The sequence below is a fragment of the Ensifer sp. Root127 genome (genome assembly GCF_001425225.1).
In the GTDB taxonomy this organism is placed as follows: Bacteria; Pseudomonadota; Alphaproteobacteria; order Rhizobiales; family Rhizobiaceae; genus Ensifer; species Ensifer canadensis.
In genome coordinates, this window is sequence record NZ_LMDX01000025.1 from 1 (window position 1) to 47,482 (window position 47,482).

Below are 47,482 nucleotides of genomic sequence, written 5' to 3' on the forward strand. Positions count from 1 at the left end.
CCAATCAGCATCCGCCAATCAAGGAAACCTTAAAACGAAGGACATCGTCGCCAGCAGCGCCGCCGCCCTCGTTCAGTGATCGGGCTTATAGACCCCACACATCGAACACGTCAACAGGCAATTTCAAAATAAATGACAGTTTTCTGACAAAGCCCGGAAATGCGGGCTTTTCACTCCGAAAAAACTTTCGGACGCCTCCGAACGGCCTGTGGAGACACATTTTGGCCCTTACTTCTTCACAATCCACCGATCTAAGCGAAATTATCGGTGCGTCACGCGGGGGCGCCTGGGGAACGCGGATGCACATATTATAGGGTGTGCACCCCCTCACCTGTCCTCCCCTCATGGATTTGACTCCCGTGTGCGAAAGATGCACATCTTCGCGCAACGTATCGCCTGCAAGAATACGGCAAGACAAATCAGGGGCCCCCAGCTCGGAATGATCACCGACAAGAAAATGGTCCGGTCGCTCGGCGACCAACCGCCGATCCTTGCGGACGGCCGGCGCGCACCGGACAGACGCGAGATTTCGTTGCGCTGGCTTTCCGGCACCTTCCTGACCGGCATCACCTCCAGCCTTCTTATGGGCGTCGCGCTTTTTGCAGCGCTTGACGGTCGCCAGCAGCTGGCAATCCCGGCCGAAGCCTACGCAGCACTCGACGCATCGAACGGCGGCAACGCCCCAGTCAATGCCAAGCGCGGCAGCCGCATCCTTTCGCCCAACATCGTTGCCAAGCCGGCTGACAAGACCGTCATGGAAGTCTCGACGATGATCCATGACGGCGAGAAGGAAGTGGTGCGCAAACAGCCCTTCGTTCACGTCAAGATGGCGCTTGCCGCCAACCACCAGGTTTCCGACAGCTATCCGGACTTCGATCCGCTGGCGATCTTCTCCACCGACGACGCCGATGCCGAACCGCAGGTCGCGCGTACCGGCACGCTCTACGGCTCCAACGTCGATTCCGAAGTGGCGCTGAAAACGGTCGATTTTCCGATCAAAGGCTCCAGCCTGACCTTCGACAACTCGATGTCTCTCGACGAGGTCGAGGAGAATGTTCGCACCAACGGTTCGGTCCTGACCGAGGGCAGCACCCAGGTCGCTTCGCTCTTCTATGTTGACCCGCAGCGTTTCGCCTCCGATAGCGACGGTCTCGATCTTCTCCAGGGCCTGACCGCACGCATCGTCGAGCAAAACAAGAGCGATGCGGCTTACGAGAGCATCAACGAACAAAGCACTGAGTATGCCGACGACATCATTCCGGTGCGCCGCAAGACCGACATCGCGACCGCCATGGTCAATGCCGGCTACGCCAAGGCGCAGGCCGAAGATGCTGCCGGCTATATCGGCGAAGCGCTCGGCGCCAAGGAACTCAACGACGGCGACGTCCTGCGCATCGGCATCATCCAGAAGGGCGAAGAAGCCCGCATCGTCCGCGCCACCATCTATTCGCGCAACCGCCATGTGCTGACGATGGCCGTCGACGACAACGGCCGCTTCGTTCCCGGCGCCGAACCGCCCAAGCTCGACGCGGTCGCGACCGCCTTCGACGACAACGGCACGCCGACGATCACCAGCACCCACGATTTGCCGCGCGTCTATGACGGTATCTATCGCGCCGCGCTCTCCTACGGCATGAACGCCGACATGGTCGGGCTCGTCGTCAAGCTGCTCGCCAGCAATGTCGACTTCCAGGCGCAGCTGAAGCCGACGGATTCGCTCGAAGCCTTCTTCTCGGTCACCGACGATCGCGGCTTGGCGACGGCGGATTCCGAACTGCTTTACGTCAAGGCGAAGTTCGGCGATGCCGAGACGACCTTCTACCGTTTCCAGGATCCGGACGACAATTCGATCGACTACTTCAACGGCGAAGGCAAGAGCATCCGCCAGTTCCTGCTGCGCAACCCCGTGCCGAACGGCCACTTCCGCTCCGGCTTCGGCATGCGCCGCCACCCGATCCTCGGCTTCTCGCGTATGCACACCGGCGTCGATTGGGCGGCCCCCCGCGGCACGCCGATCATCGCCGCCGGCAACGGCACGGTGGAGAAGGCTGGCTGGGATTCCGGCGGATACGGCAACCAAACGCTGATCCGCCACGCCAACGGTTACGTCTCCTCCTACAATCACCAGAGCGCGATCGCCAAGACCGTCAAGGCCGGGGCGAAAGTGGTTCAGGGCCAGGTGATCGGCTGGGTCGGCACGACAGGTCTTTCGACCGGTCCGCATCTGCACTACGAGCTGATCGTCAACGGCAACAAGGTCGATCCGCTGCGCATCCGCCTGCCGGGCGGCAAATCACTGGGTGGTGACGCGCTTGCGAAGTTCGAGAAGGAACGCGACCGCATCGACGAGTTGCTGAACAAGGACGGCAACGGCAGCGAAGTGGCCAGCAAGTAGCCAGTGAGATCCCCCCTTCGTCGACGGCTAACGCTTCGAGAGGCGGTCACCGCGATCCCCACAGCAACAGAATTCCTAGGCATGAACGAAAAAGGCCGCCCCGAAGGGCGGCCTTTTCAAGTTTCTGCGGTTTAGGCGGCTTCTCTTTCCGAGCCGGCGCCACGCTTGAAGTTCAGGCGGTCGGAGCCGGCAAGAACCTTGATAGTGGATCCATCCGGGAACTCGCCCTGAAGGATCTTCTCGGCCAGCGGATCCTGAAGATACCTCTGGATCGTCCGCTTCAGGGGCCGAGCGCCATAGGCGGGATCGTAGCCCTTTTCGGCCAGGAACGTCCGGGCGTCATCTTCCAGTTCCAGCGTGATCTTGCGCTCGGCAAGCAGCTTGAGCAGCCGTGCGAGCTGGATATCGACGATCGCGCCCATTTCCGAGCGACGCAGCCTGTGGAACAGGATGATCTCGTCGACGCGGTTCAGGAACTCCGGCCGGAAGGCCGACTTGACGACGTCCATCACCTGGTCGCGAACGACATCGCTGTCCTCGTCTTCGCCAAGGCCGGTCAGATATTCCGCACCCAGGTTCGAGGTCATGATGATCATCGTGTTGCGGAAGTCGACGGTGCGACCCTGACCATCGGTCAGGCGGCCGTCGTCGAGCACCTGCAGCAGCACGTTGAAGACATCCGGATGCGCCTTCTCAATTTCGTCGAACAGCACGACCTGATAGGGCCGGCGGCGGACGGATTCGGTCAGCGCTCCGCCTTCCTCGTAACCGACATAGCCGGGAGGTGCGCCGATCAGCCGGGCAACGGAGTGCTTCTCCATGTATTCCGACATGTCGACACGCAGCAGCGCGCTCTCGTCGTCGAACAGAAAGCGGGCGAGCGCCTTGGTCAGCTCGGTCTTGCCCACCCCGGTCGGGCCGAGGAAGATGAACGAGCCGATCGGCCGGTTCGGATCCTGCAGGCCGGCACGGGCACGGCGAACGGCACGCGATACCGCCTGGACGGCATCGCCCTGGCCGACGACCCATTTCGCCAGTTCGTCTTCCATCCGCAGCAGCTTGTCGCGTTCGCCTTCCAGCATCTTGTCAACCGGGATACCGGTCCAACGCGAAACCACATGGGCGATGTTGTCGGGGGTGACGACCTCCTGCACCATCGGATTGGCGTTGGCGTTCTCCTGGCTTTCGGCGTCGGAAAGCTCTTTCTCGAGCTTGGGGATGACGCCATAGGTCAGCTCTCCGGCGCGCTGGAACTCACCCTTGCGCTGGACGATCGCCAGTTCGTTACGGGCTTCATCGAGCTGCTTCTTAAGGTCGGCGGCGCGGCCAAGCTTCTGCTTTTCCGCCTGCCAACGGGCCGTCAGCGCCGATGCCTGCTCTTCGAGCGAGACCAGATCGAGCTCGAGCTTTTCCAGCCGGTCCTTCGACGAGGTGTCGGTTTCCTTCTTCAGCGCTTCGCGCTCGATCTTCAGCTGCATGATGCGGCGATCGAGTTCGTCGAGCTCTTCAGGCTTGGAATCCACCTGCATGCGCAGACGCGAGGCCGCCTCGTCCATCAGGTCGATCGCCTTGTCCGGCAGAAACCGGTCGGTGATGTAGCGGTTGGACAGCGTAGCGGCGGCAACCAGCGCGGAATCGGAAATCCGCACCTTGTGGTGCTGCTCGTATTTTTCCTTCAGGCCACGCAGGATCGAGATCGTGTCCTCGACTGTCGGCTCCTCGACCATCACTGGCTGGAAGCGGCGGGCAAGGGCTGCGTCCTTCTCGACGTGCTTGCGGTATTCGTCGAGCGTGGTCGCGCCGACGCAATGCAGCTCGCCGCGCGCAAGCGCAGGCTTCAGCAAGTTGGAGGCATCCATCGCCCCTTCCGCCTTGCCGGCACCGACCAGCGTGTGCATTTCGTCGATGAACAGGATGATCTCGCCGTTTTCCGCCTGCACTTCGTTGAGCACGGCCTTCAGCCGCTCTTCGAACTCGCCGCGGAACTTCGCGCCTGCGATCAACGCGCCCATGTCGAGCGCCATCAGCCGCTTGTCCTTCAGGCTCTCCGGGACGTCGCCATTGACGATGCGCAGGGCGAGGCCCTCGGCAATCGCCGTCTTGCCGACGCCGGGCTCACCGATCAGGACCGGATTGTTCTTGGTCCGGCGCGACAGCACCTGAATCGTGCGACGGATTTCGTCGTCACGGCCGATCACCGGGTCGAGCTTGCCTTCGCGCGCATCGGCCGTCAGGTCACGGGCATATTTCTTCAGGCTGTCGAACCCCTGCTCGGCATTGGAACTGTCGGCGGTGCGGCCCTTGCGAATATCGTTGATGACTTGGTTGAGCTTGGTCGGCGTCACGCCGGCCTTCTTCAGGACGTCGGCCGTGGCAGCAGAGCTTTCGATCGCCAAGGCCACCAGCAGGCGTTCAACGGTGACGAAGCTGTCGCCGGCTTTCTTGGCCGCTTCTTCCGCACTCGAAAAGACGCGAGCGAGCGGCTGCGACAGATAGACGGAACCGTTGCCGCCGGAAACCTTCGGCAGTTTGGCGAGTGCAGCATCATTGCCGGCGCGCGCTTCGCGCGCGTCGCCGCCAGCCCGCTCGATCAGCGAAGCGGCCATGCCCTGGTCGTCGTCGAGCAGCACTTTCAGCACATGCTCGGGCGTGAACTGCTGATGTCCCTGCGCCAGCGCATAGGTCTGCGCCGATTGCAGGAAACCGCGCACGCGTTCGGAATATTTCTCGATATTCATACTTTACCTCCATAGCCCACCAGGCCCGTCACGCGGCACCCGCTGGTGTTTCAGGATCAGGTTCCCGCATTCGGCGAACCTGTCATCGGGCGTCGATCCACACCTTGCGCGGGATCAACACGTCCGAAGCGAATATGGGGCAGCGAATTTCGAAATTAAAGGGCTGATTGCATGTCGCAATTAGGAAATCTTGCGAAGGACGAAAACGGCCACGCGTCTTTACGATGCGCGGCCGTCGGCTTTTGGATGCAGGGCATTGCCGTGCCGCGTCGGGCGAACGCGCTGCGGCTGCGGCCCTGAGATCAGCGATCGGCAAACGACGTGCCGAACTCCTTCATGCGGGAGACGTAGTAAGCGGGCTCGATCAAAACTTCCGGCAGGTAGAGACCGGCCTTTGGCGCTTCGCCCCCGGACAGACCGAGCATGCGCTCGACCGCAAGCGCGACGCCGAGCGCTGTCAGCGGGGCCTGGCCCTGCGGATGCACGATCTCATGCCGGCGCGAGACCCACTCTCCGTCTTTCGACTGCCCCTCGATCTCGAGCGTGATCTCCGTCGAAAATGGCTCGCCGCGCCGCCGACTGGCAGAGACGCTGTAGGCAAGATCCAGCCGGATCTCCCTGGCGCCGGTACGTGTGGCCAGCGCCATGACGTCGAAGGGCGAATAGGCGGCAGCATCAAGCTCGACACCATCGACACTTTTGTAGCGCGCGCTTGCTTCCTGCCCGCTCGCCCAATGCAGCTTGCCGTCCTTGACCGTCAGCGATGCCGGCGCGTTGCCGGTGATGCGGTTGTAATCGGCAAGTGCCGCTGGCCCGCCCATGTCCTCCTCATCGAGCAGGACGCCGATACGGATCGCGTCAACGGTCTCGTAGGACGAAAGCGCTTCGAGCACCGGGAAGATCGCAGCCCCGGCAAGCCAATGGCTGGCGAGCAGGATCGGCGCCTTGTCCGGTGCATGGATATACTGGGCAACCTCGGGCCCGATCTCGAACGTTCCGCTGGAGAGGCTGATATACGGTATTCCCCTGCCCTGCGCATATCGCATTGAGGTCAGCCTTTCGTCCTTGACGAAGATCACCACGGCGCTGAAGGCGTCCTTGTCGTCAAGACCGAGATCGGCGCGGTCGAGATCAACACGCACACCGGTCGCTCCACCGACCTCGCTCGCGACGGCCTGCGCCCGGGAAAGATCACGACCGCCGATTGCCAGCGGCAGATCGGGATGCAGCCTGCGGATCGCCTTCGCCGCCTGCGACCCGACGACGCCCGAGCCGCCGATGATCAGCACGGGTGAGAACTTGCTCGACATGTTCATATCTCCTAGACGGAAAGAAGGTGGCATTTTGCCAACCTACGATTAGTAAGTTACCATCGGTAGATAAGTAGCAAACGCGCCCCGTCAAGGGATTGGGATATTTTATCGCCTAGAGCGCCGCGCGTCTTATTAGACGCGCAAAGGTCGCTGTAGCACTTTGAATGGCTGCATGCTTTGATCCTTAAATCGAATAGGATTTAAGGAAACATGCGGCAGTGTGGACGACCCGAGGAGAGCAGCCGATGGAGAAAACGGCGATCAGGAAACTAGCCAAGCCCGAACGGCGTGCCCAGCTCATCGAAACCTCCAAGGAAATTTTGCGGGAATGCGGCGCGGACGCCCTCACCCTCGGCCACCTGGCCGAGCGCGCCGGCGTCAGCAAGCCGATCGCCTATGAGCACTTCGGAACCCGCGAGGGGCTGCTGATCGCGCTTTCGCGCGAGATCGAGGAGCGCCATACCGATAAGCTGAAGAAAGCGCTGCTGGACGCCCCGGCCGATCTTGCATCCGTCGCCGGCATCATCAGCGCCGTCTACATCGGATGTGCCGTCGAAAGCGGTTCGGAATGGCAGGCGATGTCAGGCGCCCTGCGTGGCAATGCCGAGATGGACCGCGTGCAGCAGGAACTCGCCGATGACTATGTCGCGCTCATCGGCGCAGCCATCGCACCTTTCTCCACCCTCACCGAAGATGATCTGCGCCTGCGTTGCGCGGGCATTGCCGGTGCTGCGGAGGCGATTGCCCGGGAGTTCGTCCGGGGGCGAACGACCGAGGACGATGCGGCCACCAATCTCGCAGCCTTGATTGTCAAAGCTGTCGGCTGATGGACAACGCCAGAAGCCGGCGATCAATGGAGCGTGCGGCACGGGACGATCGCCAGCCCTAGCGATTATGGTGCGCTTCAGCGTCCGCAGTCTTCCGAGCAAAATTCCGGCAACAAAAAACCCGGCCGCAGAGCGGACCGGGCTTTTGATGTTCGCTTCTGCCGCGCCGCATACGCCGCCCAACTGCATGTTTCCTTAAATCCTATTCGATTTAACGATCAAAACATGCAGCCATTCAAAGTGCTACAGCGACCTTTGCGCATCCAATAAGACGCGCGGCGCTGTAGGAAGACTTACTCGGACTCAGCCAGTGCCGGCGCTTCCGGAGGCGCGTCGCCTGACGCTTCGCCTTCATCGGCTGCAGTGCGGCGCGGACGGCGCGGGCGCGGCGCGCTGCGGCGACGCGAGGCCGCACGGCCGGAAGCCGCTGGCGTTTCTTCTTCCATAGCCACTTCGGCCGGCGTGCCTTCGATGACGGGCTGCGGGCCCGAACCGTCGATCACCGGCTGCTGCTCGATAACGACAGGAGCGGGAGCGGCTACAACGTGGACCGGCGCTTCGTCGGCGTAGCCCTGATCCAGATCGTCCTGATCCTGATCCTGATCCTGGTCGTTGGCGTCCTGCCCGCGGAAATCCTGGCGTTCTTCGCGCTGGAAGCGATCCTGCATCTGCGCCTGTGCGGCTGCAATGATGCGGTTGTAATGCTCGGCATGCTGAAGGTAGTTTTCAGCGATGACACGGTCGCCGGAGCTCTGCGCATCACGAGCAAGTGCCGAGTATTTCTCGGCGATATGCTGCGCGGTACCGCGAATCTTCACGTCCGGACCAGAACTATCATAGGTCCGCGTCAGGGGATTTGATCCCTTGCGGTTATGATTGTTGTTATTTCCACTGTTGTTATTGTTGTTGTTATTGTTGTTATTCCGCCCGCGGCCGCGCTTGTTTTGCTGTCCTGGCCTCATAGTACATTCACCCGAATTCTCTTGATAATGATGATCATGTGGTTTCGTCTTCCGGCCGGATCTGTCCGCGCCCGACAGAGCGTGCGCCGGTGAGCCCGCACATTGGCGGCTTCGGCGCCGACTGGCGTCAAATTAACAGGTACCTGCACAAGGCACTGTTGAACCCTAGCAACTCTTTCTTGAGAGCAATCCCCGTGGCCAGGTCATACCGGAACGAATCTTAGGTCCATGACCATCTGCCCAGTGCGCGGGCAAACTAGCCCGCTTCCTCTGGGATTCCAAGCCCTTTCTTTGCGTCAGCAAGAAAGAAGATGCGCCAGTGCAGCATTTTTTCAACGGTCGAAGCTACGCTCAAAGATCAGAACCCGGTCGTTGCCGCCCAAATCCTTGGCTTCTTCGCGCAAACGGAAGTTCTCGGCACTAAACAATGCCGCAACCGCCTCTTTCTGATCGAAACCGATTTCCAAGCCTATCACGCCGTTTGTCTCAAGATGATGACCGGCCTGAAGGGCGATGGCACGATAGGCATCAAGGCCGTCGTCTCCGCCATCGAGCGCTGCGGCAGGATCGTGCAATCGCACCTCCGGCTCAAGCTCTGCGACGACATTGGACGGTATATAAGGCGGATTTGAGACGATGGCGTCGAAGCGACCCTCCACCTTGTCGAACCAGTTGCTGCGCACAGCCTCGAAACGACCCGAAAGGCCAAGCGCCTCGGCATTTGCGCTCGCCGTCGCCAACGCGTCCTCAGATATATCGGTAGCCGTTCCGCGCGCTTCAAGAACCGTGGCAAGCAACGCCAGGCAGATCGCCCCGGTGCCCGTGCCGAGATCGACGAGCCGGCAGCTGCCCTTCGTTGCAACGGTGCGGCGCAGATACGGGATCATGCGATCGACGAGCGTTTCCGTATCCGGCCTCGGCTCCAGCGTTTCACGCGACAGCTTGAGCGGCAGGCCAAAGAACTCCCGCTCGCCGAGAATGCGGTAGACGGGTTCGCGCGCGCTCCGCCGCTCGACGGCAGCCCTCACCCTGGCAACGTCGGCCTCCGTGACCAGGTCCCTGCCGCGCGTCACGACATCGGTCAACGAAAGCCCGAGCACGCCCGAAACCAGATGACGCGCGTCGAGCGCAGCGTGTTCGATGCCGGCGGCCGTCAGGCGATCCCGGCTTTCCACCACGAGGCGCGCGAGCGTGGCCGTCATCGCCATCAGCCCCGCTGCTCGCCCAGAAGAGCCAACTGGCTCGCCTGGTAATCGGCCAGCAGCGCATCGACCACTTCGTCGATTTCGCCCATCATCATCCGGTCGAGCTTATAGAGCGTCAGGTTGATGCGGTGATCCGTAATGCGCCCCTGCGGAAAATTGTAGGTGCGAATGCGCTCAGAGCGGTCGCCGGAGCCGACCTGGCTCTTGCGATCGGCCGAACGCTCGCTGTCGGCGCGCTGGCGTTCCATGTCATAGAGCCGCGAACGCAGCACCTGCATCGCCTTGGCGCGGTTCTGGTGCTGCGACTTTTCCGAACTTGTGACGACGAGGCCGGTCGGAAGGTGGGTGATGCGCACGGCGGAGTCCGTCGTGTTGACGTGCTGTCCGCCAGCACCTGACGAGCGCATGGTGTCGATGCGGATGTCCTCGGGCCGAACCTCGATGTCGATTTCCTCGGCTTCCGGCAGTACGGCGACGGTTGCCGCCGAGGTGTGGATGCGTCCGCTCGCCTCGGTATCCGGCACGCGCTGAACGCGGTGCACACCCGACTCGAACTTCAGCCGCGCAAACACGCCGCGGCCGGAGACGGTGGCGATGATTTCCTTGAATCCGCCGGCTTCACCCTCGCTCGCCGAAAGCACTTCGACCCGCCAGCCCTTGGCCGCAGCGTAACGCTCGTACATCCGGAAAAGATCGCCGGCAAACAGCGCTGCCTCCGAACCGCCGGTTCCGGCGCGGATTTCGAGGATAGCGCTCTTTTCGTCGGCTGCATCCTTCGGCAAGAGCAGGATCTGGATTTCCTGCTCCAGCTGCTCGATTGCCTCGACGACCTCAGGCTTTTCCATCTCGGCCAGGTCGCGCATGTCCTTGTCAGTCGTCCTGTCGGCCAACATGGCATTGATATCGGCAAGCTCGGCCGTCGCCTTCTCATAGGCGCGGATCTTGGTCACCACCGGCTGCAGTTCGGAATATTCCGACGCCAGCTTCACATAGACGTCGGCCGCTGGCCCCGCCGACATGCGGGCCTCGATCTCGCCGAACCGCCGTTCCAGTTCGCGCATTTTCTCAATGGGAAGCTTTGCCAAGTGTCACTCCAAATGCGCTACGCCTCGCCCGGATCATAGCCCGGACGAGGACAAAAGCGCTTCAAATCTATCTAAACCGGGATGCCGTTTGCCGCGGCGAAGTCGATGAGGATCTGGCGAACAGGCGTCGGGTCGCGGGTGTCGTCGAGCGCCGCGTTCAGTACCTCGCCGAGCTTGTCGGCATCGAGGGCCAGGAGCATCGCCTTGATCGGACCGACCGCCGTCGGCGACATCGACACCGAGCGGTAGCCGAGACCGAGCAGCGCCATGGCGGACAGTGGCTTGCTCGCCATCTCACCGCACAGCGTCACCGGCGTCTGATGTCGCTCGCCGCCGCGCACGATATCGCGCAGGATCCTGAGGAAGGGCCGGCCAAGCACGTCGAAGCGATCGGAAACGCGGGCGTTGCCGCGATCGACTGCCATGGCGAACTGGAACAGATCGTTCGAGCCGACCGAGACGAAGTCCACCTCGCTCATCAGTTCGTCCAGCTGCCACAGCAGCGCCGGCACTTCCAGCATGGCGCCGAACTGCAGCTTGCGCGGCAGCTGTTCGCCGAGCTTCGACTGACGCTCGATTTCCTTTTGCAAAAGCTCGCGCGCTTCCTTCAGCTCCGAGACCTCGGTCACCATCGGCAGCATCAATTTCAGCTCGAGACCGGCAGCCGCACGCAGCATGGCGCGCAGCTGAGTGCGCAGCAGGCCGGGCCGATCCAGCGAAAGGCGGATCGCCCGCCATCCGAGTGCCGGATTTTCCTCTTCCGCCGCGCGGAAATAGGGAACCACCTTGTCGCCGCCAATATCGAGCGTGCGGAAAGTCACCGGCTTGCCGCCGGTCTGCTTCAGAACGCTGCGGTAGAAGGCTTCCTGCTCTTCCGCCTTCGGCATCGTCGAGGCGATCATGAACTGCAGTTCGGTGCGGAAAAGGCCGATGCCCTCGGCACCCGCTTCGTTCAGATGCGGCAGGTCGACCAAAAGGCCAGCGTTCATCTGCAAGGTGATGCGCTTGCCGTCCTTGGTCAGCGGTTCGACATCCTTGAGCGCGCGGAACTGAGCCTGCCGGCGGGCGCGGAACCGTACCTTTTCCTCGTAGGCGCGCTGCAGGTCGGCCAACGGCCGCAGATGCACCTTGGCATCGTCGCCATCGATGATGACGGCATCGCGGTTTTCCGCAAGCGCGACAGCACCCGCCGCCTGTCCGACGACCGGAATGCCCATGGCGCGGGCGACGATGACCACGTGGCTGGTGACGGCCCCTTCCTCAAGGACCAGGCCGCGGACGTTTTCGCGCGGATAGTCGAGAAGTTCGGCGGCACCCATGGCCCGGGCAACGATCACCGCATCGGTCGGGAAGTCGCTCGCCGAAAGCTTGGCGCCATAGCCCGAAAGCTGGCGCAGCAGCCGGTTGGCGAGATCGTCGAAATCATGCATGCGCTCGCGCAAATAGGGATCGGTCAGCCGGATCATCCGCGCCTTGGTCTCGCTCTGCACCCGTTCGACGGCAGCTTCCGCCGTCAGGCCGTTGCGGATCGCCTCTTCCAGCTTCCGCACCCAGCCGCGGTCATGGGCAAACATGCGATAGGTCTCAAGCACCGCTCGGTGCTCGCCCTCCATCGACACTTCGCGACGCGATAGCATGTCGTCGATCGAGATACGCAATGACCCCAGAGCCTCGGCAAGCCGCTGCAATTCCTGGTCAGTATCCTCGTTCAGAAGATTGGTGACGACGATCCTCGGCTCGTGCAGCACGACATAACCGAGGCCGATGCCTTCGCCATAGCTGTTGCCGTCGATCGAGACCGGCCGGGACAGATCGAGTTCGAGGCCGGGCTTGGTGATTTTCTTCAACTCGCCGGTCGCCACCATCTCGGCGAGAACCATGGCGGTGGTTTCCAGCGCCTCGACCTCGTCTTCGCGGTAGTTGCGCATCGCCTTGTTCTGCACGACGAGAACGCCGAGCGCCCGACCCGTGCGCAGGATCGGCACGCCGAGGAACGAGTGATAGATCTCTTCGCCGGTTTCCGGCAGGTAGGTAAAGGCCGGATGCGCCTGGGCGTCGGACAGGTTGAGCGGACGTGCGGACGCGGCAATCGTGCCGACGAGGCCCTGCCCCATCTTCAACTGCGCCAGGTGGACGGCGGTCTTGTTCAGACCTTCGGTCGCGTAGAGTTCGAGCACGCCGTCGGAACGCAGCACATAGACCGAACACACTTCCGCGACCATGTTCTGTGCGATCTGGCGCACGATCCGGTCAAGGCGCTCCTGTGGCTCGAGCGGTTCCGCCATCAGTTCGCGCAACCGCTTGAGGAGAACGCGCGGACCTGCGGAAAGGTCTCTCATCGCGTGGGGTCCCCCGAAAAAGAGTAGACGACGGCGGCGGACGAATTCGCAGCCGAAACGGCCGCGAATCCCAAATCAGTCACCTGTGGGTTAACTCTTATCGAGACCGTAGGCGGAATGCAAAGTGCGAACTGCCAATTCGGCATAGGGTCCGTCGATCAGGATCGAGATCTTGATTTCGGAGGTCGTGATCGCCTTGATGTTGATGCCCTTGTCGGCGAGCGCACGGAATGCCGATGCGGCAACGCCGGCGTGGCTGCGCATGCCGATGCCGATGACAGAGACCTTGACCAGGCCAGCTTCCGACTGGATCACGTCGTAGCCGATCTTTTCCTTGTTGTCGCCGAGCACCCTCAGCGCCTTGTCGACATCGCCGGACGGAACGGTGAAGGTCATGTCGGTCTTCGAACCATCTTCCGAGATGTTCTGGACGATCATGTCGACATTGATATGGGCTTCGGCCAATGGCCCGAAGATCGCGGCGGAAACGCCCGGCCGGTCGGCAAGACGGCGCAGCGAAATCTGGGCTTCATCCTTGGCATAGGCAATGCCGGTTACGACTTCCTGTTCCACGATTTCTTCCTCATCACAAATCAGCGTGCCGGGCGGATTGAGAAGGTCACCCATGCCCGGCGCATCGGGATCCTCGAAAGACGAGCGCACGAAGGTACGGACCTTGTGCACCATGGCGAGCTCGACGGAGCGCACCTGCAGCACCTTGGCGCCGAGCGATGCCATTTCCAGCATTTCCTCGAACGCGATCTTTTTCAGACGCCGCGCCTTCGGCTCGATGCGCGGGTCGGTGGTGTAGACGCCATCGACGTCGGTATAGATATCGCAACGGTCGGCCTTGACGGCGGCGGCAATCGCAACGGCCGACGTGTCGGAGCCGCCGCGACCGAGTGTCGCCAGGCGGTTGTCCGGGCCAAGGCCCTGGAAACCGGCGACCACGGCCACCTGCCCCTCACCCATGCGGCGGATGATGTCGGCGCCCTCGATGTCGAGGATGCGGGCGGCGCCATGGGCGTTGTCGGTGCGGATCGGGATCTGCCAGCCCTGCCAGGAGCGCGCATTGATGCCCATCGACTGCAGCGCGATCGCCAACAGGCCCGAGGTCACCTGCTCGCCGGACGCTACGATGGCGTCATATTCGCGCGCGTCGTAGAACGGCGCATTGCTGCCGGCGACCTTGGGCATGTTCTGTACCCAGCCGACCAGTTCGTTGGTCTTGCCGGACATGGCGGAAACGACGACCGCGACCTCGTGGCCGGCGTCGACTTCACGTTTCACATGGCGGGCAACGTTGTGAATGCGGTCCAAATCAGCGACGGAAGTTCCGCCGAATTTCATCACGATGCGTGCCATTTCGCCTCTACCGGTACCGATGTTTGCGCGCGAGCGCGCGTGACAGGAAAGCGCTCCCGTCGGCGCCCGACGATCAAAAAGCTTGGGAGACTTCTCGGACATCGGCCAATCACCGCTTCGGGGAGCGGAAAGTCGCGGCGTCTCTTAGCGGATCGGGGGGCGAGGCGCAATGGCAAGAAGGTAGGAATAAGGCCTCCGTTCCAGCGAGCTGACCGCACGCCTGGCAACAATATTGCTGAACGACGTCGCCTGGCGCAACGAAGGCCCCACCAAAAGCGTTGCAGCTTTGCATCTAGGGCGGACAGCCGTGTTGGATCGCACTCCGCCGCCGTCACCCCGTTGAAAACTGCTCGCGTCGATGGTAAACACTCCGCGCAACTCGATTGTGAAAGGAGGGCTGCGTTGTGATGACTTTTTTCCGGCACCACCGCCAGCGTGGCCCCGTCAACGCCCTGCAGATGCGTTTGCAGGGCTGACCGGTACAATCGCTTCGCGTCCTCGCGAATCTTACTCCTGGTCTGCCCCAGTGTGGTGCGGCTGAAAACCGTTTCGGTTTGAACGCCCGCGCCGTTTTCCATACCGAGCCGAAGCGGCCCGAACACTGCACGATCGTGCATCGGGTCCGACACTCCGCCCAACCCGGCAGATGTATTGCCGCCCGCGGATGTTTGCCGTCGCTCGCGCAGTCCAGAGAACGAACGAACATGGCCTTGATCAATATCCGCAACCTCGCCGTCACCCTCAGCACGTCGCTGTTTTCCAATCTCAACCTTTCGATCGCGGCCGGCGATCGCCTCGGCATCGTCGCCGCCAACGGGCGCGGCAAGTCCACTCTGCTCCGATCGATCGGCGGCAGCTTCGAGCCGACGGCTGGCGAGATCACCCGCTCACGCGGCCTGACCATCGGCCATGTCGAGCAGAACGTGCCGGCGCAGCTGCTGCCGTTGTCGTTCCATGCGGCGGTTCTTTCGGCATTGTCGAGCGAGCAGGCGGACAGCGAAAGCTGGCGCGTCGATATCGTGCTCGATTCGCTCGAGGTGCCCGAAGCCCTTCGTGAGCGCGCCGTCGCGGACTTGAGCGGCGGCTGGCAGCGGCTGGCCCTCCTTGCCCGCGTCTGGGTCACGGATCCCGACGCGCTGCTCCTCGACGAGCCGACCAACCATCTCGACCTTGCCAAGATCGCCCGGCTCGAATCCTGGTTGAACGCGCTTCCGCGCGACGTGCCGGTGCTGATCGCCAGCCACGACCGCGCCTTTCTCGACGCTACCACCAACCGCACGCTGTTTCTGCGTCCAGACCAATCGCCCGTCTTTACACTCCCCTATTCGCAGGCGCGTGCGGCCGTCGATGAATTCGACGCCTCGGAAGAGCGGCGCTACCAGCGCGACATGAAGGTGGCGCAGCAATTGCGTCGCCAGGCGGCCAAGCTCAACAACATCGGCATCAACTCCGGTAGCGACCTGCTGACGATAAAGACCAAACAGCTGCGTCAGCGCGCCGACCGGCTGGAGGATGCGGCCAAGCCCGCCCACCAGGAGCGTTCGGCCGGTGTAATCCGGCTCGCCAATCGCGGCACCCACGCAAAAATCCTGGTGACGCTCGATGATATCCAGGTGGAAACGCCCGATGGCACTCCGCTGTTTCGCACGGGAAAACGCTGGATCTGCCAGGGCGACCGTATTGTCCTGCTCGGCGAAAACGGCGCCGGCAAGACAAGGCTGGTCAACCTCATCCGCACTGCGATCGAGGAGCCGGAGCGCGGACCCGAAACGCTGAAAGCCACGCCTTCCCTGGTGCTCGGCTACAGCGATCAGGCGCTCGCGGGTCTTTCGGACAAGGAAACGCCGCTTGTCGCCCTCTCCCGCCGGTTCTCGCTCGGCGATCAGAAGGTGCGTTCGCTGCTGGCGGGCGCCGGTGTCGGCATCGACATGCAGGACAAACCGGTCGGCCGGCTCTCCGGCGGCCAGAAGGCGCGTCTGGCGATGCTGCTGCTCCGCCTGCGCGAGCCCAACTTCTACCTGCTCGACGAGCCGACGAACCATCTCGATATCGAGGGCCAGGAAGCGCTGGAAGACGAGTTGATGAAAAACGAGGTCAGCTGCCTGCTGGTGTCCCACGACCGCAGCTTCGTGCGCAACATCGGCAATCGTTTCTGGTTGATCGAGAAGCGGCGGCTCGTCGAAGTGGAAGATCCCGAGGCGTTCTTCGCCGCGGCCGCACAAGGCGATGTGGCCTGATCGACAGGCGACGCGCGACTGCTGTGGCGCGTCGCCGTTTGACGGGCGTGCTTACCCCCTTAATCTCCGTGTCGAACCGGAGGAGCCACCCATGAAAATCAGCGCACGCAACCGCTTCAAGGGCAAGATCGTCGATGTCGTCAAAGGGGCGACGACCGCGCATGTGCGCATCGATCTCGGCGGCGGAGCCATCTGACGGCATCGATCACCAACGAAGCCGTCGACGAACTCGGCCTCAAGGTCGGCGGCGACGCCTACGGGGTCATCAAGGCTTCCGACGTGATGGTTGCGATCGACTGAGCAATCACGCCTTCTTGCAGTAATGGGTCGTGCCGGCATCGCCGGTTTCAAAATCACCAGGCTGCGGCGGTGCAATCGGCTTGAACAGCGTGCGATCGGGCTTCAGGTCGATGAGCGAGGCAATCGAGGCCGCGCACCAGAAGCACATTGTCTTCGACCGCCTCGAGCGCCACGATCGATGTGCCGATCGGGTTCGGCCGCACTGGCGAGCGCAAGGCGAAGGTGCCATGCGTCTCGCCATTGTTGGCGGGGCTCTGCAACACGAGGTCGCGGCGCGATCGATCGAGCCAATAGAGGATCTCCAGTCGCTCGAACCGCTCGATGCCCTTCAGCGCCTCGACCCAGGGCGAAAAGATCTCGATCCGGCAGATCGGCCCGTCATGGCGCCCCTGTCGCGGGCAGCCGAGCCTTGACGCCCAGGGCGTCGAAATGCGCCCGATGAAGGTCAGCCCTGCATCGGTTGCCTCCGGCGGCGTGATCGAGACTTCGTTTTCCCGGATTTCGTTTTCGCGAACCATCTCGTATTCCTTCCTCAGGCGTTGTTTCGTGGTGCGCAGAGGCGGGCGTCGCTGCCCGCAAGCGTGCCGATCACCACATCGATGTCGTAGAGCTGCTTGAGCGCGGTCACGGTCAGCACCGCATCGGGTGTTCCAAGCGCGACGATCCGCGATTGGAACACCAACGCCACGCGGTCAGCCACCCGAAACGCGTGGTCGGGATTGTGGGTAGACAGAACGATCGAAACGCCTTCGCCGGCAAGCTCCCGCACCCGATCGAGCACCCGCATCTGATGACCGTAGTCGAGGCTTGCCGTCGGTTCGTCCATCACCAGGATCGAAGGCTCCTGCGCGAGCGCGCGCGCGATCAGGGCGATCAGGCGCTCACCGCCGCTGATCTCGGTATAGGCACGGTTCGCCAGATGGTCGATGCCGAGCCGCTCCAGCGTGGCGGCGGCCACCTCGCGGTCATGGCGGCCGGGCGTTGCAAACAGGCCCACATGCGGCGCACGGCCCATCAGCACCAGTTCCTCGACCGTGAATGGGAAGAGCGCGGCATGCGCCTGCGGCACATAAGCGATGCGCGAGGCACGGTCGCGGCCGGACCAGGAGCCGATCGGCTGGCCATCCAGCCGGATCGTGCCTGCCCTCAGCGGAACGAGCCCGAGCAACGTCTTGAACAGCGTCGTCTTGCCGGCGCCATTCGGCCCGAACAGCACGAGTACCTCGTTTTCATCAAGCGTGAAGCTGATGTCCTGGCCGACAAGGCGGCTGCCGTAGCCAAAGGCGATCTGGTCGACCTCGAGCCTCATTGCCAGCCCTTTCGCCCTGATGCGAGCAGCCAGAGAAAGAACGGCGCGCCGACGGTCGCCGTCAGGATGCCGAGCGGTACCTCGATCATCGCAATGCTGCGCGCCAGCATATCGGCGACGAGCAGATAGGCGGCGCCGAGCGCCATCGACACCGGCAGCAACCGGACGAAATCCGGTCCGACGAGGAGGCGCGCCACATGCGGGATGACAAGCCCAATCCAGCCGATGATGCCGGTGACCGAGACGGAAGCCGAGGTGATCAGCGTTGCCGCCAGCACCAGCACGACGCGCAGCCGGCCGGTGTCGATGCCGAGCGCACGCGCTTCTTCCTCGCCAAGCGTCATGACGTTCATGCGCCAGCGCAGGAGAAAGAGCGGGATGATGCCGACGACAAGCGCGGGAAGAATGGAGACGACGTCGCCTGATGTCACCGAGGCTAGGCTGCCGAGCAGCCAATAGGTGATCGCCGGCAACTGATCATAGGGATCGGCAAGGATCTTGATCAGCGAGATGCCGGCACCCACGTGCGCACCGACCGCGATGCCTGCCAGAACGAGAACGAGCACCGGATCCCGGTTGCGGATCACTGTTGCAACCGCATAGACAGACAGCACGGCGATCAGCCCGCCGACAAAACTCATCAGCTGGATGACGCCGACCGGCAACGACAGGAAGATGCCGACAACGGCGCCGAAGCTGGCGCCGGCGGAAACCCCGAGAATATCGGGCGAAACCAGCGGGTTGCGGAACAGGCCTTGGTAGGTGGCGCCGGCTGCCGCAAGCGCCGCGCCGACGGCAAGACCGGCCAGCACACGCGGCAAGCGGATGTTCCAGAAGACCGTGGCCACCGTCTCATCACTGGGGGTACCGCCGACCATTGCCCAGATTTGACCGATCAGATCGGACAGGCCCGCGTCGAATTTGCCGACAGTCATCGACAGGGCGGAAAGCGACAGGAGGCCTGCGATCGCAACCAGCGACCGTGCACCGACCCACCCTCGCCTCAGAACGATCTGCTTTGTCATTGCGTTTCCGGCAGGGCACCTTTGACAAGCCTCGTGAGCTGCGCGTCATCAAGATCCACTTGGTAGAAGAGTTTGTAGAATTCCCGCGTCTCGGCTTTCAGGTCACCCTCGTAGAAGCCGCCATAAAGCAGTGCCTCAAGCCAGCGGACCCCGATCAGGCGGTTGATGCCGGGCGGCGAATCGAACCAGCCGAATGGCATCGACGGCGCGATGAACACCTGTCCCTTCTCGACCGCCTGCACCCTGCTCCACGCCGGATCTGTCGCGACCGCTGAGGCGAACTTCGGGCTCGCGGCGATGATCATCTCCGGGTTCCAGGCGAGCAGCTGCTCCGGCGAAACCTGAGTGAGACTGCTCTTGCCGGCAACGGCCGCGACATTGACTGCACCTGCGGCTTCGAGGATCTCAAGATTGATCGAGCCTGCCAGGCCCGTCTCCAGACCATCGGGGCCACGTCCGTAATAGACCCTGGGCCGCTCGTCGGCCGGTACTGCCGCTATCGTCTCGCCGAGTTCCTTCAGCGTTTCGTCGGCATAGTCGGCAAGTTTGCCGGCACGCTCTTCGGCTCCGAGCATCGCGCCGAGGCTGCGCAAGGTCTCGGCACTTTTGCCGAACGAACCGTCGATCAGCACATAGGGAATGCCGGTCTGGCTCTGCACCTTGTCGGCAAGCGAGGCATAGGTCGCGTCCACCGTGCCGACATCGATGATGACGTCAGGCTTGGCCGCAAGCACCGCCTCGATATTCGCCGTCCCGCCCTTGCCGGTCAGGCGGCCATAGGTCGGTAAACCGCGTACGGCCTCCATTAGGTAGGGCTTTTCGTCTTCCTTCGGCTCGCGCACCCAGCCGGCCAGCTTCTCCGGCGCGATGGCATAGACCAGCACCGAGGCCGGCGGACCGGCCGCCAGCACCTTGCCAATATGGTCGGGAAGCTCGACCGTGCGACCGGCCGCATCCGTGAAGGGTTTCGCCTGAACCGCAAGCGGCATCAGGGTAAGAAGGGCGCCGAAGGCACCGGCGATAGATCTGATCATGGTGAAGCCTCGGGATGGAGGTGCGGACGATGGTTCGGCGCGACTATGGCACAGCGTTATATCCGTTGGAATATCTCGATTGATAACCCGTCTCCAGCGCTAAGGTCTTTGCATTGCTTGAGAACCTTGACTAGGCGGCCCGATCGGGCGATATCGGACCCATGTGCGAACATGACGTCCATATCGTTGCGCGTTCGGCCGGCATCCCAATAGGCGGGATGCAGGGTGATAAAGCACGCTAACGAAAGAGCGTTCGCGCACCTGCAGCCTCGCCGGAAACGGACGGGGTTCTTCTTTTGACGGGTGCGCCGTCCATCGGCATTTTTGATGGAGAATGAAATGGCACAGAACATCTACGACAAACCGGAATTTTTCGAAGGCTACAGCCAGCTCGGACGATCGGTCCATGGCCTCGACGGCGCCGCCGAATGGCCGGCAATCCGCGCCGCCTTGCCGGATTTGCAGGGCAAGCGCGTGGTCGATCTCGGCTGCGGCTTCGGCTGGTTCTCGCGTTTCGCGCGCGAGCAGGGTGCGGCCCGCGTGCTCGGGCTCGACCTGTCGGAAAACATGATCGCCCGCGCCCGGCGCGACACGCCCGATCCGGCGATCGAATACGGCATCGCCGATCTCGATCATCTTGCGCTCGAAACCGGCACCTTTGACGTCGCCTACAGCTCGCTCGCGTTTCACTATGTCGAGAATTTCGACCGCCTGGTCCAGGCAATCTACGATGCGCTGGTGCCGGGCGCGCACCTGGTGTTCACCATCGAGCACCCGATCTACATGGCCTCGCTGAACCCTGGCTGGCAGGTCGGGGAAAACGGGCAGAAGCGCTGGCCGGTCGATCACTATTCCATCGAGGGCCAGCGCACGACGGATTGGCTGGCCAAGGGCGTGGTCAAGTACCACCGCACGATCGGCACCACGCTCAACGCCTTGATGCGCGGCGGTTTCGCCATCCGTCACGTCGAGGAGTGGCGCCCGACGCCGGCGCAGATCGACGCCAATCCGGATCTCGCCGAAGAGATGGAACGGCCGATGATTTTGATCGTCGACGCCCAGCGGTAGGGCAGACAGAAGCCCGGGCCGGAACCGCACCCGGGCTTTGCCCATGCCGTCCAGTACTTTCATCCGAGGCGACCGTTTTCGGATTGACCCGGTCGTGCGATCACGCAAACGACGTCGCTGCGGTCGACCCGATGGGTCCTGACGTTTGCCACGCTCCATCGGCTATCGGCAAGGCGGGCTTCGATCCGGCTGGAAATGTCTTCGGCACTGCCCGACGGCTCGTCGTCAAAGATCAGCAACCGCCCGTCCGGCTTGAGAACCTGCGCAAGTACCGCCAGTTCGCGCGATGGATCGCCCCTTGCAAAGACACAGACACGGATGGCGAAAGCAGCATCGAAACGCGCGTCGCCAAAATCCGCTCGCGCCAGCTCAATAGCCTCAAAGTCTGCCCTGCCGACCGCGACATAGCTGGCGTTTCGTTGTTTCGCCGCCGCGATCATCTTCGCAGAGCGATCGATCGCAACGATCCGCCCATCGGCCAGTTTCTCGCAAACGCCCGTAACTGCGACACCGTGACCGCAGCCGATCTCAAGCAGCCAGTCCGATGGTTGCGGTGCGATCATTTCTACTGCCCAACCGATTCTGCCTTCCGCGTGCATGTCCCCTCCTCACGCAAGCCCGCCGTCGAGTGCGGGACGATACCATGATCGGCTTGATGGTCGTCCGGGACTTTCCGATATCAAAATACAACCACTTGCAATATAAAATCAGTTTTGCGATGATCCGCTCATCAACGAACCGTGCCGCAAATAGCGGCAAGGGAGAATGGGAGGAACGACTATGCGCAAGGTCATCATGTGGGACATGGTCAGTGTCGACGGCTTCTTCGAAGCACCAGGCCATGACATCAGCTGGTTCGTCTTCGAGGACGAACTCGCAGCCTATATCGGCGAGACCCAGCTTGAGGCCGATACGCTGCTCTTCGGCCGGGTGACCTATGAGATGATGGCGTCTTACTGGCCCGAAGCCGAAGGCGATATCGCCACCTTCATGAACGGCGTCGAGAAATACGTCTTCTCCCGCTCCCTCAAAAGCACCGACTGGCACAACACCACGCTCGTTACCGGCGACGCGGTCGCCGAAGTCGAACACCTGAAGGCGCTTGGGGGTGGTACCATCTTCATTTTCGGCAGCGCCGATTTTGCCGCAGGCCTGGTGGAAAAGGGCCTTGTCGACGAATACCGGCTTGGCATCAATCCGGTACTGCTCGGCGGCGGCGTGCCTCTGTTCAAATCGTTGCCGACGCGCACCACCCTCAAGCTCACCCACACGCGACCGCTCAAGTCCGGCGTCGTCATCCTGCATTACCAGCCGCAGCCGGATGTCTGATCGGGGCGCTCGCCCCGCGGCCGCTCCCGATGCGCTGTTGCGGCCAGGGTCCGCCTCTTGACATCCCTGCCCGATCGTCCGACTTCATCAGGCAGAATGAAGGAGACGGCAGCATGAGCGAGACAGCGCGCACGACGATCGACCAGAGCGAAGTAGACCGCTTTTCGGCCATGGCCGCCGAGTGGTGGGATCCGACGGGAAAGTTCCGGCCGCTGCACAAGTTCAATCCGGTGCGCCTTGCCTATATCCGCGACAGGGTTGCCGAGCATTTCGGCCGCGATCCGAAGAGCCCGCAGCCGCTGAAGGGCCTGCGCCTGCTCGATATCGGTTGCGGTGGCGGGCTGCTGTCGGAGCCGATGGCCCGCATGGGCGCTGACGTCGTCGGCGCGGACGCTTCGGAAAAGAATATCGGCATTGCCAAGACCCATGCGGCCGGCAGCGGCGTTAACGTCGATTATCGGGCCGTGACGGCCGAAGCCCTCACGGAAGCGGGCGAAAGCTTCGACATCGTTCTCAACATGGAAGTGGTCGAGCACGTCGCCGATGTCGATTTCTTCATGACCACCTGCGCCCATATGGTTCGCCCCGGCGGCCTGATGTTCGTCGCCACCATCAACCGCACGATGAAGGCGGCGGCATTGGCCATCTTCGCCGCCGAAAACGTTCTGCGCTGGCTGCCGCGCGGCACGCATCAATATGAAAAGCTCGTGCGCCCCGAGGAATTGGAAAAACCGCTGGTGGCAAGCGGCCTGGAACTGACCGAACGCACCGGCGTATTCTTCAATCCGCTGTCCAACCAGTGGAACCTGTCGAAGGACATGGACGTCAATTACATGATTGTCGCCAAGCGCCCGCTCTAACGCAGCCGGCCCTTCGCATCCGCATCAAATCCTATGCAAAGCCCTCCGCCGACGCCGTTCGCCGGGGGGCTTTGCTTTTAGCGCTACTGCATAGTTCCTTAAATCGGATCCGATTTTAAGGACAAAATTATGCAGCAAGTTTAAAACGCTACAGCGTCCTTTGTGCGTCATATTTGACGCACGGCGCTGTAGCGCCTCAAGCCACCTTCGGCCGCGCCTGCCACTCATGCTGAAGCAGCGCGTAGATGAACTCGTCCCCCCATTGGCCGTTGAACAGGTCGTTCTGGATCAGATGCGCCTCACGGCGCATGCCGAGCCGCTCGACGACCCCGACGGAACCGGCGTTGAGCGGGTCGAGACGGGCAAAGATCCGGTGGAAGTTCAATTGGAAGAAACCCAGGTCGAGCACTGCCCGCATCGCTTCGGTGGCATAGCCCTTGCCCGAAAATGCCGGATTGAAGATGTAGCCGGCTTCAGCCTGCCGCGCCGCCTTGCTGGCGAGCTTCAACAGCACCTCGCCGACAAGCGCGCCATCCTGCCTCCGTTCGACCGCAAAAACCGCGACATCGCCATCCGCATCGAGACGCGGGTCGCTCGCCTTGGCGAATTTTGCGCGCGCGCCGTCCTCGTCAAGCGGATTGGCATAGAGATAGAGGTAAACCTCCGGCAGCCGGTGATAGGCATGGAACCCGTCGAAATCCTCAGGCGCAAAATGCCTGATCGTCAGGCGGTCGGTGGAAATGCGAAGGTCGGAAAGATCCATAGCGCTCAAAATCCCGGATTACAAAGATCCGGAAATGGGAACCAACGATCTGTTTTTAAAGGGTGTTTGCTAGATTTCGCCTGAGAGCGCTGAAAGTCGGTGGCGCGAGCAGGCATTGCGCTCTGCAGGTCAGTTGACCTCGTCGGGCAACACCGGCAGTGGCGCGATCGCGATGCCCTCTTCGAGAAGCGCGACAGCCTCTTCCACGGTCGCCTTGCCGATCAGGCCGCGTCCATCCGTCTCGCCATAGTGGATCTTGCGGGCCTCTTCGGGAAAGCGGTCACCGACATCCTCGGCATTGTCGCGCACCGCCTTGACGAGTTCGCGGATTTTCGCGACGGTTTCCTTCTGCGCCTGGTCCATGACCAATGCCCGCGTCGCTTCCTTCTTGCGGGCGGTCGCGACCGACGGTGCCATCAGTTGCTTGGCAACCGACGTGGAATTGCAGGTGGGACAGGAGACGAGCTTGCGCTCCATCTGGCGGTCGAAATCGTCACTCGACGAGAACCAGCCCTCGAAAGCGTGGCCCTGATCGCAGGAAAGCGTGTAGCGAATCAAGCGGCAACGCCTCCTTTTCCGGTCGGCAGGACATGATCCAGCCCAAAGCTGCGGGCATTCCTGAGGTTCGGGATCTTGGCGCGGGCCACATGCACGGCGGCCACGTCTATTTCAGCCAGCACGATCCCCTCGCCGGCAGCACCCGCTGCGGCGAGCACCTTGCCCCAGGGGTCGACGATCATCGAATGGCCAAAGGTCTCACGCCCGTCCTCATGCACGCCGCCCTGTGCAGCGGCGATGACGAAGAAGCCGTTTTCGATGGCACGGGCGCGCAGCAGGATTTCCCAATGCGCTTCGCCCGTCTGCCGGGTGAAGGCGGCCGGTACCGACATCACCTCTGCGCCTGCAACCGCCTGCTGGCGGAACAGCTCGGGGAAGCGAACATCGTAGCAGATGGCAAAGCCCAATTTGCCGAAATCGAGGTCGGCAAGGCGTGCCGTGCTGCCCGGGGTGTAAGCAGCGCTCTCGCGCCAGCTTTCGCCATTGTCGAGATCGACGTCGAACATGTGGATCTTGTCGTAGTCACAGATTTTCACCCCATCCGGACCGAAGAGGAAACCGCGATTGGCGATCTTGCCGTCGGCAAGGGCAATGGCGGTCGAGCCCACATGCAGATGAATGCCGAGTTCGCCAGCAAGCGCTGCCGCTTCGCGAACGATAATATCGTTTGCCTCGTCCTTGAGTACGGCCCGCAAGCCGGCACGATCGCGCTGGAGCGCACCCGTCATCTCCGGCGTCTGGACATAGATCGCCCCGTGACCAGCCGCCTCGCGCACCAGCCGTGCCATCGTCTCGGCGTTTCGTGCCGGATCGACGCCAGAACACATCTGGATGGCGGCAGCCTTGAATGTCATCGCAGTCTGGCTCCTCAGGGCATTTCCCGGAAAGGCACGAAGCAGCTCTCCGTCGGAAATGCGCAAAGCTTATGAGATGGAGCGCTTCGCCACTCCATCCAAAGCGGCAACGGTCTAGGCGACGAGCATTTCGTCGAGCTTTCCGGCGCGCTCGAGCGCGTGCAGATCGTCGCAGCCGCCGACATGGATATCGTTGATGAAGATCTGCGGAAATGTGGTTCCGCCATGCGATTTCTCGATCATCTTCTGGCGCACCTGCGGATCGTAGGTTGCATCATGCTCGAGGAACGAGACGCCCTTGGTTTCCAGAAGCTTTTTGGCAGCCGAGCAATAGCCGCAGAACTGACGCGTATAAATAACGACCGAAGCCATGTTTCCTAACCGCTCCTTCACCGGCAACGATGCCGGACTTCCATTTGTCATATAAGACCGGACATGGCTCTTGCAAAGGTTAAAACCGTGACGTGGCCGGCCCCCGCCCGCTTCAGCGCGCGGGTCGCGGCCGAAACGGTGGCGCCGGTGGTATAGACATCATCGACGAGAACGATGCGTTTTCCGACGAGACCTTGCTTGCCGCTTTCGGTGACGGCAAAGGCGCCGCGAACATTGTCTTCACGCGCCTTGGCGCCGAGCCCGACCTGCTTGGTCGTGCGCCTGATCCGGCGAAGCGTTGTCGGCAGGTAGGGCCGCCCGGACAGTGCGGCGACGGAACGGGCAAGCTCTGCCGCCAGGTTGTATTTGCGCCCCCAGAGCCTGAAGGCATGCAGCGGCACCGGGATGATCGCATCCGCGGAGGCGACGGCACCATCGCTCGCCCGGACCATCCATTCCGCCATCATCGGAGCAAGATCGGTGCGGTCCCGATATTTCAGCCCATGCACGAGTTCACGCGCGATGCCTTCGTGGATCGCAACGGAGCGCAGGCGGTCGAACACCGGCGGATCGGCGATCGCCTCGGGCGACACCGTTCCCTCGCCGTGATCATGGGCAAACGGCAGGCCGAGGATTTCGCAGTAGGGCCGCTCGAGCAGTTGAAGCGTCGACCAGCAGGGCGCACAGACGGCCCGGTGACGACCCATCAGGCGTCCACAACCGCAGCAGACGGGCGGGTATACGACGTCGATGAGATCAACGCCGATCCGCCGCAGAAAGGCCAGGCAATCCGCCAGGCCAAATTGCCGCTCTTCCCAGTTCATGAGGTTGACTTTGCCGTCGTGTGGGTTTCTTTGCAGGACGCTGTAGCACTTTGAAATTCTGCATGTTTACTCCCTTAATCGGTTTCGATCCGGGGAAGCAATCATGCTGCCGGAGCAGAGTACCGTGGAAATCATCTTTGACCAGAGCCTTGTCGAGGCCCACCGTCGCCGGGCGCTGCGCAATGCCGACCCCAAGGCAGCCTTCCTCCTCGATATCGTCGCACAGGAGCTGGCCGACCGTGTCAGCGTCGTCGAGCGACAGTTCGACAGGGCTATGGAATTGCACGGCTACACTGGCGCAACAGCCCTTCGGCTTCTGGAAACCGGCAAGGTCGGAACGGTCGAGCGGGTGGAAACGGATCCAGGCTTCGGCACGACCGCCATGCCGGTCGCGATTGCGCCACTCGAGCGCATCCCGGCCGAGCCCGAGACACTCAATCTTCTCGTCTCCCCGCTGTCGCTGCATCTCACCAACGACACGCCCGGCGCCTTCATCCAGGCGCGCCGATCGCTGAAGCCGGACGGGTTGTTCCTGGCAGCTATTCCCGGCAATGGAACGCTGAACGAGTTGCGCGAGGCGTTGCTTGCCGCCGAGGCCGAGCTGACCGGGGGCGCAAGCCCGCGCGTCGTTCCCTTCGCCGACGTTCGCGACATGGGCGCATTGCTGCAGCGGGCGGGCTTTGCCCTGCCGGTGGCGGACGCAGAGACCTATACGGTGCGCTACGATTCGCTCTTCGCGCTGATCCGGGATTTGCGGGCGATGGGCATGACCAGCCCGCTTACAGCGCGCAGCCGGACACCCGTGTCCCGGCGCTTTTTCCTGAGGGCTGCGGAAATCTATGCCGAGCGCTTCTCCGACCCGGACGGCCGCATCCGCGCGACCTTCTCCGTCGTCTACCTCTCAGGCTGGGCACCGCACGAAAGCCAGCAGAAACCGCTGAAGCCGGGCTCTGCCAAACAGCGGCTGTCGGAGGCTCTTGGGACGAAGGAAAGACCGGTCTAGGAGCATTTCCAGGAAAAGTGCCAGCGGTTTTCCGCCAGGAAATGCGTAAAAACAAAGAGGTGGCGCGCTCTGCGACCTCGTCCAAAGCGGAAACGCGCTAAGCGTCCGGTCCGATCAACGTCAACTCATTGCGTTCTGGAATGTCGTTGTCAACAGCTCGAAGATGGCCGTAAGCGCTGCCTGTATCTGCTCCATTCCGAGAAGCAGGCTGACAGAAATGATCGCTGCGATGAGACCGTACTCGATCGCTGTGGCCGCGCTTCTATCGCGAATAAGGCGCTTCAACGTGTCCATAGGTCCCCAGCCCGGTTGGAACTCACTTCCCGACCGGCAGACACGCAAGGAACCAGTCCGACGCGCCGCCCGGATCAGCAGCCACTCTTGCTGCCGTCGGCATCGATGATGCAGACCGCACCCGGCATTTCCTGAAGCACGCTGCGGCGCACGGTATAGCGCTTGGTGGTGCCGTTCGAGGGGATAGAGCCGGTCGAAATATTGTCGTAGTCCACCGGCGTGTTCGCCAGCATGCGCTTGTCCGTCTTCGAGGACAGCATCGGTGTCAGGATCAACGTCAGTGCAATCACCGCTGTTCCAAACAGCAGCGACAGATTGAGCACGCCTGTCCGGCGGGACTGGCTCGTCGCCATGTCCTTCTCCTGAACCGTCCTCCAGAAATCGTCGTCTACCATCCAAGCCTCACAAACGCAGAAGGTGCGGCGAACGGGAGCATCCTTCCCAAGCTTCGTTTGCCACATTGTCCGAAACCGATACGCCGCTCGCTGAACGTTACGCACCGAAACTGAATTGAAGTTATCTTTGCGGGAGGGAGATAAACGATCGATTAATAATCGGTCGGTTTTTGGGTAGGTTCAGAGCAAATCCATAAGAAATGGGATGAGCGGCTCATCGGCAGGAGGCATCGGGTAGTCGCGCAGTGCCTTGGAGCGCACCCATTTGATCGCCTGGCCCTCCCGCCCAATCGCCACGCCTTCATAGCGACGGCAGACATAGAGCGGCATCAGCAGGTGAAAATCGTCGTAGGTATGGCTGGCAAAGGTCAGCGGCGCCAGGCAGGCAACCTTGGTCTGGATGCCGAGTTCTTCGTCCAGTTCGCGGATCAGCGTTTCCTCCGGCGTCTCGCCGGGCTCCACCTTGCCGCCGGGAAATTCCCAGAGGCCGGCAAGCGATTTGCCCTCAGGACGCTGCGCCAGCAGGATGCGGCCATCAGAATCCACCAAGGCGCAAGCCGCGACGAGAACGATCTTCTTTCCGATAGCGTCCATCATTCAAGCTTTCGGCGTGCGGTAGAGATAGCTGTAGACATCGCGGAAACCGGCGCTGCGATAAAGCGCCAACGCCGCCTCGCTGGTTGCCTCGACCTGTAGCCATGCCTTCTTGGCGCCGCGCAGGCGCGCCCAGCGCAACGAAACGTCGAGCATGGCTTTGCCCAGCCCCTGTCGACGGAAATGCTCATCAACGGCAAACAGCATGATGCCCGCGAGATCGTTGTCCTGAACGACGAGCGATACCGCCGTCGGCCCGCTTTCCACGTCCTCGAACAGGAACAGCCCGCTCTCCGGCTTGATCGAATTGATGATCTCGGCCAGTGCCGCCTTGGTCTTGGGGTCTTCCTTGCCGATGCGGATGCGTGCGTCGACGAAGCGGCCGACGTCCTTGATCGGCAGATGGTCAATGCCATCACCAAAGTCGCGCTCGGCGATATCAGCCATCATCACGGTGCTATGGGAGAAGGCGGTCCAGCCTTCGGCATCCATGTGGGCGATCAGTTGCGGCGGCGTCAGCGGCGTCTGTCGCACGGTCAGTGGCCGGTCGTAGTCGGCAAAGCGCCTGGCAGCCTTTTCCAATCGAACAGGGATGTCGCGGTAATCGGAGGGATCGAGCGGGTTGACCGAATTGAGACGCTTGGAATCGTGGCCAGCATTCAGCCGGATCAGCCAGCTGCCGTCATAATGGACCGACGCCGCCGGCCAGGCGCGAAAGCCGACGGCCTCAAGCCGCCGTACGCTCGGAAGATCAACCATCCGCTTGTCCTTGCCTTCAGCCGCGGCATCGCCTGCGGACGGCTGGGTCTCGATCGATGTCATCTGCTTACCCCCAACAGGCCAAACCAATTACCGACAATGCGAGCAGCTTTGGGAGCTGCAAGCCCCGGGGGAGCTGCAAGCCCCGGGGAAAAGACTGCGCGCGAAGACGTCAGCTTCTGTAGTCGCCGTTGATCTCGACATATTCCTTGGTGAGGTCGCAGGTAAAGACCGTCGCACGTCCGGCACCAAGCCCGATATCGACGCGGATCGGGATATCCTGCGCCTTCATGACCGCCGTGGCGGCGGCTTCCGAATAGGTAGGATCGCGCTCGCCCTCGACGGCGACCCGCACATCGCCGAACCAGATGGCCAGCCGGTCGCGCTCGGCCATCTCGCCGGACTTGCCGACGGCCATGACAACGCGTCCCCAATTGGCGTCCTCACCCGCAACCGCGGTCTTGACCAGCGGCGAATTGGCGATCGAAAGCGCGATGCGCTTCGCGGCCGCGTCGTTCTCGGCACCCTCCACCGTAACGGCAACCATCTTGCGCGCACCTTCGCCGTCGCGAACGACCTGGAGAGCCAGATCGCGCAACAGATCGTTGAGGGCCGCCCGGAAGGCGTCGAGCTTCGCATCGGAAGCATCCGTCACTTTCCGCTGGCCATCGCCGGCAGCAGCACCGGTCGCAAACAGCATCAGGGTGTCGGACGTCGACGTGTCGCTATCAACGGTAACCGAATTGAACGTCGGGCCGACTCCGGCCGAAAGCAGCGCCTGCAGCGCCGCTGGCGCGATGTCGGCGTCGGTAACGACGAAGGAGAGCATCGTCGCCATGTCAGGCGCAATCATGCCAGCACCCTTGGCGATGCCATTGATCGTCACCTTCACGCCGTCGATCTCTGCGCTGCGGGTGGCGACCTTCGGATAGGTGTCCGTGGTCATGATCGCCTTGGCGGCCTCGAACCAGAAGTCTTCGCGGCCGGCAGCGGCGAGATCGTCGAGCACGCCTGCGAACTTCGTCGCGTCCAGCGGTTCGCCGATGACGCCGGTCGAGGCCAGAAACACCTCACTCTCGGCGCAACCGGCAGCCTTCGCCGCCGATTTCGCGGTCAGTTCCGTCGCGTCGCGGCCCTTCTTGCCGGTGAAGGCATTGGCATTGCCGGAATTGACGACAACCGCACGCGCAACGCCGCCGCCAAGGCTCTGGCGGCAGAAGTCGACAGGCGCTGACGGGCACTTGGAGCGGGTGAACACGCCGGCAACAGCCGCAGGCTTGTCGAAAACCATCATCAGCACGTCGGTACGGTTCTTGTACTTGATGCCGGCGGCGGCAGTTGCCATGCGAACACCGCGCAAGGCGGGCATTTCGGCAAAGGTTTTCGGAGCGAGCGGAGAGACGGAACCGGACATGGGAAACCTGCGTGAAGAACGTGGGGTCAAGGTGGCGTTGCGACAAATGCCCGAGCGGCTTTCGGGCCGTCGGGCATCGACAAGAAACGTAGATCGGCGAGCCTTGCCTAAAGCACAACCCGCCGGTCGAAATTACTTGGCTTCCTGCGCCTTGTTGGCCTCGTCGTAGGCCTTCTTCAGAGCCGGATCGGAAATCTCGACACCGGCGTCCTTCTTGGCAGCAGTAAGAAGCTCAACGTATTTGTCGCGCATGACAAGCTGACGAACCTGCGGCTCGACCTGCTCCAGCGCCGGCGGGGCCTGCGGACGCTTGTCCTCGACCAGGATGACATGGAAGCCGAATTGCGTCTTCACCGGCGTCTTGGTGTAGGCGCCCTTATCGAGCGTGAACACGACGGCGTCGAATTCAGGAACCATGCGGCCTTTGGTGAAGTAGCCGAGGTCACCGCCGTCATCCTTGTTCGGATCGGAGGACTTGGCCTTGGCCAGCTCGACGAAGCTCTTGCCGGCGTCGAGTTCCTTGATGATTTCCTTGGCCTCTTCCTCGGTCTTGACGAGGATATGACGTGCCTTGATTTCTTCCTGCACCGGAACCGCGGCGATTTCCTTGTCGTAGCGTGCCTTCACCTCTTCCTTGGTGATCGCGTCGACGACGTGCTTCTTGAAGAAGGCGTTGTGCAGTTCGCGCTCGGTCAGGTAGGCCAGACGCTGCTTGAAGGCCGCGTCGTCCTGAAGGCCTTCCTTCTCGGCCGTCTTCGACAGAAGCTTGACGTCGATGACAGCCGAAAGTGCTGCGGCGCGCTTCTGGTCTTCCGGCATCTGCTGCAGCTGCGGGTCGAGACCACCAAGGGCGAGGTTGAGCTCGGACTGGCGCACTTCTTCGCCACCGACCGTGGCGATGACAGGGTCCGCATCTTCGGCGCGCGCGACACCATGAACGGCGATCGCCGCAACCAGGGCCGCAGCGGCCAGGGTCTTAAACTTCGACATGCTCGTAACCTTTCACCTTTGGCCGTCAACGCGATTGCATTGGGCTCGTAGCGGCTGAACACCACCAGAATGTGGCGGTTCTGTAGCCGTCCAGCCACGCAAGTGCGTTGACATAATTCGACCCCCCTCTTATCTGTCACGCAACCTCGCGTCCAGAACAGTTTCCGGGCGTTTCACGGCATTGCGCGGTTTTGACGGTGCGGCCAGTGGAACCCAAGGCAACAAAAAAGAAAGGACCATTCATATGGTCAGTCTCGGCGGCCTAGCCCGCAAGTTGTTTGGCTCCTCCAACGAACGCCGTGTGCGTGGCTACAAGGCCAGAGTGGATGCCATCAACGCTCTTGAAGCCGATATGAAGGCTTTGTCGGATGAGGCACTCGCCGCCAAGACCGTGGAGTTCCGCCAAGAGTTCGCAGACGGCAAGACGCTCGACGATCTGCTGGTACCGGCTTTTGCCGTTGCCCGCGAGGCGGCCCGCCGCGTCCTCGGCCTGCGCCCCTTCGATGTGCAGCTGGTCGGCGGCATGATCCTGCATGAGCGCGCCATTGCCGAAATGAAGACCGGCGAAGGCAAGACACTCGTCGCGACCCTGCCCGTCTATCTCAACGCGCTTGCCAGCAAGGGCGTGCACGTTGTCACCGTCAACGACTACCTGGCCCAGCGCGACGCCGCCACCATGGGCCGCGTCTACAGCTTCCTCGGCCTGTCGACCGGCGTGATCGTCCACGGCCTCACCGACGACCAGCGCCACGCGGCCTACGCCTGCGACATCACCTACGCAACCAATAACGAGCTCGGCTTCGACTATCTGCGCGACAACATGAAGTATGAGCGCGCGCAGATGGTCCAGCGCGGCCACTTCTTCGCCATCGTCGACGAAGTGGACTCGATTCTCGTCGACGAAGCGCGCACGCCGCTGATCATTTCCGGCCCGCTCGACGACCGCTCCGATCTCTACAACACGATCAACGAGTTCATTCCGATGCTCTCGCCGGAAGACTACGAGATCGACGAGAAGCAGCGCTCAGCCAACTTCTCCGAAGAAGGCACCGAGAAGCTTGAAAACCTCTTGAAGCAGGCCGGCCTGCTCAAGGGTGAATCGCTCTACGACATCGAAAACGTTGCGATCGTCCACCACGTCAACAACGCGCTCAAGGCCCACAAGCTGTTCCAGCGCGACAAGGACTACATCGTACGCAACGACGAGATCGTCATCATCGACGAGTTCACCGGCCGCATGATGCCGGGCCGCCGCTATTCCGAAGGCCAGCACCAGGCGCTCGAAGCCAAGGAAAAGGTGCAGATCCAGCCCGAGAACCAGACGCTCGCCTCGATCACCTTCCAGAACTATTTCCGCATGTATTCCAAGCTCGGCGGCATGACCGGTACGGCCTCCACCGAAGCAGAAGAATTCGGCAACATCTACGGCCTGGAAGTCATTGAAGTTCCGACCAACCTGCCGATCAAGCGTATCGACGAGGACGACGAAGTCTATCGTACGCAGGGCGAGAAGCTCAAGGCGATCATCGACGAGATCAAGTCGGCGCACGAGCGCGGCCAGCCGATGCTGGTCGGCACCACGTCGATCGAGAAGTCCGAACAGCTTGCCGATCTGCTCAAGAAGTCCGGGTTCGACAACTTCCAGGTGCTGAACGCGCGCTATCACGAGCAGGAAGCCTTCATCGTGGCCCAGGCCGGTGTACCGGGTGCGGTGACGATCGCCACCAACATGGCCGGTCGCGGTACCGACATCCAGCTCGGCGGCAACGTCGACATGCGCATCCAGCAGGAACTCGCAGAGGTCGAGCCCGGCCCCGAGCGCAACGACCGCGAACAGGCGATCCGCGCCGAGGTGCAGCAGCTGAAGGAAAAGGCGCTGGCAGCCGGCGGACTTTATGTTCTCGCCACCGAACGCCACGAAAGCCGCCGTATCGACAATCAGCTGCGCGGCCGTTCCGGCCGTCAGGGCGACCCCGGCCGGTCCAAGTTCTACCTGTCGCTTCAGGACGACCTGATGCGCATCTTCGGCTCCGACCGCATGGACGGCATGCTACAGAAGCTCGGCCTCAAGGAAGGCGAGTCGATCGTCCACCCCTGGATCAACAAGGCGCTCGAGCGTGCGCAGAAGAAGGTCGAAGCCCGCAACTTCGACATCCGCAAAAACCTTCTGAAGTACGACGACGTGCTCAACGACCAGCGCAAGGTGATCTTCGAGCAGCGCATCGAGCTGATGGATGCCGAGAGCGTCACCGAAACCGTCACCGACATGCGCACCGAAGTCATTGAGGACATCGTTTCCAAGCGCATCCCCGAGCGGGCCTATGCCGAGCAGTGGGACGTCGAAGGCCTCAAGGCCGACGTGCAGCAGTACCTCAACCTCGACCTGCCGATCGCCGAATGGGCAGCCGAAGAAGGCATCGACGAGGCGGACATCCTCGAGCGTGTGACGGCGGCCACCGACAAGGCGGTTGCCGACCGTGCCGAGCGTTTCGGTCCCGAGATCATGCAATATGTCGAGCGCTCGGTCATCCTGCAGACACTCGACCACCTCTGGCGCGAACACATCGTCAATCTCGACCATCTGCGTTCGGTCATCGGTTTCCGCGGCTATGCCCAGCGCGACCCGCTGCAGGAATACAAGTCCGAGGCCTTCGAACTGTTCCAGGCCCTGCTCGGCAACCTGCGCCAGGCCGTGACGGCCCAGCTCATGCGCGTCGAATTGGTCCGCGAAGCGGCCGAGGCGCCGCAGCCGGCGCCGCCGCTGATGGAAGGTCACCATATCGACCCTCTGACCGGCGAAGACGATTTCGGTCGCGGCTCCGACTCGCTGCTGGCGGTCGCACCGGCAAACCGCAACCCGGCCGATCCGTCGACCTGGGGCAAGGTCTCGCGCAACGAAGCCTGCCCGTGCGGTTCCGGCAAGAAGTACAAGCATTGCCACGGAATTTACGAAGCCTGATCTGAAGATGCCGCCTCCGGGCGGCATTTTTGTTTGTGGGGCCGCAAAGCGCGCAGACCGCCCTGTCGCCAGGCACAGAGTTGCCCGCTTTGCCGTTCGACCATCGTGCTCACGGCCGGCGATCCAGCAGCATCCGATCGGCCCCTTTCCCTGAGGCAAGGACCCCGACTGAACCGTTTGTTAACGCTGATCTGGCACAACCAAACCCTGTATTGCGTAATCTCAGGGTGTTCTCGTGTTCATGGCGGTATGTCAAACAGCCGGACGAATGCTGCCGTCGGCGCTGCGACACCGCCTGTCTCCGCTCATCGGCGTGCTGGTCGCCGCCCTGACCGAACAGGACCCGAAGAATACGGCGCGACGTATGGCGCTTGTCGCCTTCGTCATCCGCATCCTCAGCGCCGCAATCGCATTCCTCTCCCAGATCATTCTTGCACGCCTGATGGGCGAGTTCGAATACGGCATCTTCGTCTTCGTCTGGGTGTTGGTGATCCTGTTCGGCAACCTGTCCTGCGTCGGCTTCCATTCCGCCGTCATCCGCTTCCTGCCTGAGTATCAGGCAACCTCCGCGCTCGCTGAAATTCGCGGGCTGACGACCACCGCCCGGATCTTTGCGCTGATGTCGGCAAGCACACTGGCCATCGTCGGCTTCCTGGGGTTGTGGCTCTTCGCCGACCGGATCGAGGACTACTATCTCGTTCCGCTCTATCTCGGCCTGTTCACATTGCCGATGATCGCGCTTGGCGATGTGATGGACGGCACCGCCCGCGCCCATGGCTGGCCGCTTTCGGCAATGAGCCCGACATTCATCATTCGCCCGCTGCTTGTGCTCGGTTTCATGGTGCTGGCAACAACGATGGGCGAGCCGCATACGGCGCCGACCGCCATCGCGGCAGCCATGGCCGCCGCCTATGTCACGACCGTCAGCCAATTCCTCGCCCTCACCTGGCGCCTGCGTTCGCGCTATGTCAGCGGCCCGCTTCGCATCGAAATGGGACGATGGCTCAAGGTCGCGGTGCCGATCTTCCTGATCGACGGCTTTGGCTTCCTGCTCACCAATTCCGACGTCGTCATCGTCGGCGTCTATCTCAAGCCCGACGATGTCGCGGTCTATTTCGCCGCCGCCAAGACGATGGCGCTGGTGCACTTCGTCATGTTCGCAGTCAAGGCGGCCGCCGGCCCACGGATTGCAGGCGCCATGGCCGCACGCGACCGCAGGCAATTGGCAGGCATCGCCGTCGAAAGCGCGCGCTGGGCATTCTGGCCGTCGCTCATGGTCGGCGCAGCGGTCCTGCTTGCCGGCCCCTTCCTGCTCTCGCTCTTCGGTCCCGCTTTCCTCGGCGGGCTGCCGCTGATGGCCATCCTCTTTGCCGGCATCATGGCCAAGGCCTTCATCGGACCTGCCGAAATCCTGCTGACGATGGCCGGCCAGCAGATGCTCTGCGTGATCCTTTACGCCGGCGCACTGGTGGCCAACATCACGCTAAACTTGTGCCTCATTCCACTTTTCGGACTAACCGGTGCTGCATTTGCAACCGCCGGTGCTATGTTCGTCGAGGCTATGCTGCTTCATTTCGCCGTAAGGCGCACCTTTGGCTTCGCACTCTTCGCTTTCGCAAGCGGGCGTTCGAGCCATGACAACAACGGGGCGATCCATCCATGATCGGCAATACCAATCTTCCCGCTGACGCAGACGATAGGGCTGCTCGCATTCTTGGCGGGCTGGCACCGATGGGCCACTCCCATCCGCAGGCCGAGCACATGCTCGAGGTCGGGCGCCCCGGACGGCATCTTTCGATCTACCCGGCCAAGGCCGGCTACGAATTGCAGCGTGAGCTCGACTTCCTGTCGAACCGGGCGCTTGAGCCGAACGTGTTCTTCACCGGCCATTTCCTGGCGCCGGCGATGCCCAGGCTCGAGGAACGCGTGATCCGGCTGGCCATCATAAGGGACAATGACGAGCGCCGCAGCCGCATGCGCTTCCTGATGCCGTATTCGATCGAGAAGCCCGGTTTTTCGATTGGCGCCTCGATCATCCGCGCCTGGTCCAATCCCTTCGGTCCGCTTGGCGTGCCGCTGCTCGATGCCGAAGACGCCGCCGAAACCATCGACAACCTGTTCGAGGCCCTGACCAATCCGTCGGCAAGCCTCCCCCCGGTTCTCGTGCTGCCGGATCTACGCCTCAAGGGCAAGTTCGCGCAGCTGGCGCGCGCCGTCGCCATCGGCCGGAACCTGCCGCTGACGGTAACCGACACGTTCAGCCGGCCGATGCTCGAAAGCCTGCTCGACGGTCCGACTTATCTGAAGAAATCGATCAGCCCGGCACATTTCCGCGAATTGCGACGCCAATGGAATCAGCTGGAAAAACGCGGGCAGCTTGCCTATTCGGTCGCGCGCCAGCCGAGCGAGATCCGCATTCGCATGGAGGAGTTCCTTGCGCTGGAAGCGTCCGGCTGGAAGGGTCGCGAGCGGAGCGCCATGGTGCTGGACCGGTTCCGCGCAGCCTTTGCCCGCGAGGCAATCACCAACCTCGCCGAAGCAGACAGCGTCCGCATCCACACGCTCGATCTCGACGGCAAGGCGATCGCCTCGATGGTGGTGTTCCTGATGTCGGGCGAGGCCTATACATGGAAGACGGCCTACGACGAACGTTACGCGAAGTTTTCGCCCGGCAAGCTGCTGCTGGCGGAGCTGACCGAATGGCACCTCGATGACGCCAACATCGCCCGCTCGGATTCCTGCGCCGTTCCCGACCACCCGATCATGAGCCGCTTCTGGCAGGAACGCGAAGAGATGGGAACACTCGTCATCGGCCTGCAGCAGACGCGCGACCGCGACGTCCGCCAGGTCGCTGCCCAGCTGCACCTCTACCGCAACACCCGCAACATGGCGCGGATGCTGCGCGAAAAGATCAAGGCGCTCGCCGGGCGGTGACCTCGTTCAGGCCGAGGGTGAGTGCGGCGGCTCCGCCGCTGCCCGCTCGCGCAGGAACCGGCGAATGACCTTGCCCGATGTCGTCAGCGGCAGGCTGTCTACGAAGGCGATCTCGCGCGGATATTCGTGCATCGACAGCCGCGTCTTCACCCAGTCGCGGACGGACTGGGCCGTCTTTTCGTCGCCAGCCACACCCGGTCTCAGAACGACATAGGCCTTGACGATTTCCGTGCGCAGCGCGTCGGGCTTTCCGACGGCCGCGGCCAGCTGCACATCCGGATGGCCGGCAAGGCAGTCCTCGATCTCTCCAGGACCGATGCGATAGCCCGAAGAGGTGATCACGTCGTCATCGCGCCCGAAGAAGGTGAAATAACCTTCGCCGTCCATCACGCCCTGGTCGCCGGTTGTCATCCAGTCGCCGATGAACTTTGCTTCGGTGGCCTTGTCGTTCTTCCAGTAGCCGAGAAACATCACCGGATCCGGCCGTCGGATCGCCACCTGGCCGACGGCTCCCGCCGGCAACTCCCGGCCGTCGGCATCGATGATCGCCACGCGATGCCCCGGCGCCGCCTTGCCCATCGAGCCAGGCTTTACCACACCGAGATCAGCGGCGGACGAAATGACGATGTTGCACTCCGTCTGGCCATAGAACTCGCTGACATCGAGGCCGAGCGCGGCCCTGGCCCATTCGAAGGTTTCGCGCCCGAGCGCCTCGCCGGCCGAGCCGATGGTTCTGAGGTTGAGACGATATCGCTCGCGTGGCATTTCGATCGCCTTCATCAGCCGCAGCGCCGTCGGCGGAATGAAGGCGTTGCGGACATCCATCTCTTCCAGAATGCGAAAGGCGGTGTCCGGATCGAACTTCTGCGCCGGTGACGAGACGACGGGGACGCCGAGCAGCAGCGAAGGCAAGAGCGCGTTCAGCAATCCGCCCGCCCAGGCCCAGTCCGCAGGCGTCCACATCCGATCACCCGGTTGCGGCAGGAAATGATGGTGAAACTGAAACCCCGGCAGATGGCCGAGCAGCACCCGGTGGCCATGCAGCGCGCCCTTGGGCGGCCCTGTCGTCCCTGAGGTGTAGATCATCAATGCCGCATCGTCGGGCGTGGTATCGGCGGCAACAAAACCATCGGCATCGCCTGAGGCAAGGTCGGTGAAGTCGAGCGTGCCGGGAACGCGTTCGGCGCCGGCCAGCACGACCAGCCGTAGATCCGGCAGCCGGTCACGGATGGCCGCGACCCGCTCATGACCGAAAGCATTGGTGACGATTGCCGCAGCACCTGCGTCCAGCAGGCGGTACTCCAACGCCTCTACTCCAAACAGCAGGGCCAGCGGCAGGGCGATCGCGCCGAGCTTGTAGATGGCGGCGTGCGCGATGGCAGCCTCGAACCCTTGTGGCAGCAATATCGCCACCCGGTCCCCCGGCCTGATCCCCTGGCGTTCAAGCCCGCGCGCGAAGGCCGAGGATTGCTGGGAGAAGGCGCCGTAAGTCAGCGTTCGATGGCCGCCATCCGGGTTGAAATGCTGAAGGCAGATGCGCTCCGGCTCTTTTGCCGCCCAGGCATCGCTCACCGCAACGCCGATGTTGAACTTCTCGGGGATCTGCCACTGGAAAGCGCCGTAGAGTTCGTCGTAATTCTCGATTGTCGGTAACATGGCCCCGCCGCAACAGACTTCTGCTGCACTGCACCTAACATCTTCGCCCGCCTCTGTTCAATGACCCGGCATGACGAGGGCGACCTCACTGTCTATGTCAGCGCCACGATTGCAGGCCCGAGGATGGTCAGCAGGATGTTGCCGATGGCGCCCCTGTTGCAGTGGCTCGCATCAAGCGGGCAGTAGACAGATTCGCCACTCACGGACGTCAAAGATGGGATGCGGGATCGACCGGTGCGGGAAAAACTGAGTGATGGTGCCCCATGCCGGGGTCGAACCAGCACTCCTTTCGGAACTCGATTTTGAGTCGAGCGCGTCTACCAATTCCGCCAATGGGGCTCAGGGATATAAGATATCAGCGGCTGGGATTTACACGAAGGTTTTTGCCGTGGTCAACCATCAATTTCAACGAAAGCACGTCGCCCAAAAGTGTGCACCGGTTTTGCGACTACGGCATGCACAAAAGCAGGAACGCAAACGTGCGGCAAGCGATCCCAAGAGATCGCGACACGGCTTGGCGGAGCGACAATCACGAAAGCGTGCAAACATGACGCAGAGGACGCGATTTACAGCACGCGCCGTCGCACCTAAGAAGGCCTTATTCAGTTGCAATGCAGCATATGCCGGATACTGATCCGTTATGCTTTCCAGCATGAGGTACGCATGATCGACGCTTCCACCGCTACCCGCCACCACCTGTTCATCGCCGTTCTCCTGACGCTCGGCATGGCGGCGACCGTCGGCGGTGCGCTCGGTTTCGAGCATATCGGCGGATATATCCCCTGTGCGCTCTGCCTGCTGCAGCGCGATCCCTACTACTACGGCATTCCGCTCGGCATTCTGGCTGTTATCACCAGCGCCTTGAAGCTGCCGACCTGGACGACGCGCACCCTGCTTCTGGCGATCGGCATCCTGATGCTCGTCGGCGCCGGCATGGGCGTCTATCACTCGGGCGCCGAATGGGGCTTCTGGGAAGGTCCGTCGACCTGCGCCACGACAGCGCAGGGCGTATCGTCCAATGTCGGCGATCTCCTGGGCGACCTCGATTCCAAGCACGGCCCGTCCTGCACCGAGGCGGCGCTTCGGGTGCTCGGCTTGTCCTTTGCCGGTTGGAACGTGATTGCCAGCCTGATCTTTGCAGCGATCGCCTTGCGCGGCGCCGCAAAGGCCTGATCTGCGAGGCCGGAACGGCCGACCCAAAAGTAACGCCGCATGATGAAGGATCACGCGGCGTGCTCCATGCCCCAGCTCAGGGCCGGACTTCGTCCAGAAAGCAATGGTCCAAATGCCTCAGGGCTGCAGTTCGACATCCCAGTAGAGATAGTCCATCCAGCTTTCATGCAGGTGGTTCGGCGGGAAAAGCCGGCCATTGTTGTGCAGGTCCTGCACCGTTGGCTGGTAGGGCCTCTGGTGCGGGAACATGCCGGCCTGCTTCGGCAGCTTGCTGCCCTTGCGCAAATTGCAGGGCGAGCAGGCCGCAACGACGTTTTCCCAGGTCGTCTGGCCACCATGGGCGCGGGGCACCACGTGGTCGAAGGTCAGGTCGTCGGGCGTGCCGCAATACTGGCATTCGAACTTGTCGCGCAGGAAGACGTTGAACCGGGTGAACGCCGGATGACGCGACGGCTGCACGTAGCTCTTGAGGCAAACCACGCTCGGCAACCGCATCGAGAAGCTGGGCGAGGAGACCGAATGCTCGTATTCCGCAAGGATAATCACACGGTCAAGGAAGACGGCCTTGATCGCGTCCTGCCAGGACCAGAGCGACAAGGGGTAATAACTCAGCGGCCGATAGTCAGCGTTCAAGACGAGCGCTGGTAAGGCCTGCGGTGAGACTGCAATCGTCAAGCGTATTCTCCTGATCGATTCGGCATCTGCACCTTCTATATTAGGCCCGTTGCAACAGGATTGTGAAGCCGGAAAGAAAAAAGCGAACAACGGATTCGCTTTTTCCTTCAAGGTGTCACAGGAACAGCATCCCGCCGCATTTCTTGGGCGTAATAGGCCCAGAACAGACGTGCCGCGACGCTGCGCCAAGGCGCCCAGGACGCGGCCAGCGAATCAATCTCGCGGGCGGTCGGGCGCAGTTCGAGACCGAGCCCGTGGCCGATCGCGTTCTGAAGCGCGACATCGCCGGATGGAAAGACATCCGGATGCCCGGCACAAAACAAGAGATAGACCTCCGCCGTCCAGCGGCCGACGCCCTTGATGGTCGTCAGCTCGCGGATCGCCTCCGGGGCTTCGACATTGCAGATCGCGTCGAGGTCGATTTCGCCGGCAACGACCACCTGCGCAACCCGCCTCAGCGCATCGGCCTTGGCGCGGGAAAGCCCGATCGCCCGGCAATCCTCGTCGCTGAGCGTCAGGGCGGCAGGTGCGGTAATCTCGCCGAGCGAGGCTTCCATGCGTTTCCAGATCGCCGCAGCGCTTGCCTTCGATACCATCTGCGACACGATGATGCTGGCGATACCACGATAGCCTGGGTCGGTTCGCCTGAGCGGCACCGGCCCGGCCCTGGCCACGACATGTTCGAGACGGGCGTCGAGCATCATCAGGCCGGCAAGCCCCGCCTCGATGTCCTCATGTGTTCGGATGATCCGCATGGCGCCTCCAAAAAGCGGATGATTTTTATACCGCTTCCATGCCAAAGGGAAACGATGGCAGACACGTCATCCACGCAACCCGTTTTCCGTTTCGCACCGAGCCCGAACGGCCTTTTGCATCTGGGCCACGCGCTGTCGGCAATCCTCAACCACGATATGGCAAAAGCGTCGGGCGGACGGTTCCTGTTGCGCATCGAGGATATCGACCGGACGCGCTGCCATCCGCAATTCGAGGCCGCGATCTCTAGCGATCTCGCCTGGCTCGGGCTTGAATGGGAACAGCCGGTGCGCCGGCAATCGGACCACCTCGACCTATATGCGTCCGCACTCCAGCGGCTGAACGACATGGGCCTCGTCTATCCCTCGGTCCTGTCACGCGGCGAGATCAAGGCGGCGGTTGCCGATGCCGAAGCCCGCGGCAATGCCTGGCCGCGCGATCCGGACGGCGCGCCGCTCTACCCAGAGCGCGAGCGCGATCTGGGGGCCGATGCGCGCAATGCCATCGTTGCCGGCGACAAGCCCCATGCCTGGCGGCTGGACATGAAAAAGGCGGTGCTTGCGGCGGGCGCACCGCCGCTGACCTGGCAGGAAACCGGCAGCGGGCCAGATGGAGAGACGGGCCTCATAACGGCGGATCCGGCGGCCTGGGGCGACATCATCCTGTCGCGCTCCGATGCGCCGTCGAGCTACCATCTGTCTGTTATCGTCGACGATGCACTGCAAGGCATAACGCACGTGGTGCGCGGCCGCGACCTTTATCATGCAACCGCGGTGCACCGCCTGCTGCAGCGGCTGCTGGACCTGCCGGAGCCGGTCTACCACCATCACCGCCTGCTGCTCGGCGCCGACGGCCGCAAGCTTTCCAAGAGCAATCGTGACACTGGCATCTCGGCCTTCCGCGAGGCCGGCCGCTCGCCGGCCGACATCCGTGCTTTGGTCCTCTGATGGAATTCAGTCCTCGGTAGTGCGGGGGCTCTGGAAGCTGCGCCGCACCATGCGCTTGACCCGGTATTTGAGGATCGCCGCATTGATCTCTGCGCCGATGATGAAGATCGCCGCGACCATATAGAGGAACACCAGTACGATCATGATCGAAGCGAGACCGGCATAGGTCGAGACATAGGTCGCAAAGGTCGAAAGATAATAGGCGAAGGTGTAGCCGCCGATCGTCCAGCAGAGCAGCGTCAAGAAAATACCGGGCAGCACGTCAATCACTTTGCGGTGACCGTCCGGTAGCCAGAGATGCGACACCAGGAGCCCGCCCGTCACCACGACCAGGGCCAGTGGCAGACTCCAGTTGTCGACGGTTGCCAGCACGCCGTCGAGCCAGGGCAGCCATTCGCCGGCATAACGAAGCGCCAGCGGCACGGCGACGAGCAGGATGCTCAGCGCCGCCAGGATCAGCACCCCGGCAATCACAAACCCGAGGCTGGCAAGGCGCGTCACATACCAGTAGCGGCTTTCCGTCACCCGGTAGGCGCGGTTGAGCGAGACCCGCAAGGCCTCGACCCCATTCGAGGCGAAATAGGCGGCCGCGAGCACCGAAACGGTCAACAGGCCGCCACGCGGAATGGTCAACACCTGGACGATCTCGTTGGCGATCGGGGTAGCGATCGATTCCGGCCAGGCGTCGAAAATGAGATGGACCGCAGTCTCGGCAAACTGATCGGCACCAAGGAAGCTGCCGAGCGCCGTGCCGAAAATCAGGAAGGGGAAGACAGCAAGCAGGGACGAAAGCGCCACATGGCTCGCCATGGCCCAGCCGTCGTCCAGACTGAAGTGCCATAGCGCATCGAACACGACTTTCCAGGTGATGCGAATAAACGCTGGCATTTCCACTCCGGCCCAGTGGCGCCGCGGTCGCGTGCCTTCGCATGCGGATCCTGCGGCGCCGTTCCATGGCATTGACGCTCGTCCGACCGCGACAGCGTACACGGGTTTCGGCTCGCGCAATTCAATTGTATCCCGCCGATGAATATGGGAAACGGGGGCAGGATTGCTACAGGAATCGACAGGATGTCCGATCGTCCCACAATCATTGTCACCGGTTGTTCATCCGGGATCGGCGCCCATTGCGCCCACGCGCTGCATGCGGACGGCTGGCGGGTGTTTGCGACCGTGCGCCGTGACGAAGATCGAGGCGCCCTTGAAAGCCAAGGCATCGAGACCTTCCTGATGGACTATACCAAGCCGGAAACGATCGCCGCCCTGGTCGAAGCGGTGATGGCGCGCTCGGGCGGGCGCATCGATGCGCTGTTCAACAACGGCGCCTACGGCCAAGCCGGCGCGGTCGAGGACCTGCCGACCGAGGCGCTCCGGCTGCAGCTCGAAACCAATGTCATCGGCTGGCACGACCTGACGCGCCGGGTGATCCCCGCCATGCGGGCGCGCGGAAGCGGCCGCATCGTGCAATGCTCCTCCATCCTCGGCATTGTGCCCTACCGCTGGCGCGGCGCCTATAACGCATCGAAGTTTGCGATCGAGGCGCTGTCGCTGACCCTGAGAATGGAACTCGCCGGAAGTGGCATCAAGGTCAGCCTGATCGAGCCGGGGCCGATCGCCTCGAAATTCACCGCCAATGCCGTGACCTATATCGAGCGCTTCATCGACCTGAAGAATTCGGTCCACCGCGCCGAGTACGAGCGGCAGATGCGTCGCCTGAAAGGCGAGAGCAAACCGGTCGCGGGCAAGCTTGGACCGGATGCCGTATATGCAGTCCTAAAGCACGCGCTGGCGGCAAAGAGACCGAAACCGCACTATATTGTAACAAGGCCCGCCAAGCAGGGCGCGTTCCTGAAGAAGCTCCTGCCGGCAGCATTGTTTTACCGCATTATCGGCCGACTCGGCTGAGTGAAAACGCAAGGGAGCATTCGATGTCCAGTTTCGTCACCGGCCTGACCCTGTTCGTCATGGGGCTGGTCGTCATCGTTCTGATCCGCGGCCTCTTGAACATGATGAGGGGTGGCAGCAGCAGCAAATCCAACAAGCTGATGCAGGCCCGTGTACTGCTGCAGGCAGTCGCGATCGTATTGATCATGCTGACGCTATGGATCACCGGCGGCGGCCGCCCCGCCTAAGGAACGTGACGACACCATGGTCAAGCTCAACAAGATCTACACCCGGACGGGCGACAACGGCACCACCGGGCTCGTCTCCGGTCCGCGCCGCCTGAAGAGCGATCTCAGGGTCGATGCCTATGGCGCAGTCGACGAGACCAACGCCTTTGTCGGGCTTGCCCGGCAACACACCGCCGATGTCGCCGATCTCGATGCCACCTTGATGCGGATCCAGAACGATCTCTTCGATCTCGGCGCCGATCTCGCGACACCCGACACCGGCGAGAAGCCGGAATACGAGCCGCTTCGCATCGTCGCAAGCCAAGTCACCTGGCTCGAAACCGAAATCGATCGGCTGAACGCCGATCTCGAACCCCTGCGCTCCTTCGTTCTGCCGGCCGGCAGCGCCGCATCGGCCGCACTGCATGTGGCGCGAACCGTCGCCCGGCGTGCCGAACGGCAGATGGTGGCACTTGCCCAGCTCGAAGCCGAAATCGTCAGCCGCGAGGCGATCGCATATATCAACCGGCTGTCGGATTTCCTGTTCGTCGCCGCCCGTTGGGCAAACGACAAGGGCCATGCCGACGTCCTTTGGATTCCCGGCAAAAACAGATAACGTTTCCCCACTGCACAATCTCACCCTTAAGTCGGGCTCGATTAAAAGGTGAGACTGTGCAGTAAAACAAAGTGTTACGGCGACCATTGCGCGTCTGGACAGGCGCGGCGCCGTAGAATCACGCTTCGGGAGACCGCATGTTCATACCGCTTCACGATAAGAACACCCTGAAGCACATCAAGGTTCAGTATGTGACGATCAGCCTGATTGTCATCAACATCGTTGTTTGGCTGATAACCGGGCCGATCGCCACGGAAGAGTTCGCCAACGCGACGCTTCTGGGCTTCGGCTATATCCCGGCGCTCATCTTCGATTATGCCCAGCTCGATCCGTCGCTGATCATCGTGCCCGACGGTTTCACCTTCATCACCTATTCCTTCCTGCATGGCGGCTTCATGCATCTGGCGATGAACATGCTGTTTCTCTGGGTGTTCGGCGACAATGTCGAAGATGCGCTCGGGCACTTTCGCTTTCTGCTGTTCTACCTTGCCTGTGCCGCTGCCGGGGCCTTGGCCCATGGCCTGTTCGACCCGGCATCGGAAGCGCCTCTAATCGGCGCATCGGGTGCGATCTCCGGCGTGGTCGCCGCCTATTTCCTGTTGCATCCGAAGGTGCGCGTCTGGGTGCTGGTGTTTTTCCGCATCCCCCTGCCCCTGCCGGCGGCCATTCCGCTCGCCTTCTGGATCGGGCAGCAATTCTTCATGCTGGTGGTCGATCCGGGCAGCGGCGTCTCGTGGAGCGCCCATGTCGGCGGCATCGTTGCCGGGCTTGTCCTCGTGGTCATTTTGCGACGCCGCGGCGTGCCGCTCTTCGACCGGACGATCGTCACGCCGCGCGCCGTCGAGCATAAGGTGGAGTCCGTCGTCGTCACGCCGCAACCCACGCCGGAAACGCGGAAGCCGCCGACACCCTGGGGTCGACCAACCGTTTGAAACCGCCGGCTTGGCATTTCCAGCGCCCCGGTTTCGTCACCATTTCAAAGGCTTGATCGTCGCCGCATGATCGCGAAAGAACCGTCATGCCGCATCTGCGAAGAGGTCTTGTCAGCTCACTTTCTTACGTGTACGTAAACGTTATTCCAATTCTCGGGATTATATCGATTTAGCGTCATGCACAGTGATTGTAATTGGAGAAAAAACGCGTATCGATGTCGCCAACCGACAATCAGGCGGCTCCGTTAAGGCGCATTTTCCTGCGAAAGCTCTTGGAGGGAAGAATCCATGAAAATACTTGTGACGGTCAAGCGGGTGGTTGACTACAACGTCAAGATCCGGGTGAAGGCTGACGGCTCGGGTGTCGAGCTTGCCAACGTGAAGATGTCGATGAACCCGTTCGACGAGATCTCGGTGGAAGAGGCGCTGCGGCTGAAGGAAGCCGGCAAGGCCGACGAGGTCGTGGTCGTCTCGGTCGGTCCGGCCAAGGCCGAGGAAACGCTGCGGACGGCGCT

At 62.2% G+C, this 47,482-nt stretch carries 42 protein-coding genes, 1 tRNA gene and 3 pseudogenes; 18 read left to right on the forward strand and 28 right to left on the reverse strand.

Annotated elements, in window-relative coordinates:
• Nucleotides 1-439: 439 nt before the first annotated feature.
• The gene (locus ASD03_RS25945) at nucleotides 440-2,395 is read left to right on the forward strand and encodes a M23 family metallopeptidase (RefSeq protein WP_025428210.1); all 1,956 of its coding nucleotides are present in this window, start codon (nucleotides 440-442) and stop codon (nucleotides 2,393-2,395) included.
• A 131-nt stretch (nucleotides 2,396-2,526) separates the two neighbouring features.
• On the opposite strand, the gene clpB is transcribed toward ASD03_RS25945, so the two are convergent.
• Both clpB and ASD03_RS25955 read right to left on the reverse strand, forming a co-directional pair.
• Nucleotides 2,527-5,133 carry an ATP-dependent chaperone ClpB gene (gene clpB, locus ASD03_RS25950; RefSeq protein WP_025428211.1) on the reverse strand — a complete coding sequence of 869 codons (2,607 nt, stop codon included), beginning with the start codon at nucleotides 5,131-5,133 and terminating at the stop codon, nucleotides 2,527-2,529.
• A gap of 302 nt (nucleotides 5,134-5,435) precedes the next feature.
• On the reverse strand, nucleotides 5,436-6,443 hold the full coding sequence (locus tag ASD03_RS25955) for a saccharopine dehydrogenase (protein WP_025428212.1): 1,008 nt from the start codon (nucleotides 6,441-6,443) through the stop codon (nucleotides 5,436-5,438).
• A gap of 248 nt (nucleotides 6,444-6,691) precedes the next feature.
• Here ASD03_RS25955 and ASD03_RS25960 point away from each other — a divergent pair, with 248 nt between their 5' ends.
• Nucleotides 6,692-7,273 (forward strand): TetR/AcrR family transcriptional regulator, encoded by a 582-nt coding sequence (locus ASD03_RS25960; RefSeq protein ID WP_057210220.1) that lies wholly within the window; start codon nucleotides 6,692-6,694, stop codon nucleotides 7,271-7,273.
• 293 nt (nucleotides 7,274-7,566) lie between these two features.
• Here ASD03_RS25960 and ASD03_RS25965 read toward each other — a convergent pair whose 3' ends face one another.
• From ASD03_RS25965 to ASD03_RS25985, 5 genes are all read right to left on the reverse strand, one after another.
• A complete protein-coding gene (locus tag ASD03_RS25965) occupies nucleotides 7,567-8,235 on the reverse strand; it encodes a DUF4167 domain-containing protein (protein WP_025424536.1) in 669 nt (222 codons plus the stop codon).
• A gap of 332 nt (nucleotides 8,236-8,567) precedes the next feature.
• Nucleotides 8,568-9,437, reverse strand: a complete 870-nt coding sequence (prmC, locus tag ASD03_RS25970) for a peptide chain release factor N(5)-glutamine methyltransferase (protein WP_025424537.1) — start codon at nucleotides 9,435-9,437, stop codon at nucleotides 8,568-8,570.
• A 5-nt stretch (nucleotides 9,438-9,442) separates the two neighbouring features.
• Nucleotides 9,443-10,525: a peptide chain release factor 1 gene (gene prfA / locus ASD03_RS25975; RefSeq protein WP_025424538.1), complete on the reverse strand. Its 1,083-nt coding sequence runs from the start codon at nucleotides 10,523-10,525 to the stop codon at nucleotides 9,443-9,445.
• A gap of 71 nt (nucleotides 10,526-10,596) precedes the next feature.
• A complete protein-coding gene (gene ptsP / locus ASD03_RS25980) occupies nucleotides 10,597-12,864 on the reverse strand; it encodes a phosphoenolpyruvate--protein phosphotransferase (protein WP_025424539.1) in 2,268 nt (755 codons plus the stop codon).
• A 90-nt stretch (nucleotides 12,865-12,954) separates the two neighbouring features.
• A complete protein-coding gene (locus ASD03_RS25985) occupies nucleotides 12,955-14,229 on the reverse strand; it encodes an aspartate kinase (protein ID WP_025424540.1) in 1,275 nt (424 codons plus the stop codon).
• Between the two features lie 704 nt (nucleotides 14,230-14,933).
• Between ASD03_RS25985 and ASD03_RS25990 the strand changes: the two genes are divergently transcribed.
• Both ASD03_RS25990 and ASD03_RS25995 read left to right on the forward strand, forming a co-directional pair.
• On the forward strand, nucleotides 14,934-16,466 hold the full coding sequence (locus ASD03_RS25990; protein ID WP_025424541.1) for an ABC-F family ATP-binding cassette domain-containing protein: 1,533 nt from the start codon (nucleotides 14,934-14,936) through the stop codon (nucleotides 16,464-16,466).
• A gap of 91 nt (nucleotides 16,467-16,557) precedes the next feature.
• Nucleotides 16,558-16,766: pseudogene (locus tag ASD03_RS25995) on the forward strand (molybdopterin-binding protein).
• A 4-nt stretch (nucleotides 16,767-16,770) separates the two neighbouring features.
• On the opposite strand, the pseudogene ASD03_RS26000 reads toward ASD03_RS25995, so the two are convergent.
• From ASD03_RS26000 to ASD03_RS26015, 4 genes and pseudogenes are all read right to left on the reverse strand, one after another.
• Nucleotides 16,771-17,284, reverse strand: a pseudogene (locus ASD03_RS26000) (SAM-dependent methyltransferase).
• Between the two features lie 14 nt (nucleotides 17,285-17,298).
• Nucleotides 17,299-18,075 carry an ABC transporter ATP-binding protein gene (locus ASD03_RS26005; protein ID WP_057217344.1) on the reverse strand — a complete coding sequence of 259 codons (777 nt, stop codon included), beginning with the start codon at nucleotides 18,073-18,075 and terminating at the stop codon, nucleotides 17,299-17,301.
• The gene (locus tag ASD03_RS26010; protein WP_025424544.1) at nucleotides 18,072-19,100 is read right to left on the reverse strand and encodes an iron ABC transporter permease; all 1,029 of its coding nucleotides are present in this window, start codon (nucleotides 19,098-19,100) and stop codon (nucleotides 18,072-18,074) included. Before ASD03_RS26010 ends, ASD03_RS26005 begins: the two co-directional genes overlap by 4 nt.
• Nucleotides 19,097-20,134: an iron ABC transporter substrate-binding protein gene (locus ASD03_RS26015; RefSeq protein ID WP_025424545.1), complete on the reverse strand. Its 1,038-nt coding sequence runs from the start codon at nucleotides 20,132-20,134 to the stop codon at nucleotides 19,097-19,099. The genes ASD03_RS26010 and ASD03_RS26015 overlap by 4 nt, the downstream gene beginning before the upstream one ends.
• 339 nt (nucleotides 20,135-20,473) lie before the next feature.
• Here ASD03_RS26015 and ASD03_RS26020 point away from each other — a divergent pair, with 339 nt between their 5' ends.
• Complete coding sequence (locus ASD03_RS26020) at nucleotides 20,474-21,202, forward strand: class I SAM-dependent methyltransferase (RefSeq protein ID WP_025424546.1); 729 nt, start codon at nucleotides 20,474-20,476, stop codon at nucleotides 21,200-21,202.
• A gap of 59 nt (nucleotides 21,203-21,261) precedes the next feature.
• On the opposite strand, the gene ASD03_RS26025 is transcribed toward ASD03_RS26020, so the two are convergent.
• A complete protein-coding gene (locus ASD03_RS26025) occupies nucleotides 21,262-21,765 on the reverse strand; it encodes a methyltransferase (RefSeq protein WP_158268966.1) in 504 nt (167 codons plus the stop codon).
• 217 nt (nucleotides 21,766-21,982) lie between these two features.
• On the opposite strand from ASD03_RS26025, the gene ASD03_RS26030 reads away from it, so the two are divergent.
• On the forward strand, nucleotides 21,983-22,531 hold the full coding sequence (locus tag ASD03_RS26030; protein ID WP_025424548.1) for a dihydrofolate reductase family protein: 549 nt from the start codon (nucleotides 21,983-21,985) through the stop codon (nucleotides 22,529-22,531).
• A 113-nt stretch (nucleotides 22,532-22,644) separates the two neighbouring features.
• Nucleotides 22,645-23,391 carry a bifunctional 2-polyprenyl-6-hydroxyphenol methylase/3-demethylubiquinol 3-O-methyltransferase UbiG gene (ubiG, locus tag ASD03_RS26035; RefSeq protein WP_025424549.1) on the forward strand — a complete coding sequence of 249 codons (747 nt, stop codon included), beginning with the start codon at nucleotides 22,645-22,647 and terminating at the stop codon, nucleotides 23,389-23,391.
• 196 nt (nucleotides 23,392-23,587) lie between these two features.
• On the opposite strand, the gene ASD03_RS26040 is transcribed toward ubiG, so the two are convergent.
• The 5 genes from ASD03_RS26040 to ASD03_RS26060 form a co-directional block, all read right to left on the reverse strand.
• Nucleotides 23,588-24,154 (reverse strand): GNAT family N-acetyltransferase, encoded by a 567-nt coding sequence (locus ASD03_RS26040; protein ID WP_057217348.1) that lies wholly within the window; start codon nucleotides 24,152-24,154, stop codon nucleotides 23,588-23,590.
• Nucleotides 24,155-24,283: 129 nt separating this feature from the next.
• Nucleotides 24,284-24,712: a DUF1178 family protein gene (locus ASD03_RS26045; protein ID WP_057217349.1), complete on the reverse strand. Its 429-nt coding sequence runs from the start codon at nucleotides 24,710-24,712 to the stop codon at nucleotides 24,284-24,286.
• Nucleotides 24,709-25,566, reverse strand: coding sequence for a carbon-nitrogen hydrolase family protein (locus tag ASD03_RS26050; RefSeq protein ID WP_025424552.1), 858 nt, complete (start codon nucleotides 25,564-25,566; stop codon nucleotides 24,709-24,711). Before ASD03_RS26050 ends, ASD03_RS26045 begins: the two co-directional genes overlap by 4 nt.
• 114 nt (nucleotides 25,567-25,680) lie before the next feature.
• Nucleotides 25,681-25,938: a glutaredoxin 3 gene (gene grxC, locus ASD03_RS26055; RefSeq protein ID WP_038575627.1), complete on the reverse strand. Its 258-nt coding sequence runs from the start codon at nucleotides 25,936-25,938 to the stop codon at nucleotides 25,681-25,683.
• 47 nt (nucleotides 25,939-25,985) lie between these two features.
• Nucleotides 25,986-26,762, reverse strand: a complete 777-nt coding sequence (locus tag ASD03_RS26060; RefSeq protein WP_057217351.1) for a ComF family protein — start codon at nucleotides 26,760-26,762, stop codon at nucleotides 25,986-25,988.
• A gap of 124 nt (nucleotides 26,763-26,886) precedes the next feature.
• Here ASD03_RS26060 and ASD03_RS26065 point away from each other — a divergent pair, with 124 nt between their 5' ends.
• Nucleotides 26,887-27,765 carry an SAM-dependent methyltransferase gene (locus ASD03_RS26065; protein WP_025424555.1) on the forward strand — a complete coding sequence of 293 codons (879 nt, stop codon included), beginning with the start codon at nucleotides 26,887-26,889 and terminating at the stop codon, nucleotides 27,763-27,765.
• A 120-nt stretch (nucleotides 27,766-27,885) separates the two neighbouring features.
• Here the strand turns inward: ASD03_RS26065 and ASD03_RS37215 are convergent, their stop codons facing one another.
• The 6 genes from ASD03_RS37215 to ASD03_RS26090 form a co-directional block, all read right to left on the reverse strand.
• Nucleotides 27,886-28,059, reverse strand: coding sequence for a Flp family type IVb pilin (locus ASD03_RS37215; protein WP_063963353.1), 174 nt, complete (start codon nucleotides 28,057-28,059; stop codon nucleotides 27,886-27,888).
• A 74-nt stretch (nucleotides 28,060-28,133) separates the two neighbouring features.
• Nucleotides 28,134-28,454, reverse strand: coding sequence for a hypothetical protein (locus ASD03_RS26070; protein WP_057210232.1), 321 nt, complete (start codon nucleotides 28,452-28,454; stop codon nucleotides 28,134-28,136).
• 180 nt (nucleotides 28,455-28,634) lie between these two features.
• Nucleotides 28,635-29,048, reverse strand: a complete 414-nt coding sequence (gene mutT / locus ASD03_RS26075; RefSeq protein WP_025424557.1) for an 8-oxo-dGTP diphosphatase MutT — start codon at nucleotides 29,046-29,048, stop codon at nucleotides 28,635-28,637.
• A gap of 3 nt (nucleotides 29,049-29,051) precedes the next feature.
• The gene (locus ASD03_RS26080) at nucleotides 29,052-29,807 is read right to left on the reverse strand and encodes a GNAT family N-acetyltransferase (RefSeq protein ID WP_107028038.1); all 756 of its coding nucleotides are present in this window, start codon (nucleotides 29,805-29,807) and stop codon (nucleotides 29,052-29,054) included.
• A gap of 172 nt (nucleotides 29,808-29,979) precedes the next feature.
• Nucleotides 29,980-31,221 (reverse strand): bifunctional glutamate N-acetyltransferase/amino-acid acetyltransferase ArgJ, encoded by a 1,242-nt coding sequence (argJ, locus tag ASD03_RS26085; RefSeq protein WP_025424559.1) that lies wholly within the window; start codon nucleotides 31,219-31,221, stop codon nucleotides 29,980-29,982.
• Nucleotides 31,222-31,353: 132 nt separating this feature from the next.
• Entirely contained in the window at nucleotides 31,354-32,211 is an 858-nt protein-coding gene (locus tag ASD03_RS26090; RefSeq protein WP_057217353.1) for a peptidylprolyl isomerase, read from the reverse strand.
• A 244-nt stretch (nucleotides 32,212-32,455) separates the two neighbouring features.
• Between ASD03_RS26090 and secA the strand changes: the two genes are divergently transcribed.
• The 3 genes from secA to ASD03_RS26105 all read left to right on the forward strand — a co-directional run bounded on the left by secA (nucleotide 32,456) and on the right by ASD03_RS26105 (nucleotide 38,104).
• On the forward strand, nucleotides 32,456-35,170 hold the full coding sequence (gene secA, locus ASD03_RS26095; RefSeq protein ID WP_025424561.1) for a preprotein translocase subunit SecA: 2,715 nt from the start codon (nucleotides 32,456-32,458) through the stop codon (nucleotides 35,168-35,170).
• 241 nt (nucleotides 35,171-35,411) lie between these two features.
• Nucleotides 35,412-36,833, forward strand: a complete 1,422-nt coding sequence (locus ASD03_RS26100; protein WP_038575631.1) for a lipopolysaccharide biosynthesis protein — start codon at nucleotides 35,412-35,414, stop codon at nucleotides 36,831-36,833.
• The gene (locus ASD03_RS26105; protein WP_025424563.1) at nucleotides 36,830-38,104 is read left to right on the forward strand and encodes a GNAT family N-acetyltransferase; all 1,275 of its coding nucleotides are present in this window, start codon (nucleotides 36,830-36,832) and stop codon (nucleotides 38,102-38,104) included. The genes ASD03_RS26100 and ASD03_RS26105 overlap by 4 nt, the downstream gene beginning before the upstream one ends.
• A 6-nt stretch (nucleotides 38,105-38,110) precedes the next feature.
• Here ASD03_RS26105 and ASD03_RS26110 read toward each other — a convergent pair whose 3' ends face one another.
• On the reverse strand, nucleotides 38,111-39,760 hold the full coding sequence (locus tag ASD03_RS26110; RefSeq protein ID WP_057210239.1) for an AMP-binding protein: 1,650 nt from the start codon (nucleotides 39,758-39,760) through the stop codon (nucleotides 38,111-38,113).
• Nucleotides 39,761-40,014: 254 nt separating this feature from the next.
• A tRNA-Leu gene (locus ASD03_RS26115) sits at nucleotides 40,015-40,099 on the reverse strand.
• 324 nt (nucleotides 40,100-40,423) lie between these two features.
• Here ASD03_RS26115 and ASD03_RS26120 point away from each other — a divergent pair.
• On the forward strand, nucleotides 40,424-40,933 hold the full coding sequence (locus ASD03_RS26120) for a disulfide bond formation protein B (RefSeq protein ID WP_025424620.1): 510 nt from the start codon (nucleotides 40,424-40,426) through the stop codon (nucleotides 40,931-40,933).
• Between the two features lie 117 nt (nucleotides 40,934-41,050).
• Here the strand turns inward: ASD03_RS26120 and ASD03_RS26125 are convergent, their stop codons facing one another.
• Both ASD03_RS26125 and ASD03_RS26130 read right to left on the reverse strand, forming a co-directional pair.
• Nucleotides 41,051-41,608 carry an HNH endonuclease gene (locus tag ASD03_RS26125; protein WP_025424621.1) on the reverse strand — a complete coding sequence of 186 codons (558 nt, stop codon included), beginning with the start codon at nucleotides 41,606-41,608 and terminating at the stop codon, nucleotides 41,051-41,053.
• Nucleotides 41,609-41,715: 107 nt separating this feature from the next.
• A complete protein-coding gene (locus ASD03_RS26130) occupies nucleotides 41,716-42,363 on the reverse strand; it encodes a DNA-3-methyladenine glycosylase (RefSeq protein ID WP_025424622.1) in 648 nt (215 codons plus the stop codon).
• A 54-nt stretch (nucleotides 42,364-42,417) separates the two neighbouring features.
• On the opposite strand from ASD03_RS26130, the gene gluQRS reads away from it, so the two are divergent.
• A complete protein-coding gene (gluQRS, locus tag ASD03_RS26135; RefSeq protein WP_025424623.1) occupies nucleotides 42,418-43,308 on the forward strand; it encodes a tRNA glutamyl-Q(34) synthetase GluQRS in 891 nt (296 codons plus the stop codon).
• A gap of 6 nt (nucleotides 43,309-43,314) precedes the next feature.
• Here the strand turns inward: gluQRS and ASD03_RS26140 are convergent, their stop codons facing one another.
• On the reverse strand, nucleotides 43,315-44,196 hold the full coding sequence (locus ASD03_RS26140; protein WP_025424624.1) for a YihY/virulence factor BrkB family protein: 882 nt from the start codon (nucleotides 44,194-44,196) through the stop codon (nucleotides 43,315-43,317).
• A gap of 183 nt (nucleotides 44,197-44,379) precedes the next feature.
• Here ASD03_RS26140 and ASD03_RS26145 point away from each other — a divergent pair, with 183 nt between their 5' ends.
• The 5 genes and pseudogenes from ASD03_RS26145 to ASD03_RS26165 form a co-directional block, all read left to right on the forward strand.
• Entirely contained in the window at nucleotides 44,380-45,213 is an 834-nt protein-coding gene (locus tag ASD03_RS26145; RefSeq protein ID WP_025424625.1) for an SDR family oxidoreductase, read from the forward strand.
• 23 nt (nucleotides 45,214-45,236) lie between these two features.
• Nucleotides 45,237-45,440: a twin transmembrane helix small protein gene (locus ASD03_RS26150; protein WP_025424626.1), complete on the forward strand. Its 204-nt coding sequence runs from the start codon at nucleotides 45,237-45,239 to the stop codon at nucleotides 45,438-45,440.
• A 16-nt stretch (nucleotides 45,441-45,456) separates the two neighbouring features.
• Entirely contained in the window at nucleotides 45,457-46,035 is a 579-nt protein-coding gene (locus tag ASD03_RS26155) for a cob(I)yrinic acid a,c-diamide adenosyltransferase (protein WP_025424627.1), read from the forward strand.
• 137 nt (nucleotides 46,036-46,172) lie between these two features.
• On the forward strand, nucleotides 46,173-46,967 hold the full coding sequence (locus ASD03_RS26160; protein ID WP_025424628.1) for a rhomboid family intramembrane serine protease: 795 nt from the start codon (nucleotides 46,173-46,175) through the stop codon (nucleotides 46,965-46,967).
• A 288-nt stretch (nucleotides 46,968-47,255) separates the two neighbouring features.
• Nucleotides 47,256-47,482, forward strand: a pseudogene (locus ASD03_RS26165) (hypothetical protein); the annotation flags it as partial.

Bases quoted from the DNA above. Each gene is read 5' to 3' on its own strand.
- ASD03_RS26160 (WP_025424628.1), top strand. From the start codon at position 46,173: ATGTTCATACCGCTTCACGATAAGAACACCCTGAAGCACATCAAGGTT.
- ASD03_RS26040 (WP_057217348.1), bottom strand. From the start codon at position 24,154: ATGGATCTTTCCGACCTTCGCATTTCCACCGACCGCCTGACGATCAGG.
- gluQRS (WP_025424623.1), top strand. From the start codon at position 42,418: ATGGCAGACACGTCATCCACGCAACCCGTTTTCCGTTTCGCACCGAGC.
- prmC (WP_025424537.1), bottom strand. From the start codon at position 9,437: ATGACGGCCACGCTCGCGCGCCTCGTGGTGGAAAGCCGGGATCGCCTG.
- ASD03_RS26020 (WP_025424546.1), top strand. From the start codon at position 20,474: ATGGCACAGAACATCTACGACAAACCGGAATTTTTCGAAGGCTACAGC.
- mutT (WP_025424557.1), bottom strand. From the start codon at position 29,048: ATGGACGCTATCGGAAAGAAGATCGTTCTCGTCGCGGCTTGCGCCTTG.
- clpB (WP_025428211.1), bottom strand. From the start codon at position 5,133: ATGAATATCGAGAAATATTCCGAACGCGTGCGCGGTTTCCTGCAATCG.
- ASD03_RS26080 (WP_107028038.1), bottom strand. From the start codon at position 29,807: ATGGTTGATCTTCCGAGCGTACGGCGGCTTGAGGCCGTCGGCTTTCGC.
- ASD03_RS26005 (WP_057217344.1), bottom strand. From the start codon at position 18,075: ATGAGGCTCGAGGTCGACCAGATCGCCTTTGGCTACGGCAGCCGCCTT.
- ASD03_RS25945 (WP_025428210.1), top strand. From the start codon at position 440: ATGATCACCGACAAGAAAATGGTCCGGTCGCTCGGCGACCAACCGCCG.
- argJ (WP_025424559.1), bottom strand. From the start codon at position 31,221: ATGTCCGGTTCCGTCTCTCCGCTCGCTCCGAAAACCTTTGCCGAAATG.
- ASD03_RS26120 (WP_025424620.1), top strand. From the start codon at position 40,424: ATGATCGACGCTTCCACCGCTACCCGCCACCACCTGTTCATCGCCGTT.
- ASD03_RS26025 (WP_158268966.1), bottom strand. From the start codon at position 21,765: ATGATCGCACCGCAACCATCGGACTGGCTGCTTGAGATCGGCTGCGGT.
- ASD03_RS26070 (WP_057210232.1), bottom strand. From the start codon at position 28,454: ATGGTAGACGACGATTTCTGGAGGACGGTTCAGGAGAAGGACATGGCG.
- ASD03_RS26050 (WP_025424552.1), bottom strand. From the start codon at position 25,566: ATGACATTCAAGGCTGCCGCCATCCAGATGTGTTCTGGCGTCGATCCG.
- ASD03_RS26140 (WP_025424624.1), bottom strand. From the start codon at position 44,196: ATGCCAGCGTTTATTCGCATCACCTGGAAAGTCGTGTTCGATGCGCTA.
- ASD03_RS25990 (WP_025424541.1), top strand. From the start codon at position 14,934: ATGGCCTTGATCAATATCCGCAACCTCGCCGTCACCCTCAGCACGTCG.
- ASD03_RS26110 (WP_057210239.1), bottom strand. From the start codon at position 39,760: ATGTTACCGACAATCGAGAATTACGACGAACTCTACGGCGCTTTCCAG.
- ASD03_RS25985 (WP_025424540.1), bottom strand. From the start codon at position 14,229: ATGGCACGCATCGTGATGAAATTCGGCGGAACTTCCGTCGCTGATTTG.
- secA (WP_025424561.1), top strand. From the start codon at position 32,456: ATGGTCAGTCTCGGCGGCCTAGCCCGCAAGTTGTTTGGCTCCTCCAAC.
- ASD03_RS26155 (WP_025424627.1), top strand. From the start codon at position 45,457: ATGGTCAAGCTCAACAAGATCTACACCCGGACGGGCGACAACGGCACC.
- ASD03_RS25955 (WP_025428212.1), bottom strand. From the start codon at position 6,443: ATGTCGAGCAAGTTCTCACCCGTGCTGATCATCGGCGGCTCGGGCGTC.
- ASD03_RS26060 (WP_057217351.1), bottom strand. From the start codon at position 26,762: ATGAACTGGGAAGAGCGGCAATTTGGCCTGGCGGATTGCCTGGCCTTT.
- ASD03_RS37215 (WP_063963353.1), bottom strand. From the start codon at position 28,059: ATGGACACGTTGAAGCGCCTTATTCGCGATAGAAGCGCGGCCACAGCG.
- ASD03_RS26010 (WP_025424544.1), bottom strand. From the start codon at position 19,100: ATGACAAAGCAGATCGTTCTGAGGCGAGGGTGGGTCGGTGCACGGTCG.
- ASD03_RS26130 (WP_025424622.1), bottom strand. From the start codon at position 42,363: ATGCGGATCATCCGAACACATGAGGACATCGAGGCGGGGCTTGCCGGC.
- ASD03_RS26100 (WP_038575631.1), top strand. From the start codon at position 35,412: ATGGCGGTATGTCAAACAGCCGGACGAATGCTGCCGTCGGCGCTGCGA.
- ASD03_RS26105 (WP_025424563.1), top strand. From the start codon at position 36,830: ATGATCGGCAATACCAATCTTCCCGCTGACGCAGACGATAGGGCTGCT.
- ASD03_RS25965 (WP_025424536.1), bottom strand. From the start codon at position 8,235: ATGAGGCCAGGACAGCAAAACAAGCGCGGCCGCGGGCGGAATAACAAC.
- ptsP (WP_025424539.1), bottom strand. From the start codon at position 12,864: ATGAGAGACCTTTCCGCAGGTCCGCGCGTTCTCCTCAAGCGGTTGCGC.
- ASD03_RS25960 (WP_057210220.1), top strand. From the start codon at position 6,692: ATGGAGAAAACGGCGATCAGGAAACTAGCCAAGCCCGAACGGCGTGCC.
- ASD03_RS26145 (WP_025424625.1), top strand. From the start codon at position 44,380: ATGTCCGATCGTCCCACAATCATTGTCACCGGTTGTTCATCCGGGATC.
- ubiG (WP_025424549.1), top strand. From the start codon at position 22,645: ATGAGCGAGACAGCGCGCACGACGATCGACCAGAGCGAAGTAGACCGC.
- ASD03_RS26090 (WP_057217353.1), bottom strand. From the start codon at position 32,211: ATGTCGAAGTTTAAGACCCTGGCCGCTGCGGCCCTGGTTGCGGCGATC.
- ASD03_RS26015 (WP_025424545.1), bottom strand. From the start codon at position 20,134: ATGATCAGATCTATCGCCGGTGCCTTCGGCGCCCTTCTTACCCTGATG.
- grxC (WP_038575627.1), bottom strand. From the start codon at position 25,938: ATGGCTTCGGTCGTTATTTATACGCGTCAGTTCTGCGGCTATTGCTCG.
- ASD03_RS26150 (WP_025424626.1), top strand. From the start codon at position 45,237: ATGTCCAGTTTCGTCACCGGCCTGACCCTGTTCGTCATGGGGCTGGTC.
- ASD03_RS26030 (WP_025424548.1), top strand. From the start codon at position 21,983: ATGCGCAAGGTCATCATGTGGGACATGGTCAGTGTCGACGGCTTCTTC.